At 69.9% G+C, this 56,686-nt stretch carries 52 protein-coding genes, 2 tRNA genes and 1 other RNA gene (2 of these 55 running past the window's edge); 13 read left to right on the forward strand and 42 right to left on the reverse strand.

The window, feature by feature from the left end; all coding sequences use genetic code 11:
• Positions 1–621, forward strand: the 3' portion of a protein-coding gene (locus KV396_RS02285) for a DUF1295 domain-containing protein (RefSeq protein WP_247956700.1). 222 nt of this gene lie to the left of the window's left edge; only the last 621 of its 843 coding nucleotides appear in the window; its start codon lies beyond the left edge, outside the window; it ends in the stop codon at positions 619–621.
• Between the two features lie 43 nt (positions 622–664).
• Here the strand turns inward: KV396_RS02285 and KV396_RS02290 are convergent, their stop codons facing one another.
• The 16 genes from KV396_RS02290 to ffs form a co-directional block, all read right to left on the reverse strand.
• Positions 665–1,945: an alpha-hydroxy acid oxidase gene (locus tag KV396_RS02290; protein ID WP_247956701.1), complete on the reverse strand. Its 1,281-nt coding sequence runs from the start codon at positions 1,943–1,945 to the stop codon at positions 665–667.
• A gap of 10 nt (positions 1,946–1,955) precedes the next feature.
• The gene (locus KV396_RS02295; protein WP_247956702.1) at positions 1,956–2,702 is read right to left on the reverse strand and encodes a FadR/GntR family transcriptional regulator; all 747 of its coding nucleotides are present in this window, start codon (positions 2,700–2,702) and stop codon (positions 1,956–1,958) included.
• Positions 2,703–2,842: 140 nt separating this feature from the next.
• Positions 2,843–3,469: a thymidine kinase gene (locus KV396_RS02300; RefSeq protein WP_247634159.1), complete on the reverse strand. Its 627-nt coding sequence runs from the start codon at positions 3,467–3,469 to the stop codon at positions 2,843–2,845.
• Positions 3,470–3,478: 9 nt separating this feature from the next.
• On the reverse strand, positions 3,479–4,906 hold the full coding sequence (gene mqo, locus KV396_RS02305; protein WP_247957553.1) for a malate dehydrogenase (quinone): 1,428 nt from the start codon (positions 4,904–4,906) through the stop codon (positions 3,479–3,481).
• A gap of 149 nt (positions 4,907–5,055) precedes the next feature.
• Positions 5,056–6,120 (reverse strand): aspartate-semialdehyde dehydrogenase, encoded by a 1,065-nt coding sequence (locus tag KV396_RS02310; RefSeq protein ID WP_247634158.1) that lies wholly within the window; start codon positions 6,118–6,120, stop codon positions 5,056–5,058.
• A gap of 130 nt (positions 6,121–6,250) precedes the next feature.
• On the reverse strand, positions 6,251–7,531 hold the full coding sequence (locus KV396_RS02315; protein WP_247625086.1) for an aspartate kinase: 1,281 nt from the start codon (positions 7,529–7,531) through the stop codon (positions 6,251–6,253).
• Positions 7,532–7,650: 119 nt separating this feature from the next.
• Positions 7,651–8,574: a DMT family transporter gene (locus KV396_RS02320; protein WP_247956703.1), complete on the reverse strand. Its 924-nt coding sequence runs from the start codon at positions 8,572–8,574 to the stop codon at positions 7,651–7,653.
• A gap of 22 nt (positions 8,575–8,596) precedes the next feature.
• Positions 8,597–9,190 carry a recombination mediator RecR gene (gene recR, locus KV396_RS02325; protein WP_247625088.1) on the reverse strand — a complete coding sequence of 198 codons (594 nt, stop codon included), beginning with the start codon at positions 9,188–9,190 and terminating at the stop codon, positions 8,597–8,599.
• Positions 9,190–11,601 carry a DNA polymerase III subunit gamma and tau gene (locus KV396_RS02330; RefSeq protein WP_247956704.1) on the reverse strand — a complete coding sequence of 804 codons (2,412 nt, stop codon included), beginning with the start codon at positions 11,599–11,601 and terminating at the stop codon, positions 9,190–9,192. The genes recR and KV396_RS02330 overlap by 1 nt, the downstream gene beginning before the upstream one ends.
• 68 nt (positions 11,602–11,669) lie before the next feature.
• Positions 11,670–14,177, reverse strand: a complete 2,508-nt coding sequence (locus KV396_RS02335) for a glycoside hydrolase family 65 protein (RefSeq protein ID WP_247625090.1) — start codon at positions 14,175–14,177, stop codon at positions 11,670–11,672.
• Positions 14,174–14,935 (reverse strand): HAD family hydrolase, encoded by a 762-nt coding sequence (locus tag KV396_RS02340; RefSeq protein ID WP_247956705.1) that lies wholly within the window; start codon positions 14,933–14,935, stop codon positions 14,174–14,176. The genes KV396_RS02335 and KV396_RS02340 overlap by 4 nt, the downstream gene beginning before the upstream one ends.
• 105 nt (positions 14,936–15,040) lie before the next feature.
• Complete coding sequence (locus KV396_RS02345; RefSeq protein ID WP_247956706.1) at positions 15,041–16,261, reverse strand: acetate/propionate family kinase; 1,221 nt, start codon at positions 16,259–16,261, stop codon at positions 15,041–15,043.
• Positions 16,258–18,375: a phosphate acetyltransferase gene (gene pta, locus KV396_RS02350; RefSeq protein WP_247956707.1), complete on the reverse strand. Its 2,118-nt coding sequence runs from the start codon at positions 18,373–18,375 to the stop codon at positions 16,258–16,260. Before pta ends, KV396_RS02345 begins: the two co-directional genes overlap by 4 nt.
• 76 nt (positions 18,376–18,451) lie before the next feature.
• Entirely contained in the window at positions 18,452–19,132 is a 681-nt protein-coding gene (locus tag KV396_RS02355; RefSeq protein ID WP_247956708.1) for a hypothetical protein, read from the reverse strand.
• Positions 19,129–19,725, reverse strand: coding sequence for a rhomboid family intramembrane serine protease (locus KV396_RS02360; protein ID WP_247634151.1), 597 nt, complete (start codon positions 19,723–19,725; stop codon positions 19,129–19,131). The genes KV396_RS02355 and KV396_RS02360 overlap by 4 nt, the downstream gene beginning before the upstream one ends.
• 41 nt (positions 19,726–19,766) lie before the next feature.
• Positions 19,767–19,863: signal recognition particle sRNA small type (gene ffs / locus KV396_RS02365), an RNA gene on the reverse strand.
• Between the two features lie 50 nt (positions 19,864–19,913).
• Here ffs and KV396_RS02370 point away from each other — a divergent pair.
• The 4 genes from KV396_RS02370 to KV396_RS02385 all read left to right on the forward strand — a co-directional run bounded on the left by KV396_RS02370 (position 19,914) and on the right by KV396_RS02385 (position 27,372).
• On the forward strand, positions 19,914–22,808 hold the full coding sequence (locus KV396_RS02370) for a DEAD/DEAH box helicase family protein (protein WP_247956709.1): 2,895 nt from the start codon (positions 19,914–19,916) through the stop codon (positions 22,806–22,808).
• A gap of 118 nt (positions 22,809–22,926) precedes the next feature.
• Positions 22,927–23,904 (forward strand): AAA family ATPase, encoded by a 978-nt coding sequence (locus KV396_RS02375; protein ID WP_247625097.1) that lies wholly within the window; start codon positions 22,927–22,929, stop codon positions 23,902–23,904.
• Positions 23,905–23,912: 8 nt separating this feature from the next.
• On the forward strand, positions 23,913–25,103 hold the full coding sequence (locus KV396_RS02380) for a DUF58 domain-containing protein (protein ID WP_247634149.1): 1,191 nt from the start codon (positions 23,913–23,915) through the stop codon (positions 25,101–25,103).
• Positions 25,090–27,372 (forward strand): transglutaminase family protein, encoded by a 2,283-nt coding sequence (locus KV396_RS02385; protein ID WP_247956710.1) that lies wholly within the window; start codon positions 25,090–25,092, stop codon positions 27,370–27,372. Before KV396_RS02380 ends, KV396_RS02385 begins: the two co-directional genes overlap by 14 nt.
• A 74-nt stretch (positions 27,373–27,446) precedes the next feature.
• Here the strand turns inward: KV396_RS02385 and trhO are convergent, their stop codons facing one another.
• Positions 27,447–28,337 carry an oxygen-dependent tRNA uridine(34) hydroxylase TrhO gene (trhO, locus tag KV396_RS02390; protein WP_247956711.1) on the reverse strand — a complete coding sequence of 297 codons (891 nt, stop codon included), beginning with the start codon at positions 28,335–28,337 and terminating at the stop codon, positions 27,447–27,449.
• Between the two features lie 65 nt (positions 28,338–28,402).
• On the opposite strand from trhO, the gene KV396_RS02395 reads away from it, so the two are divergent.
• A tRNA-Ser gene (locus KV396_RS02395) sits at positions 28,403–28,490 on the forward strand.
• Between the two features lie 100 nt (positions 28,491–28,590).
• Here KV396_RS02395 and KV396_RS02400 read toward each other — a convergent pair.
• From KV396_RS02400 to KV396_RS02440, 9 genes are all read right to left on the reverse strand, one after another.
• Positions 28,591–28,776 (reverse strand): hypothetical protein, encoded by a 186-nt coding sequence (locus KV396_RS02400; protein WP_247634145.1) that lies wholly within the window; start codon positions 28,774–28,776, stop codon positions 28,591–28,593.
• A gap of 128 nt (positions 28,777–28,904) precedes the next feature.
• Positions 28,905–29,507 carry a GNAT family N-acetyltransferase gene (locus KV396_RS02405; RefSeq protein ID WP_247956712.1) on the reverse strand — a complete coding sequence of 201 codons (603 nt, stop codon included), beginning with the start codon at positions 29,505–29,507 and terminating at the stop codon, positions 28,905–28,907.
• 9 nt (positions 29,508–29,516) lie between these two features.
• A complete protein-coding gene (locus KV396_RS02410; protein WP_247956713.1) occupies positions 29,517–30,182 on the reverse strand; it encodes a phosphatase PAP2 family protein in 666 nt (221 codons plus the stop codon).
• Between the two features lie 52 nt (positions 30,183–30,234).
• A complete protein-coding gene (locus KV396_RS02415; RefSeq protein ID WP_247634142.1) occupies positions 30,235–31,605 on the reverse strand; it encodes a multidrug effflux MFS transporter in 1,371 nt (456 codons plus the stop codon).
• A 167-nt stretch (positions 31,606–31,772) separates the two neighbouring features.
• Positions 31,773–32,927 (reverse strand): cystathionine gamma-synthase, encoded by a 1,155-nt coding sequence (locus tag KV396_RS02420; RefSeq protein WP_247634141.1) that lies wholly within the window; start codon positions 32,925–32,927, stop codon positions 31,773–31,775.
• Positions 32,928–32,982: 55 nt separating this feature from the next.
• Positions 32,983–34,359, reverse strand: a complete 1,377-nt coding sequence (locus tag KV396_RS02425) for a cystathionine beta-synthase (RefSeq protein ID WP_247956714.1) — start codon at positions 34,357–34,359, stop codon at positions 32,983–32,985.
• Positions 34,360–34,464: 105 nt separating this feature from the next.
• On the reverse strand, positions 34,465–35,436 hold the full coding sequence (locus KV396_RS02430) for a carbohydrate ABC transporter permease (protein ID WP_247625107.1): 972 nt from the start codon (positions 35,434–35,436) through the stop codon (positions 34,465–34,467).
• Positions 35,436–36,776, reverse strand: coding sequence for a carbohydrate ABC transporter permease (locus KV396_RS02435; protein WP_247956715.1), 1,341 nt, complete (start codon positions 36,774–36,776; stop codon positions 35,436–35,438). The genes KV396_RS02430 and KV396_RS02435 overlap by 1 nt, the downstream gene beginning before the upstream one ends.
• Positions 36,777–36,885: 109 nt before the next feature.
• Positions 36,886–38,211, reverse strand: coding sequence for an ABC transporter substrate-binding protein (locus tag KV396_RS02440; protein ID WP_247956716.1), 1,326 nt, complete (start codon positions 38,209–38,211; stop codon positions 36,886–36,888).
• Between the two features lie 304 nt (positions 38,212–38,515).
• Here KV396_RS02440 and KV396_RS02445 point away from each other — a divergent pair, with 304 nt between their 5' ends.
• Positions 38,516–39,520: a LacI family DNA-binding transcriptional regulator gene (locus tag KV396_RS02445; RefSeq protein WP_247956717.1), complete on the forward strand. Its 1,005-nt coding sequence runs from the start codon at positions 38,516–38,518 to the stop codon at positions 39,518–39,520.
• A 67-nt stretch (positions 39,521–39,587) separates the two neighbouring features.
• Here the strand turns inward: KV396_RS02445 and rplL are convergent, their stop codons facing one another.
• Together rplL and rplJ are read right to left on the reverse strand one after the other, a co-directional pair.
• A complete protein-coding gene (gene rplL, locus KV396_RS02450) occupies positions 39,588–39,971 on the reverse strand; it encodes a 50S ribosomal protein L7/L12 (RefSeq protein ID WP_247625111.1) in 384 nt (127 codons plus the stop codon).
• A gap of 48 nt (positions 39,972–40,019) precedes the next feature.
• A complete protein-coding gene (gene rplJ, locus KV396_RS02455) occupies positions 40,020–40,508 on the reverse strand; it encodes a 50S ribosomal protein L10 (protein WP_247625112.1) in 489 nt (162 codons plus the stop codon).
• 333 nt (positions 40,509–40,841) lie between these two features.
• Between rplJ and KV396_RS02460 the strand changes: the two genes are divergently transcribed.
• Entirely contained in the window at positions 40,842–41,522 is a 681-nt protein-coding gene (locus KV396_RS02460; protein ID WP_247625113.1) for a YqaJ viral recombinase family protein, read from the forward strand.
• 35 nt (positions 41,523–41,557) lie between these two features.
• Here the strand turns inward: KV396_RS02460 and KV396_RS02465 are convergent, their stop codons facing one another.
• Genes KV396_RS02465 through KV396_RS02485 form a run of 5 tightly spaced genes read right to left on the reverse strand, consistent with a single transcriptional unit; the run spans position 41,558 to position 44,746 of the window.
• A complete protein-coding gene (locus tag KV396_RS02465) occupies positions 41,558–42,091 on the reverse strand; it encodes a hypothetical protein (RefSeq protein ID WP_247956718.1) in 534 nt (177 codons plus the stop codon).
• Positions 42,092–42,135: 44 nt separating this feature from the next.
• Entirely contained in the window at positions 42,136–42,801 is a 666-nt protein-coding gene (locus KV396_RS02470; protein ID WP_247956719.1) for an LPXTG cell wall anchor domain-containing protein, read from the reverse strand.
• The gene (locus KV396_RS02475; RefSeq protein ID WP_247956720.1) at positions 42,798–43,412 is read right to left on the reverse strand and encodes a signal peptidase I; all 615 of its coding nucleotides are present in this window, start codon (positions 43,410–43,412) and stop codon (positions 42,798–42,800) included. The genes KV396_RS02470 and KV396_RS02475 overlap by 4 nt, the downstream gene beginning before the upstream one ends.
• Before the next feature lie 34 nt (positions 43,413–43,446).
• Positions 43,447–44,103, reverse strand: coding sequence for a SipW-dependent-type signal peptide-containing protein (locus KV396_RS02480; RefSeq protein ID WP_247956721.1), 657 nt, complete (start codon positions 44,101–44,103; stop codon positions 43,447–43,449).
• Positions 44,104–44,110: 7 nt separating this feature from the next.
• Positions 44,111–44,746 carry a SipW-dependent-type signal peptide-containing protein gene (locus KV396_RS02485; RefSeq protein ID WP_247625118.1) on the reverse strand — a complete coding sequence of 212 codons (636 nt, stop codon included), beginning with the start codon at positions 44,744–44,746 and terminating at the stop codon, positions 44,111–44,113.
• A gap of 278 nt (positions 44,747–45,024) precedes the next feature.
• On the opposite strand from KV396_RS02485, the gene KV396_RS02490 reads away from it, so the two are divergent.
• Positions 45,025–46,722, forward strand: a complete 1,698-nt coding sequence (locus KV396_RS02490) for an MDR family MFS transporter (RefSeq protein ID WP_247956722.1) — start codon at positions 45,025–45,027, stop codon at positions 46,720–46,722.
• Positions 46,709–47,203: a MarR family winged helix-turn-helix transcriptional regulator gene (locus tag KV396_RS02495; RefSeq protein WP_247625120.1), complete on the forward strand. Its 495-nt coding sequence runs from the start codon at positions 46,709–46,711 to the stop codon at positions 47,201–47,203. Before KV396_RS02490 ends, KV396_RS02495 begins: the two co-directional genes overlap by 14 nt.
• On the opposite strand, the gene KV396_RS02500 is transcribed toward KV396_RS02495, so the two are convergent.
• Positions 47,194–48,072, reverse strand: coding sequence for a LysR family transcriptional regulator ArgP (locus tag KV396_RS02500; RefSeq protein ID WP_247956723.1), 879 nt, complete (start codon positions 48,070–48,072; stop codon positions 47,194–47,196). The genes KV396_RS02495 and KV396_RS02500 overlap by 10 nt on opposite strands.
• 70 nt (positions 48,073–48,142) lie before the next feature.
• Here KV396_RS02500 and KV396_RS02505 point away from each other — a divergent pair, with 70 nt between their 5' ends.
• Positions 48,143–48,796: a LysE/ArgO family amino acid transporter gene (locus KV396_RS02505; RefSeq protein WP_247634131.1), complete on the forward strand. Its 654-nt coding sequence runs from the start codon at positions 48,143–48,145 to the stop codon at positions 48,794–48,796.
• Between the two features lie 15 nt (positions 48,797–48,811).
• On the opposite strand, the gene KV396_RS02510 is transcribed toward KV396_RS02505, so the two are convergent.
• The 5 genes from KV396_RS02510 to rplK all read right to left on the reverse strand — a co-directional run bounded on the left by KV396_RS02510 (position 48,812) and on the right by rplK (position 52,433).
• Positions 48,812–49,639, reverse strand: coding sequence for an amino acid ABC transporter ATP-binding protein (locus KV396_RS02510; RefSeq protein ID WP_282185366.1), 828 nt, complete (start codon positions 49,637–49,639; stop codon positions 48,812–48,814).
• Positions 49,626–50,291 (reverse strand): amino acid ABC transporter permease, encoded by a 666-nt coding sequence (locus tag KV396_RS02515; RefSeq protein ID WP_247625123.1) that lies wholly within the window; start codon positions 50,289–50,291, stop codon positions 49,626–49,628. The genes KV396_RS02510 and KV396_RS02515 overlap by 14 nt, the downstream gene beginning before the upstream one ends.
• A gap of 3 nt (positions 50,292–50,294) precedes the next feature.
• Positions 50,295–51,113, reverse strand: a complete 819-nt coding sequence (locus KV396_RS02520) for an amino acid ABC transporter substrate-binding protein (RefSeq protein ID WP_247956724.1) — start codon at positions 51,111–51,113, stop codon at positions 50,295–50,297.
• Between the two features lie 190 nt (positions 51,114–51,303).
• A complete protein-coding gene (gene rplA / locus KV396_RS02525; protein ID WP_247625125.1) occupies positions 51,304–51,990 on the reverse strand; it encodes a 50S ribosomal protein L1 in 687 nt (228 codons plus the stop codon).
• An 11-nt stretch (positions 51,991–52,001) separates the two neighbouring features.
• Positions 52,002–52,433: a 50S ribosomal protein L11 gene (gene rplK, locus KV396_RS02530; RefSeq protein ID WP_247625126.1), complete on the reverse strand. Its 432-nt coding sequence runs from the start codon at positions 52,431–52,433 to the stop codon at positions 52,002–52,004.
• Between the two features lie 252 nt (positions 52,434–52,685).
• Between rplK and KV396_RS02535 the strand changes: the two genes are divergently transcribed.
• The gene (locus tag KV396_RS02535) at positions 52,686–53,270 is read left to right on the forward strand and encodes a hypothetical protein (RefSeq protein WP_247956725.1); all 585 of its coding nucleotides are present in this window, start codon (positions 52,686–52,688) and stop codon (positions 53,268–53,270) included.
• Positions 53,271–53,333: 63 nt separating this feature from the next.
• Here the strand turns inward: KV396_RS02535 and nusG are convergent, their stop codons facing one another.
• From nusG to KV396_RS02550, 3 genes are all read right to left on the reverse strand, one after another.
• Positions 53,334–54,368 (reverse strand): transcription termination/antitermination protein NusG, encoded by a 1,035-nt coding sequence (gene nusG, locus KV396_RS02540; protein WP_247634128.1) that lies wholly within the window; start codon positions 54,366–54,368, stop codon positions 53,334–53,336.
• A 78-nt stretch (positions 54,369–54,446) separates the two neighbouring features.
• Positions 54,447–54,719, reverse strand: a complete 273-nt coding sequence (gene secE / locus KV396_RS02545; protein ID WP_247625129.1) for a preprotein translocase subunit SecE — start codon at positions 54,717–54,719, stop codon at positions 54,447–54,449.
• Between the two features lie 39 nt (positions 54,720–54,758).
• Positions 54,759–54,831, reverse strand: a tRNA-Trp gene (locus KV396_RS02550).
• 192 nt (positions 54,832–55,023) lie between these two features.
• Here KV396_RS02550 and KV396_RS02555 point away from each other — a divergent pair.
• Positions 55,024–56,686 carry the 5' portion of an HSP90 family protein gene (locus KV396_RS02555; RefSeq protein ID WP_247956726.1) on the forward strand. Its footprint extends 170 nt past the window's final position, so the window shows 1,663 of its 1,833 coding nt (coding positions 1–1,663); its start codon is at positions 55,024–55,026; its stop codon lies beyond the right edge, outside the window.

Here is a 56,686-nt window from a genome sequence, read left to right on the forward strand (position 1 = left end):
ACGTTCAACTTCGCCCGCAAGGGCGGCTACACCGGCATGGAGGACTACCGCTGGGCGATCCTGCGCGGACGCATGCGCCCCTGGCAGTTCCAGCTCTTCAACCTGTTCTTCATCATCGCCTACCAGATGACCCTGCTCGTGCTCATCACGCTCCCGGCGATGGTGGCCGCGCGGCATCCGTCCGCGATGACCGGCTGGGACGTGCTTTTCATCGCCGCCTTCCTCGCCTTCCTCGCCGGTGAGACGATCGCCGACCAGCAGCAGTGGGTCTTCCACCAGCGCAAGAAGACGGCGGGAGGCACCCTCTCCCCCGGTTTCGCGACCACCGGGCTCTTCCGTTACAGCCGCCACCCCAACTTCTTCTTCGAGCAGGCGCAGTGGTGGGCGTTCTACGCGCTGGGCGCGAGCGCGGCCGTCTCGGGAAGCGCGGGACTCGTCGGGGGCGCCCTGAACCCGACGATCGTCGGAGCCGTGCTGCTCTCGCTCCTGTTCATCGGCTCGACGATCTTCACCGAGTCGATCACCGCCGCGAAGTACCCCGCGTACGCGGAGTACCGCCGCACCACCTCGATGCTCGTACCCTGGCCTCCACGACGAAGCGCCGTCGCGACCCAGACCTGAGCGGGACACGACGGCGCTCGTCGTTCGACAGAACGGATGCGCCTCAGCGCACGACTGCCTCGGCGGTGGGGCGAGCCACCGGAACGAGCCGCTGCAGCTGGGTGACGTGCCCGGGCTCGAGCTCGGCCAGCGTCGAGACGCCGAGCAGACGCATCGTGCGCTCGATCTCGCTGCGCAGGATGGCGATGGTTCGGTCGACGCCCTGGCGGCCGCCGGCCATCAGACCGTAGAGGTACGCCCGGCCGATGAGCGTGAAGTCCGCGCCCAGAGCCACGGCGGCCACGATGTCTGCGCCATTCATGATGCCGGTGTCGATCATGACGGTGAAGTCGTCACCGACCGCCTGGCGCACGCTCGGCAGCAGGTGGAACGGGATCGGCGCACGGTCGAGCTGGCGCCCGCCGTGGTTCGAGAGCACGATGCCGTCGACACCCGCATCGCGCAGACGCACGGAGTCCTCGACGTTCTGCACGCCCTTGATGACGATCTTGCCGGGCCAGATGTCGCGGATGACGGCGAGGTCGTCATAGCTGATGGTCGGGTCCATGGCGGCGTCGAGCAGCTCGCCGACGGTGCCGCCCGTGGTGCTCAGCGAGGCGAACTCGAGCTTCGGGGTGGTGAGGAAGTCGTACCACCACCAGGGGCGCGGGATCGCGTTGATGATCGTGCCGAGGGTGAGCTGCGGCGGGATGCTGAAGCCGTTGCGCTTGTCACGCAGACGGGCTCCGGCGACCGGGGTGTCGACCGTGAACTGCAGGGTGTCGAATCCTGCGGCGGCCGCACGACGGGTGAGCTCGTAGGAGATCTCGCGGTCGCGCATGACGTAGAGCTGGAACCAGTTCCTTCCGGGAATCTGTCCCTGAGGCTCTCGAAGGGTGGCGGCCTTCACGTCCTCGATCGAGGTCGTGCCGAGCGTCGACAGCGTGAACGGGATACCCGCAGCGGCCGCGGCACCGGCACCGGCGGACTCGCCCTCGGTCTGCATCAGACGGGTGAAGCCCGTCGGGGCGATGCCGAACGGCAGTGCGGAGGGGCCACCGAGGATCTCGACGCTCGTGTCGACGGTCGGTGCCGGGCGCAGGATGCCGGGGTGGAACTCGACGTCCTGGAAGGCCTGGCGCGCGCGGGTGAGGGAGAGCTCCCCCTCGGCCGCACCGTCGGTGTAGTCGAACGCGGCCTTCGGGGTGCGGCGCTTCGCGATCAGGCGCAGGTCGTCGATCGTGAGCGCGGCGTCGAGGCGACGCTTGCGCCCGTTGAACTCGGGCTTCTTGAACTTCATCAGGTCGAAGAGCTCGGCGGGCTTGGGCACCTGGCGCTGAACCATGGTGGTCCTCTCAGTTGTCGGGGGTGCTGTCGGGGATCGTGTCGGTCGAGGCCGTGCGGGTCAGGCCCGCGGCGGTGTAGTAGCCGGTGATGTGCGCATGCACGAGGGCGCGAGCGGATGCCGCGTCGCCGGCGTCGATCGCCGCGACGAGGGCGCGGTGCTCCTCGCGCAGGCGGGAGGCCATGTCTTCCCAGTCCGGGATCGACGCGGCCCCGGCCTGCACGTACGACTCGATCGACGAACGGAGGCCCGCCATCATCGCGGCGATCACGGTGTTGCCGCTCGCCTCGGCGAGAGCGAGGTGCAGCTGCGCGTCGAGGGCGAGGAACTCCGCGGGGGTGAGGTCGGGTGCGTCCATGGCGGCGAGCATCCGATGGGCGGCGGCGGTGTCGCGGTCGTGCGCCGTCGCGAGCGCGTGGGCTGTGGCGTCCTCGAGCACGAGTCGGGTCGCGACGACATCCGCCAGCGGGAAGCCGTGCGCGGCCACCTGCAGGCGCAGGAGCTGCGACATGCCCCCGGTGGGCGTCGCGATGACGATCGCGCCCGCCTGCGGCCCGGAACCGGTCGCGGTGCGGATGAGTCCCATGACCTCGAGCACGCGGAACGCCTCCCGCACGCTGGAGCGGCCCACGCCCAGGTCGGTGGCGAGGTCGCGCTCGGAGGCGAGCCGGTCGCCCGGGTTCAGACGCCCTTCGAGGAGGTCGCGCTCGATGTGGTCGAGCACGACTCGCCACGCACGCACCGGCTGCTCCGCCATCCGCTCTCTCCTGGGTCGCACCGCGCGCGGCCATCGGTGGTCCGCGCTGTGGTCTGACCACACTCTACGTCGTGTGGTCAGACCACGCAACGCGGGTACGCGAAATCACCGCCCCGGAAGAGCGAAAGGAGGGGGCGGGCTCAGCCCAGGCGTCCGCCGGACTCCTGCAGATAGCAGGTGCCGCACAGCGACTCGTAGGTCGTCACCTCGGGAGCGGCCGGGCCGTCGGCCCCCTCGTCGATCGCGACCTGGTCGCCGTCGAACACGAAGCGCCCGCCGATCACCCGGCCGTTGAACACGGCCTTCCGGCCGCACCGGCAGATGGTCTTGAGCTCTTCGAGCGAGTGCGCGATCGCCAGCAGGCGAGCCGACCCGGGGAAGGCATGCGTCAGGAAGTCGTTGCGGATGCCGTAGGCGAGCACCGGGATGCCCTCCTCGACCGCGATGCGGAAGAGGTCGTCGACCTGCTCCGGCGTGAGGAACTGCGCCTCGTCGATGAGCAGGCACGCGATGTCGTCGGCGTGCGCCCGCGCATCGTCGCGGCGAGCGAGGAAGAGCTGCTTCGCATCGTCGCCGGGAGCGATGAGGAAGTCGACCTCCCGCGTCATCCCCAGGCGGCTCGAGATCTCGGACGCGCCCTTGGTGTCGATCGCGGGCTTGGCCAGCAGCACCCGCTGCCCGCGTTCCTCGTAGTTGTAGGCCGCCTGCAGAAGAGCGGTCGACTTTCCCGAGTTCATCGCGCCGTAGCGGAAGTAGAGCTTCGCCACCGGCCGACCTCAGACGTTGATGCCGAGGGTCGCCGCCGTCGCCGTCGTCGACTCCTTCGCCAGCGCGGCATCCTTGTTGAGCTGCTCACCGAACGTCGGGATGAGCTCTCGCAGCTGGGGCTCCCACGCCACGTAGTCGTCGGGGAAGCAGGTCTTCAGCAGGTTCAGCATGATCGGCACGGCCGTCGAGGCACCGGGCGAGGCGCCGAGGAGCCCGGCGATCGATCCGTCGCCCGCGGCGACCACCTCGGTGCCGAACTGCAGGATGCCGCCCTTCTTCGGGTCCTTCTTCATGACCTGCGCGCGCTGACCCGCATCGATGAGCGTCCAGTCCTCGTCCTTCGCCGTCGGCATGAACGTGCGCAGACTGTCGACCTTCTTGCGGTGGTTCTTCATGAGCTCGCCGACGAGGTACGTGATCAGGTCGGGGTTCGCGAAGGCGACGCGCAGCATCGGCCACAGGTTGTGCGTGCGCACCTGCGAGACGATGTCGAGCATCGAACCGTTCTTGAGGAACTTGGGGCTGAACGTCGCGAAGGGCCCGAACATCAGCGAGGCCTCGCCGTCGACCACGCGCGTGTCGAGGTGCGGCACCGACATGGGCGGTGCACCGACGGATGCCTGCGAGTAGACCTTCGCCTTGTGCTGCTCGACGATCTTCGGGTTGCTGGTCTTCAGGAACTGTCCGCCGATCGGGAAGACTCCGTAGCCCTTGATCTCGGGGATGCGCGAGTTCTGCAGCAGCTTGAGCGCCCATCCACCGGCGCCGACGAACACGAACTTCGCCTTGACCTCGTTCGGGGTGCGGCCGATCGTCGTGCGGTACTTGACGAGCCAGGTGCCGTCCTTCTGGCGCTTGAGCGAGCGCACCTCGTGGTTCGTGCGCAGCGTGACGCCCGAATCGGTGAGGTGGTCGAAGAGCTGGTGGGTGAGGGCTCCGAAGTCGACGTCGGTGCCGGCGGGCACGCGCGTCGCGGCGAAGGGCTCACCCTTGCGGCGCTTCTGCATGAGCAGCGGCGCCCACTGGTTGATGACGCGCGAGTCCTCGCTGTACTCGATGCCGTCGAACAGGGGCTGCTTCTTGAGCACCTCGTAGCGGTCCTTGAGGTACGCGACGTCCTTCTCGCCACGCACGAAGGTCATGTGCGGCGTGGCGTTGATGAAGGTGGAGGGAGCGTCGAGCACACCCTTGTCGACGAGCGACGACCAGAACTGGCGGCTCTGCTGGAACTGCTCGTTGATCGAGACGGCCTTGGCGGGGTCGAGGGGCCCGGTGCCCTGCGGCATGTAGTTGAGCTCGCAGAGGGCGGCGTGCCCCGTGCCGGCGTTGTTCCAAGGGTTCGAACTCTCCTGGGCGACATCCGAGAGTCGCTCGAAGGCGACGATCTTCCACTCCGGCTGCAGCTCGTGCAGCAGAGTACCCAGGGTGGCGCTCATGATGCCACCGCCGATCAGGACGACATCGACTGTTTCGGTCACCACGACAGTCTAGTTCGCGGACGCGACCGGGCCGACCACCGCGGCCGGCCCGATCAGACCGCTTCCGCATCGCGGGGATGCCGTCGCGCTATCGCGCGCGGACCCGCTCAGGCGCTCAGGCGCTCAGCGAGGATCTCCGCGATCTGCACCGCGTTGAGGGCCGCGCCCTTGCGCAGGTTGTCGTTGCTGACGAAGAGCACCAGGCCCTTGCCCGCCGGAGCCGACTGGTCGGCGCGGATGCGACCGACGAAGCTCGGGTCCTTGCCCGCGGCTTGCAGCGGCGTCGGCACCTCGTCGAGCACGACGCCGGGAGCAGCCGACAGCAGCTCGGTCGCGCGCTCGGGGGTGATGTCGTTCGCGAACTCGGCGTGGATCGAGAGCGAGTGCCCGGTGAACACCGGCACGCGCACGCAGGTGCCGGCAACGAGGAGGTCGGGCAGCTCGAGGATCTTGCGGCTCTCGTTGCGGAGCTTCTTCTCCTCGTCGGTCTCGTTGTCGCCGTCGTCGACGAGGTTGCCCGCGAAGGGGATGACGTCGAACGCGATCGGGGCGACGTACTTCTCGGGCTCGGGGAAGTCGATCGACGAACCGTCGTGCACGAGGCGCAGGGTGTCGCCCTGGGCGAGCACGCCCTCGACCTGGCCGAGGAGCTCCTGCGCCCCCGCGAGGCCGGAGCCCGAGACCGCCTGGTACGTCGAGACGATGAGGCGCTCGAGGCCCGCCTCCGCGTGCAGCGCCTTCAGCACCGGCATCGCGGCCATGGTCGTGCAGTTGGGGTTCGCGATGATGCCCTTGGGGCGCTCGTCGATCGCGTGAGGGTTGACCTCGCTGACGACCAGCGGCACCTCAGGGTCCATGCGCCACGCGCTCGAGTTGTCGACCACGACGGCGCCGGCGGCGGCGAAGCGCGGCGCGTAGGCGCGGCTGGCGGTCGCGCCGGCCGAGAAGAGGGCGATGTCGATGCCCGCGGCATCCGCCTGCTCGACGTCCTCGACGATCACCGACGTGCCGCCGTACTCGATCGACGTGCCGGCCGACCGGGCCGACGAGAACAGGCGCAGCTCGCGGATCGGGAAGGACCTCTCGGCGAGAATCTCGCGCATCACGGTGCCCACCTGGCCGGTGGCGCCCACGATGGCGACGGAGAGTCCTGAGTCGGAGATGCGGGTCATGATGTTCCTTGGCGTCGTGCGGTACTGCGTACGAGGCGTAAGGCGCGGCGTCGGGATGCGGATGCCGCGCCTGGCGCCGATGTCAGGGTTCCGGCGAGTCTATCGCTCAGCCGGACGGCCGGGCGCCGGGTCAGCGACCGGTGCCGGCGTGGACGACCGCTTCGGTGTCGCCGTCGAGGCCGTAGGCGGTGTGCACCGTGCGCGCGGCCTCGAGCAGGTCGCTGCCGCGGAGCACCACCGAGATGCGGATCTCGGAGGTCGAGATCATCTCGATGTTGATGCCGCCGGCCGACAGCGCCTCGAAGAGCACGGCCGAGACGCCGGAGTGCGTGCGCATGCCCGCGCCGACGACGGAGAGCTTGCCGATCTGGTCGTCGTGCACGAGGTTCTGGAAGCCCACCTCGGCCTGGTCGCCGGCGAGGGCCTTCAGCGCCGCCGCGGCATCCGCCTTGGGAACGGTGAACGAGATGTCGGTGCGTCCGGTGGCCGAGACGTTCTGCACGATCATGTCGACGTTCGCGCCCGACTTCGCGACGATCTTGAAGATCTCCGCCGCCTTGCCCGGCACGTCCGGCACACCGGCGACGGTGATCTTGGCCTGGCTGAGGTCGGTGGCGACACCGGCGACGATCGGTTCTTCCATGGCTGCTCCCTCGGCTTCGCGGGGGTTCTTCATACCCTCGCCCAAAACGTACGTACCCTCGGCCGACGAGAACGACGACCGGGCGTGGATGAGCACGCCGTGGCGGCGTGCGTACTCGACGGCGCGGATGTAGAGCACCTTCGCCCCGTTGGCCGCGAGCTCGAGCATCTCCTCGCTCGAGACGTGGTCGAGCTTCTGCGCACCCGGCACCACGCGCGGGTCGGAGGTGAAGATGCCGTCGACGTCGCTGTAGATCTCGCAGACGTCGGCCTTGAGAGCGGCGGCGAGGGCGACGGCGGTGGTGTCGGAGCCGCCGCGGCCGAGCGTGGTGATGTCGCGGGTGTCGCGGTTGAAGCCCTGGAATCCGGCGACGATCACGATCGCGCCCTCGTCGAGAGCCTCGCGCAGACGGATCGGCGTCACATCGACGATGCGTGCGGCACCGTGCTGCGAGTCGGTGATCATGCCCGCCTGGCTGCCCGTGAACGAGCGGGCCTCGAAGCCCATCGAGTGGATCGCCATCGCGAGCAGCGCCATCGAGATGCGCTCACCGCTCGAGAGCAGCATGTCGAGTTCGCGCGGTGCCGGGATCGGCGCCACCTCGTTCGCGAGGTCGAGGAGCTCATCGGTGGTGTCGCCCATCGCGCTGACGGCGACCACGACGTCGTGACCGGCACGACGGGTGTCGACGATGCGCTTGGCGACGCGCTTGATGCTCTCTGCGTCGGCGACGGATGAGCCGCCGTACTTCTGCACGATGAGGGCCACGTTCACTCCCGGGGATGTCGGGCGGATCCGCCCACCGCTCATTCTACGATCGCGCCATATGCTCCGCTGTGCATGTGACGCCGCTGCCGGGGCCGGACGATATCGGTCGGGGCCGGCCGTCAGGGCGCAGCGGGAGGAGGGAGAGCGGATGCCGGCGGCCGCAGCCGTCCGCCGGTGGCGGCGAACCAGCATCCGGCGATCACGAGCGGGAAGCCGATCAGCAACCCGGGGGTGAGCGGCTCGGCGAGCACGATCGCGCCGAGCACGATCGCGACGATCGGGTTCACGTAGGTGAACAGCGGGGCGCGCACGGGACCGACCTCGCGGATGAGCGCGAAGAAGGCGAGGAACGCGACCGCGGTGCAGATCACCGCGAGGGCGAGCAGGGCGCCGATCGCGGGGAGGGTCGGCACCTCGTGCTGGGTGAGCAGGCCGATCGGGAGGTAGAAGACGCCGATCATGAGGAGCGAGAGCGTGATCGTTCCGAGGGAGGGCACGTCGGCGAGCTTGCGCGCGACGATGAACGGGGCGGTGGCGTACAGCACCGCGACGAGCAGCACCTCACCGGCGGCGAGCAGGCTGACCTCGCCGCCGAACAGGCCGGGGCCCGCGACGACGATCGCGACACCGAGGAACCCGACGATCAGTCCGATCGATCGCGCCGGCTTGAGCACTCCGCGATCACCGCCGCCGAGCGCGATGAGCGCGGCGAACAGCGGCACGGTCGCGACGAGGAGGCCGGTCATGCCCGACGGCAGCGTCATCTCGGCGTGCCCGAGGAGCAGGAAGGGACCCGCCATCTCGACGGCGCCGAACGCGAGCACCCAGGGCCAGTGCTTCCATGCCGCCTTCAACGCGCCGTTGCGCAGCGCGAAGGGCAGCAGGAGGAGCGCGGCGATGAGCGTGCGCCCGGCGACGATCGCGGGCGGCGAGAACGACTCGACCGCGATGCTGATGAACAGGTACGGCACGCCCCACAGCAGAGCCATGGCCCCGAAGAGCAGCCATCCGCGTCGCGAGAATCCGGTGTGCTGCGCGTTCATCGTCGAACCGCGCGAGGGGTCGTCACAGCACGCGCCGCCCTTCGAAGGCGCGGCCGAGGGTGACCTCGTCGGCGTACTCGAGATCGCCGCCCACGGGGAGCCCCGAGGCGAGGCGCGAGACCGTGATCTGCATCGTGGTGAGGTAGCGGCTCAGGTAGCTCGCGGTGGCCTCGCCCTCGAGGTTCGGGTTGGTGGCGAGGATGACCTCCTGCACCGTGCCGTCGGCGAGGCGGCTCATGAGCTGAGCGATGCGGAGATCGTCGGGGCCGATGCCGGCGATCGGGCTGATCGCTCCGCCGAGCACGTGGTAGAGCCCGCGGAACTCGCGCGTGCGCTCGATCGCCGCGACGTCCTTCGCATCCTCGACCACGCAGATGAGCGCCTGGTTGCGGCGCGGGTCGCGGCAGATCGCGCACCGCTCCTGCTCGGCCACGTTGCCGCACACCTCGCAGAAGCGCACGCGCGTGCGGATGTCGCTGAGCAGTTCCGACAGTCGAGCGACGTCGAACGTCGGCGTCTGCAGGATGTGGAACGCGATCCGCTGCGCGGACTTCGGACCGATGCCGGGCAGGCGCCCGAACTCGTCGATCAGCTCTTGAACGATTCCGTCGTACATCAGGCGAACCTCGTCGGGGGCTCATAGGGCTCTTCGCGCACGAACGTCGCGCCGAGCACCTGGCGGATCACGGCCTCGCCGTAGCGCTGCACTCCCCCGGGCGCCGGCGCACGCTCGGTGACGCGCGGAGCGGCGTGGGCCGAGGCGACCCGCGCCGGGGCGCTCGCGGGCGCGGCGGAGGACGGTGCGCCGGCGGGTGTAGGTGCGGCAGGTGCCGGTGCCGGTGCCGCTGACGCGGCGGGCACCCGCGCGGCGGAGACCGGTACCGGCGGGGCCGAGTGCGGAGCGGGCTCGTACGAGGGGTCGTACGGCGGCTCGTCGTCGGGGAAGGGCGCCTCGTCGTCGCCGGGAAGCGGCGGCTCGTCGCGATCGATCGTGCCGTCGGTCGGAGGGACGGGCGCGGATGCCGCAGCCTCGACCTCTTCGGGCTCGTCGTCGACCGGCAGGGAGGATCCGGGGCCGACCGGGGTCGTCACCGCTTCGGGCGCGGTGTCGGAGGTCGGGATCGCGGCCACGGCCCACTCGGTCACCGCAGCGGGCGCGGGAGCGGACGAGGGGCGCGGGCTCTGCGGTCGGGAGGAACCCGCAGGGGCAGGCTCCGTCGGGGCGGGCTCGGCCGGGGCCTGGGCACCGCCTGCGGACCCCGAGGATCCCCCCGAACGCGGTGCGCCGCCGGTCGACGCGGCACCGCCGGCCGGAAGCGGGGCCGGCCGGTACTTGACGATCACACCGAGCTCCTGCTGGAGAGCGGTGCGCAGGTGATCGGAGGTGCCTGAGCCCGGCGTGGTTCCCTTGAACTTCGCGACATCGTGCTGGCTCGCGAAACCGATCGTGAGGACCTCGGACTCGGTGTCGTACGCCAGGGGCTGCACGGTGGTGACGACCAGCCACGACGAGCGGCTGATGCTCTCGAGGCGCGTGAGCACGGCCGGCCACGCGGCGACGATGCGATCGAGCGTCACCGGACCCGATGGTGCCGCGGCGGGCGCGGGCTCGGCGGCGGCAGCGGCAGCGGCCGGCTCAGCGACGGCAGCAGGGGGCTCGGCGGCGGGCTCGGCGACGGCAGCAGCCGGTGCAGCGGAGGCAGCCACCTCTTCGGGCGTGGACGTCGGGGCCGCGGCTGCGGTGGGTGCTGCGACCGGCGCGGCCGGGGCAGCGGCGGCCGGAGCTGCGGGCTGCGGTGCAGGTGCAGGCGCAGATGCAGATGCAGCCGACGGTCGCGGAGCGGCGTGCGGCTGTGCCGCTGCTGCGGGCGCGACGGCGGCAGCGGGCGCGACCCCGGCCGCGGCATCCGCTCCCCCGGCCAGCACGCGGGCGACCATGAGCTCGAGGTGCAGTCGCGGCGAGGTGGCTCCCGACATGTCGTCGAGCGCGGCGCTGACGACGTCGGCGGTGCGCGAAAGTCGTGCGGCGCCGAAGGCGGCCGCCTGCGTGCGCATGCGCTCGAGCTCGTCATCGGCGATGCCGCGGAGCACGGCGGAGGCGCCGTTGCCGACGGCGGCGATCACGATGAGATCGCGCAGGCGCTCGAGCAGGTCGTCGACGAAGCGGCGCGGGTCCTGACCGGTCTGCACCACGCGGTCGATGGCGGGGAATGCGGTCGCCGCGTCGGCGATCGCCAGGGCGTCGACGATCTCGTCGAGCAGGGCCGCGTGCGTGTAGCCGAGGAGGGCGACGGCGCGTGCGTACGCGACCGTGACCGTCTCGGAGCCCGCGGGCGAGTCGGAGCCGGCGATGAGCTGATCGAGCAGCGAGAGCGTGTCGCGCGGCGAGCCGCCACCGGCGCGCACGACGAGCGGCAGCACACCCTGCTCGACCACGACGCCCTCTTCGACGCAGAGCTTCTCGACGTACTCGAGCATGGCCGCGGGCGGCACGAGGCGGAACGGGTAGTGGTGCGTGCGCGATCGGATCGTGCCGAGCACCTTCTCGGGCTCGGTGGTCGCGAAGATGAACTTGACGTGCGGCGGCGGCTCTTCGACGAGCTTGAGCAGCGCGTTGAAGCCCTGCGGCGTCACCATGTGCGCCTCGTCGAGGATGAAGATCTTGAACCGGTCGCGGCTCGGGGCGAAGGTCGCCCGCTCGCGCAGGTCGCGCGCGTCGTCGACGCCGTTGTGGCTCGCGGCGTCGATCTCGACCACGTCGAGCGATCCGCCACCGGCACGCGAGAGCTCGACGCAGCTGGGGCAGGTGCCGCAGGGGACGTCGGTCGGCCCCTCGGCGCAGTTCAGGCACCGCGCGAGGATGCGCGCCGACGTGGTCTTGCCGCACCCGCGCGGGCCGGAGAAGAGGTAGGCGTGGCCGACGCGGTCGCCGCGCAGCGCGGTCATGAGCGGGTCGGTCACCTGGGACTGCCCGATCATCTCGCCGAACGTCTCGGGGCGGTAGCGGCGATAGAGGGCTGTGGTCACCAGAACAGCCTACGGCGTGCCACGGACATCGCGGCAGGTGCGTCCGGAGACGCACCTGCCGCGAGCGATCACTCCGGCGGTGCGAGCACCGGGATCGACGTGGTGATCACCGGGACGGATGCCGAGAGGCGCGTTCCATCCTCGCGACGGGCGTCGGCGAACTGGCGCAGCGTCGGGCGACCGGGGATCAGCGGGCCCTGATCGGCGAGCGGGACGACGACCTCTTCACCCTCGGTCGCGATGTAGGCCTCGTCGCGCACCGTGAACGGCACCGGTGCGCCGGAGCGCACCCGCAGACGCAGTTCATGGGCCGTGATCGTGACCGTGACCTCGGACTCCTTCCACTTCATCGGGAAGGTCAGCGAGGGCCAGGCCGCGGGCAGACGCGGGTCGAAGCTCAGCTCGCCCTCGTAGTCGCGCATGCCGCCGAAACCGCACACGAGCGCGGTCCACACGCCACCGGCGGAGGCCACGTGCACACCGTCGGCCGCGTTGTTGTGCAGGTCGTGGAGGTCGACGAAGATCGATTCCTCGAAGTACTTCAGCGCGAGGTCCTGGTACCCGACCTCGGCCGCGAGGATCGACTGCACGACCGCCGAGAGCGTCGAGTCACCCGTGGTGAGCGGGTCGTAGTAGTCGAAGTCGGCGCGCTTCTCCTCGGGCGAGAAGTGGTTGCCCTGCAGGAACAGCGCGAGCACGACATCCGCCTGCTTGAGCACCTGGAACCGGTAGATCACCAGCGGGTGGAAGTGCAGCAGCAGCGGACGCTGCGACGACGGGGTGTGCGCCAGGTCCCAGACCTCGCGCTCGAGGAACAGGGAGTCCTGCGGGTGGATGCCCAGGCTCTCGCTGTAGGGGATGAACATCGCCTCGGCGGCGCGCTCCCACGACTCCGCCTCCCCCTCGAACAGGCCCGTGCGCTCGACGAGGTCGCGGTAGTCCTCGGGGTACGTCTCGCGGATCTCGCGCACGACCTCGGCCGCGAAGCGGAGGTTGTAGCGGGCCATCACGTTCGTGTAGAGATTGTCGTTCACGACGGTCGTGTACTCGTCGGGACCGGTGACGCCGTGGATATGGAAGGTCTGCAGACCGTCGGCGGCATCCGCGTTCTCGACCACCTGCGCCGAGCGCCAGAAGCCGAGCGTCGCCCACAGGCGCGCGGTCTCGACCGCGACGTCGGCGCCCTCGCGGCGGAGGAACTCGGTGTCTCCCGTCGCGCGTACGTACTTGCCCAGCGCGAAGCTCACGTCGGCGTTGATGTGGTACTGCGCCGTGCCCGCGGCGTAGTAGGCCGAGGCCTCCTCACCGTTGATCGTGCGCCAGGGGAAGAGCGCCCCCGCCTCGTTGAGCTGGGCCGCACGCCGACGCGCCGCCGGCAGCATCAGCACGCGGGCGCGCAGCGCGTTGCGCGCCCACTGCGGCGACGTGTACGCGAGGAACGGGAGCACGTAGATCTCGGTGTCCCAGAAATAGTGGCCGCTGTACCCCGACCCGGAGACGCCCTTGGCGGGGACTCCGGTGCCGTCGGCGCGGGCCGCGGCCTGCGCGAGCTGGAGGAGGCACCAGCGGGTCGCCTGCTGCAGGTCGTCGTGACCGCCGATCTGCACGTCGCTGCGCTCCCAGAACGCGTCGAGCCAGTCGCGCTGACGCTGGAACTGCGTCTCGACGCCCTCGACGGCGACGCGGTCGAGGGAGCGGCGGCAGCGGTCGACGAGCTCGCGCGGAGGCACCCCGCGCGAGGTGTGGTAGCTCACGAGCTTGGTGACGGTGATCGGCACTCCGGCCTTGGCCTGCACCCGGAAGACGTTCTTCGCGATGTCGGCCTCGACGAGGGCGCGGGCGCTGTACTCGTTCTCGGTCTCGAGGATGTGGTCGGCGACGACGGCGACGGTCATGCCGGAGTCGGCGACGCGGTACGACAGCGCCGAGCGCAGGCCGTCCTGCCAGTGCTCACCGGGCTCGAGCACCCGATCGGCGATCTTCTCGGCCTTGCGCGGGTCGAAGCCCGGCTTCTGGGCCTGGGTCGGGGTGCCGGCGTAGACGCCCGCACCGTCCTGGCGGTTGAGGATCTGGCAGCTGATCGTGACGGGAGCGTCGGAGTTCTCGACGACGACCTCGAGGCGCAGGATCGCGAGGTGGCGCTCCTCGAAGCTGACGATGCGCTCGTCGCGCATGCGCACGCGCTTGCCCGACGGCGTCTCCCACACGACGAGACGCTCGAGCACACCCGTGCGCATGTCGAGGGTGCGGCGGTACTCGCGCACATCCGCCTCGTCGAACGAGATCGGCTCGTCGTCGACGTAGACGCGCATGACCTTGGCGTCGGGGGCGTTGACGATGGTCTGGCCCACCTCGGCGAAGCCGTAGGCCTGCTCGGCGTGACGGATCGGCCACGTCTCGTGCAGCCCGTTGATGAAGGTGCCGTGCTCGTGAGCCCCGCGGCCCTCGATGTGATTGCCCCGGAGACCGAGGTATCCGTTGCCGATCGAGAACAGCGTCTCGCCGACGCCCTCCTCGGAGTAGCGCGTCTCGATGAGGCGCCACGGGTCGACGGGGAAGCGGTCGCGGTCGATCATGCGGTGGTCTCCGGTGCAGAGTTCGGGGTGGTCGGGAGGAAGCGGTCGAGGTCGTCGACGACGACGGTGGCGCCCGCGGCTCGCAGGGCGTCGGCCCCGGTGCCGCGGTCGACGCCGACGACGTGCGCGTACCCGGCGGCCGATGCGGATGCCGCGCCCGAGGTCGCGTCCTCGACGGCGACGCTGCGAGCGGGGTCGACGCCGAGCGCCACGGCGCCGGCGCGGAACATGTCGGGCGCGGGCTTGGACGCCAGGCCGTCGCGCTCGGCGACGACGCCGTCGACCACGATGCGGAAGTACGAGCGGAGGTCGGCCGCGGCGAGGACCTCTTCGGCGTTCTTCGAGCTCGACACCACACCGAGCGGCACCCCGGCCGCGTGCAGGCGCTGGACCAGCGCGAGCGAGCCCGGGTACGGGGCGATGCCGTCACGGCGCAGCTCGGCGGCGAAGGCGTCGTTCTTGCGGTTGCCGATGCCGCAGATGGTGTCGGCGGAGGGCGGGTCGTCGACGTCGCCCCAGGGGATCTCGACGTTGCGGCTGTGCATCAGGCTCGCGACGCCGTCGTAGCGCTTCTTGCCGTCGACGTAGTCGAAGTAGTCGGCGTCGGTGTAGGCCGGCGTGATGCCCCACTCGGCGAACACGTCGTCGAACACGGCTTTCCAGGCCCGCATGTGGACCTCTGCCGTCGGCGTGAGCACGCCGTCGAGGTCGAACAGCACCCCTTCTGCGGCGAGCAGATCGGGCAGGTTTTCCGGCACAGAAGCCTCCAGGGAGAAGGTCGAGGGTTTCGGCACTCCTCCGTGCCACCATGACAGCGTAATGGGGAGCCGCGCCCCAGAATAACCCCTGTGGAATGCGTGCGCTCAGAGCATGTCGGCGGTCTGCCGGGCGATCTGCAGTTCCTCGTTCGTCGGGACCACCAGAACCGTCACCGTCGAGGCATCCGTGGAGATCCTCCGGATGCCGCGACCGCGCTCGGCGTTGCGTGCCTGATCGACCTCCACGCCGGCGAATCCGAGGGTCGCGAGGGCCTCCGCGCGCACCCGGGCGGCGTTCTCGCCGACGCCGGCGGTGAACGAGATCACGTCGACGCCGCCGAGCTGGGCGATGTACGCCCCGGCGTAGGCGCGCAGGCGGTGCACGTAGACGTCGAAGGCGAGGGTCGCCGCCTCCTCCCCCGCATCGACGCCCGCGAGGATGTCGCGCATGTCGCTGCGTCCGGCGAGGCCCTGCAGTCCGCTGCGGGTGTTCAGCAGCGCATCGAGCTCGTTGATCGAGAGGCCGGCGCGACGCGACAGGTGCACCAGAGCCGCCGGGTCGAGGTCTCCGGAGCGGGTGCCCATCACCAGGCCCTCGAGCGGGGTCAGTCCCATCGACGTCTCGACCGAGCGCCCTCCGTCGATCGCGGTGACCGACGCTCCGTTGCCCAGGTGGAACACGAGCTGGCGCAGGTCGCCGAGGTCGCGGCCGAGGTACGCCGCGGCCGACTCGCTGACGAACTGGTGACTGGTGCCGTGGAAGCCGTAGCGCCGCACGCGGTGCTGCTTCGCCAGCTCGGCGTCGATCGCGTAGGTGTAGGCCGCAGCGGGCAGCGTCTGATGGAACGCGGTGTCGAACACGGCGACGTGCGGCACGCCGCGGAAGACGGCCTGCGCCGCGAGGATGCCGGCGAGGTTGGCCGGATTGTGCAGGGGCGCGAGTACCGACAGCTCCTCGATCTGCCGCTCGACGTCGGCATCGATCAGGGTCGGCGCGAAGAAGCGGGCCCCGCCGTGCACGACGCGGTGCCCGACGGCGACCGGCGGATGCTCGGCGAGAGAGGGTCCGTGCTCGGCGAACTGCTCGAGCATCACCGCGAAGGCCGCATGATGATCGGGGATCGAGCGCTCGTCGCTGTACGTCGCGTCGAGCATCGTGGGCACGGCATCCGCATCGGTGTCGGGCCGCACCGTGTGCGAGGCCGCACCGGTGTCCTGACCGATCCTCTCGATGAGGCCCGAGGCGAGCTCGTGCTCGCGCTCGATGTCGAGGAGGCTGTACTTCAGCGACGACGAGCCGCTGTTGATCACGAGGATCGCGCTCATGCGGTCTCTCCCTGCGCCTGGATGGCGGTGATCGCCACGGTGTTGACGATGTCCTCGACCAGCGCGCCGCGCGAGAGGTCGTTGATCGGCTTGTTGAGTCCCTGCAGGACCGGTCCGATCGCGACCGCGCCGGCGGAGCGCTGGACGGCCTTGTAGGTGTTGTTGCCCGTGTTCAGGTCGGGGAAGACGAACACGGTGGCGCGACCCGCGACCGCGGAATCGGGCAGCTTCGCCTTCGCGACGGCGGCATCGGCGGCCGCGTCGTACTGGATCGGCCCCTCGACGAGCAGCTCGGGAGCGCGCTCGCGCACGAGCGCCGTGGCCTCGCGCACCTTGTCGACGTCGGCTCCCGACCCGGACTCGCCGGTCGAGTACGACAGCATCGCGACGCGCGGATCGATCCCGAACTGGCGGGCGGTCGCCGCCGACGAGATCGCGATGTCGGCGAGCTGGACGCTCGTGGGATCGGGGATGACGGCGCAGTCGCCGTAGACGAGCACCCGGTCGGCGAGAGCCATGAGGAACACGCTCGAGACGACGTTCACGCCCGGCTTCGTCTTGATGATCTCGAAGGAGGGTCGGATCGTGTGCGCCGTCGTGTGCGCCGCTCCCGAGACCATGCCGTCGGCGAGACCCAGGTGCACCATCATCGTGCCGAAGTACGAGACGTCGGTCACGGTGTCGGCGGCCTGCGCGAGGGTGATGCCCTTGTGCGCCCGCAGTCGTGCGTACTCCTCGGCGAACCGGGCGACGTACTCGGGATCGGTGGGGCTGATCACCTGGGCCGCGGCGATGTCGATGCCGAGCTCGACCGCGCGGGCTCGCACGGCGGCCTCGTCGCCGAGGATCACGAGGTCGGCGACCTCGCGGGCCAGCAGCGTGGCGGCCGCGCGCAGGATCCGGTCGTCGCCGCCCTCGGGCAGCACGATGCGCCGGCGGTCGGCGCGGGCGCGCTCGATGAGGCCGTACTCGAACATCAGCGGGGTCACGACCCGCGATTCGGCGAGCCCGAGCTGCGTCGCGAGCTCGGCGATGTCGACATGCGTCTGGAAGAGTCCGAGCGCCCGGTCGTACCGCGCGCGCGAGTCGGCGGAGAGCCGGCCGCGCGCGCCCATGACCCGCACGGCGGTGTCGTAGGTGCCGAGATCGGTGGCGATGATCGGCACCGTCGAGGGGAATCCGTCGAGCAGCTGCGTGATCGGCTCGGGAAGGTCGAAGGGCCCGTTCAGGATGATGCCGCTGACGCGGGGGAAGGTGCCGGAGGCGTCGGCGAGAAGCGTCGCGAGCAGCACCTCGGTGCGGTCGGCCGGAATCACGACGACGGACTCCTCGGTGATGCGCGGCAGCACGTTGACCATCGACATGCCGGCGACGACGATCGACAGCGCCTCGCGGGTCAGCCGCCCCTCGTCGCCCTTGATGAGACGGCCGTCGACGGCGGCGAGGATGCCGCGGATCGACGGCGCCACGAGCGTACGGTCCTCGGGGATCGCCCAGACGGGCGTGCTCTTGCCCGGACGCACCCCGCGCACCGCCTCGATGATGGCGTCGAGCTCGGCGGGGTCCGAGCGGTTGACGATCGCGGCGAACAGCTCGGCGCGCTCCTGCTCGAGCTCCGTGAGTGCGAGTGCGGCGATCTGCCCGACCGCGGCCGGCACCCGCGCGGTCGTGGTGCCGAGCTGCTCGGCCTGGCGCTGCTGGTCGCGTCCCGACAGCACGAGCAGAACCGGAGCTCCGAGGTTCGCGGCGATGCGGGCGTTGACGCCGAGCTCAGCAGGGCTGGCGACGTCGGTGTAGTCGCTGCCGATGATCACCACGGCATCGCACTGCGCTTCGACGGCCTTGAACCGCGCGACGATCGTCGACAGCGCGTGCTCCGGGTCGTGGCGCATGTCGTCGTAGCTGACGCCGATGCAGTCTTCGTAGTCGAGGTGCACGCCGTCGTGGGCGAGCAGCAGCTCGAGGATCTCGTCGCGCTCGGTGACCGAGCGCGCGATCGGCCGGAACACGCCGACCCGCGGGGTGACCCGCATGAGCGCGTCGAGCACGCCGAGGGCGATCGTCGATTTTCCGGTATGGCCTTCGGCCGAGGTGATGTAGATGCTCCGCGCCACGGTTCCAGCTTAGGCGCACCTCACTCGGCACGCCCTGGGAGCGGACCGGACTTAATCCCCGCGTGATTCCCGGAGGTCAACACGGTGCCGACAGCGCGTCGACGACGGCGGTCGCATCGGCTGCGTAGCGGGAGTAGTACGTGGGATCGAGGTTGATCTGCACGCGATGGATCGCGAGCGACGGATCCATCGAGGACCACCCCGGCACCCGCGCCAACCGCTCGTAGAACAGCGTCGCGGACGTGGCGGGATCCATGCGCTGCTCGACGCTCCCCCACCACTCCTGCTGCTGGAACAGGCCGATGCTCGTGGTGCGCGAGCCGTCGGGGTTCGTGAATCCGCTCGTCTCCCAGTCGCCGTAATCGATGTTGCGCAGGCTGCTCTCGCCCATCGCGGTCATCACGCCCAGGATCTGCCCGTCGCGCGCGAAGCCCAGGGCGGATGCCGTCGCCATGATCGTCGCGGCGTTCTCGAGCTGCTCCCCGCGCCACCCCTCGATGCCGGCCGAGGGGTAGGTGCGCGGGTCGCTCGCGCAGATCGCGAGGGGCTTCTCGTGCGCGAGCCCGAGGGGCACGAGCACGGCGATCCCGGCGAAGAGCGCGACGGCGACGGCCCCGATCAGCACACGCCGGAGCACCAGCATCCGCCGCCGACGCCGGGCGGCCCGTGCGCGGACGCCCGGTCGGCGCCGGGCCGCGGGCCGACGCTTCTTCCGGCGTCGAGCGGGTGTGCGCGAGCGCGACCGCGGCGCGCTCACTCCGCGGAGCCCCCGCGTCGCCCGACGAACACGGCGAGCGCGCCGCCGATCGCCCCGAACAGGTGCGCCTGCCACGAGATGCCCTGGCTCACGCCCACCACGCCCGCGAGCATCGTCGCCCCGTACACGCCGATCACGACGAGCGCGATGACGGCGTATCCGATGCGATGGGCGACGCGGCCCGGCGCGAAGACCCGCACGACCGTGTAGCCGAAGTAGCCGAACACGAGCACGGATGCCCCGACCGTCACCGTTCCCGGGGCGTTGAAGACCCAGGTGCCGAGGCCGCCGACGACGGCGACGATCGCGGTGACCGTCCAGAATCTGCGGGTGCCCTCGACCGCGACGAGCAGTCCGAGCACGAGGAACGGCACGGAGTTGCCGATCAGGTGCGCCCAGTTCGCGTGCAGCAGCGGCCCGAGCACGATGCCGAGCAGACCCTCGGGATCCCAGGAGCGGATGCCGAACCCCGTGAACGAACCCGGCAGGAGCGCGTCGGCGAACTGGATCGCCCACATCGCGGCGAGGAGCAGCACGGGTGAGGCGAAGCGCGAGAGAGCGTTCTGCCGCGGAGGAGTGGTGGCGCCGGTCACATCACGATCCTGACAGGACAGCCCCGGAGGAGGCTGAAAAAGAAAGTGACCCTCCGCGCACCCAGCAGAGCCCGGTTACCCTTGCTGCGTTTCCGCCCTGGGGGAATTGGCCTGGATGCCGCCACGCGGAGAGCCGTCGACAAGTCTAACCGATGAGCGGGCGCACCTTTTGACAGACTGGGGAGATCATGCCGCCCGAGCCCGTCGCCTCCCCGCTCACGGGCTGGATTTTCACGGGCGAACTGCGCACGTACCAGGCCGAGGTCCTCACCCGGCTGCCGGTCGGCGGTCGGGACCCGCTGCACGTCGTCGCCCCTCCCGGATCGGGCAAGACCCTGCTGGGTCTGCTGCTCGCGGCGCGCGAACGCCATCGGACCCTCGTCCTCGCCCCGACCGTCACGATCCGTCAGCAATGGGTGCGCACCGCCGTCGATCTCGCCCCGGATGCCCGCGCCGTGTCGGACGACCCGGAGAGGATCGCCGACCTCACCGCTCTCACGTACCAGGCGCTCAGCGTCACCGGCGACGGCTCGCCCTTCGACGACCTGGCGCGGGTGGTGTGGGCCGAGGAACTGGTCGAGGCGGGGCGCAGCGACGCCGATGCCGCGACCTGGCTCGCCGAGTTCGCGATCGACAATCCGGCGCAGTACCGTTCCGGCATCCGTCGTCGCACGCGCCGATTGCGCTCGCAGTTCGCCCGGCGCAATCCCGCCGAGCTCGCGCGCGTGCTGCATCCGAACGCCGCGGCGCTCATCGACCGCCTCGTCGCCGCCGGGGTGCGCACGGTCGTGCTCGACGAGTGCCACCACCTGCTCGACCACTGGGCCCTGGTCGTGGCGTACCTCGCCGCGCGCATCCGCGAGACGGGGGTCGAGCCGCTGCTGATCGGTCTCACCGCCACCCTGCCGTCGCCGGACGACGAGACGGAGTACGAGAACTACAGCCAACTGCTCGGAGAGGTCGACTACGAGGTCCCGACCCCGGCGGTGGTGAAGGAGGGGCACCTCGCCCCGTACCGCGACTTCGTTCTCCTCACCGAACCGACGCCGGCGGAGGCCGGTTTCATCCGCCGGCACGAGGCGCTACTGCACTCGATGATCGTCGACGTGCTGTCGACCCCCGACGGCATCTCCTTCCTCGAGGAGCAGCTGCAGCCCGCCAACGGACCGCCCGACGAAGACCCGCTCGCCCGCATCGATCGGGCACTGTCCGCGGACTTCGCCCTCACCCGCTCGTGCGCGGTGGTGCTGCGCGAGGTCGTGCCGCAGCATCCGCTCGTCGCCGCCATCCCACAGGTGCTCCTCGACCGCTGCACGACCGACGATCTGCTCACCGTCCTCGTGCGGTTCGCGCAGGCGCGCCTGCTGGCCGATCCCTCGGCCGCGAACCAGTGGGAGCACGTGCGGCGCTCGCTCGCCGACTTCGGCTACCTGCTCACCGACCGCGGGCTGCGCCGCGGGCGCAACCCGGTCGAGACGACACTGGCCTCGTCGGAGGCGAAGGATGCCGCCGCCGTCGAGATCCTGCACCGCGAGCTCGCGAGCGACGACGGCGAACGCGTCCGTGCCGTCGTCGTCACCGACTTCGTGACGCACGGCAATCGGCGCGGTGCGGATGCCGCGGCCGGAGCGCTGCGCACCTTCGACGCCCTCGTCGCCGATCCCGTCGTCGCGGGGCTGCGGCCGGTGCTGCTGACCGCGCAGTACCTGCGCGTGCGCGCCGACGACGCCGCGACGCTCGCAGCCGCGCTCGCGGATCTGCTCGGGGTGACGGTCGATATCGGCGACGCCGCCGGGGCCACGCGCGACCTGCGCACGTCCGGCGCCGGCAGCGGACGCATCGTCGCCGCGGTCTCGGAGCTGATCCGTCGCGGTGAGGTGCGCGTGCTCGTGGGTACCCGTGGCCTGCTCGGCGAGGGATGGGACTGCCCCGCCGTGAACACCCTCATCGACCTCACCGCGGTCGCGACGTCATCGGCGACGCAGCAGTTGCGGGGCCGCACCCTGCGCCTCGATCCGGGGTGGCCCGAGAAGGTGGCGCACAACTGGTCGGTGGCGTGCCTGATCCCCGCCGATGTCGCACTCGACGACGCGAGCGAGCCGGATCGTCTGCGCCGCAAGCACTCGCATCTGTGGGGCCTGAACGCCGACGGCGACGGTCGGATCGTCAGCGGACTCGCGCACGCACTGCCCTCGGCAGCGGCCCAGGCGTTCGAGGCGGTGCTCGACAAGCATCCGGATGCCTCCATCCGCGGCGTCGATGATCTGCTGCGCGCCGCGTGGCCGGCGCGCGCGACCACGCGCGCCGAGTGGCGCATCGGCGAGCCGTACACGTCCCGCGAACGCGACGAGATCACGGTGCGGCAGGTCGCGGCGGCTCCCCTGCTGCGCACCACCCAGGTCGCGCGCGCCGACGGCGCGACCTCCGCCGTGGGCGGGGCGCTCGGCGTCGGCCTGCTGCTCGCCGTCCTGGCGGGTCAGGGACTCGCGGTGCACCCGGCGCTCGGAGCCGCGCTCGTCGCGGCCGGTGGGGCGCTGGCCGCCGCGACGACGCTCCTGCCCCTGCTCGGGCGCACCCTGCGCGATCGCCGCCACCCCGCCGAGGTGTACCGGCTGGCCGCCCTGGTCGTCGCACGCACCCTCCGTGATGCGGGGCGCATCGGCCCCTTCGACGACACCGACATCGTCGCGCACGTCGATGACGACCGCACCCGAGTGCGCATCGAGCTGGGCGGCATGCCCGCGGATCGTCGAGTGGTGACGGATGCCGTCGAAGAGCTGTTCGCGGCGGTGCGCACACCCCGCTTCCTGCTGCGGATCGATCGCGGCGCCGCGGGGTCGACGCGGCTGTTCGAACGCCTCGCCGACCGGCTCTCCCCGGGGCGCACCCTCCTGCCGGTTCCGCGCGCGATCGCACGGCGGCGCGGCGATGCCGAGCAGTTCGAGCGCCACTGGCGGCAGGCCATCGGCACGTGCACGCTGCACGAGCTGCAGGGCGCGCAGGGTCTCGCCCTGCTCCGCGTCGCCCGCAGCAGCGAGGGCCGTGTCGACGTCGCACGGCCCCGCGCCCGCGTCTGGGGCTGAGGGGTGTGCGGGGCGGCGCCCGCGGCCCCGGGAAGCACAGCGATCTGCCAGCCCCACGCGGATGCCCTGCGGGTTACGATCGAGTAACGCGCGCTGCAGCGCCGACGAGAGGGAACGCATGACGGACAACTCCCCCCTGATCACGGCCGAACAGTTCGCCGCCCAGACCTCCGCGATCCTCGCCTCCGTGGGAGAGGTGATCGACGGAAAGCCCGATGCCGTGCGCAGTGCGCTGATCTGCCTGCTCGCCGAGGGCCACCTGCTCATCGAGGACGTGCCCGGGGTCGGCAAGACCATGCTGGCGCGCGCCCTCGCGGCCAGCGTCGACGCGACCGTGCGACGCATCCAGTTCACCCCCGACCTCCTCCCGGGCGACGTGACCGGCGTCTCGGTCTACAACCCGGTCGACCGCGAGTTCGAGTTCAAGCGCGGCGCGATCTTCGCGCACATCGTCATCGCCGACGAGATCAACCGGTCCTCGCCCAAGACGCAGTCGGCACTGCTCGAGGCCATGGAGGAGCGTCAGGTCACCGTCGACGGGTCGACGCATCCGCTCCCCTCGCCCTTCCTCGTCGTCGCCACCCAGAACCCCCTCGAGATGGAGGGCACGTACGCCCTGCCCGAGGCGCAGCGCGACCGCTTCATGATGCGCATCTCGATGGGGTACCCGGATGCCGCGGCCGAGGCCCTCATGATCCGACAGCGCGACGTGGTGAACCCGCTCGCGGCCGTCGCGGCGGTCGCCGATGCCGGCTCGATCTCGCAGCTCATCGCCTGGGCCCGCGCCGTGCACGTGGCGCCCGCGCTCGAGGAGTACACGGTCGCCCTCGCGCAGGCCACGCGCACCGACCCGAGCCTGCACCTCGGGGCGAGCCCCCGCGCGACGCTGCAGCTGATCCGTGCCGCGAAGGTGTGGGCGGCGCTCGACGGCCGCGACTTCGTGATCCCCGACGACGTCACCGCCCTCCTCATCCCGGTGTTCGCGCACCGGCTGCTGCCCGCCCGCGGTGCGCACCGCGCGGGCGCCCAGCCCATCGAGACGGCCCTCGCGCACATCGTCGAGCGCGTGCGCGTGCCCGTCGCGAGCCGCGTCTGAGACAGTCGATGCGACGCCGCCGATCCCTGACCCGCCGCGGTGCGGGCGCGCTGGTCGCGGCACTGCTGTGCGTGATCGGAGCGAACCTCGTCGCCGCACCGATCCTGCTCTACATCGGAGTCCTGCTCGCCCTCCTCACCGGCTTCTCGGCGCTCATGGCCTGGCTCCCGCGCCGCACGGGCACCGTCTCCCGACAGGTGTCGACCGACCTGCTCACGGTGTCGGAGACCTCGCGCGTCAGCATCCGCTTCGCCCTGCGCTCGCTGCGCGTGCCGCACGCGCTGTGGCACGACGTTCTGCCCGACGCCGTCAGCGGCGACGCCGGCGGCGAGTATCCGCCGCAGTCCGGGCAGCTCGGGTACCGCATCACGGGCGTGCGTCGCGGTGTCTGGCCGATCGGGCCGCTCGTGCTGCGCACCGTCGACCCCTTCGGCCTCGCGCAGCGCGAGCAGGAGTTCGGCGAGACGCGCACCGTCACGGTCGTACCCGAGGTCTTCGCGCTCGAGCCCCTCGCCGTGCGCGTCGGCGCGGCCGGAGGCACGGCCCACACGTCGTCGACGCGCCTCGGCCAGGGCGCCGACAACCTCTCCCCCCGGTTCTACCTGCCGGGCGACTCGATGCGCCGCATCCACTGGCGTGCGACCGCGCACCGCGGGCAGCTCATGGTGCGACAGGAAGAGGAGGAGTCGAGCCCCGATGCGATCGTCGTGCTCGACCGCAGCGCCGAGCGGTGGGATCGACCGGGGGACGACGCGGATGCCGCGTTCGAGGCCGCGGTCTCGCTCTGCGCCTCGTCGGCCGTGCATCTCGCCGACGAAGGGTACGGCGTCGACGTGATCGACAGCGCGGGCGTGCTGCTCGGCACCCTGCGCGGTCACGAGGACGACCGTGATGCGCTGCTCGTCGCCCTGGCACTGATCGCGCCGCGGGGCGACCACCGCGACGTGGCGACGCTGATCGGCGGCGCTCCTCCCGGCCCTCTGGTCTACATCACGGGCAGGCTGACGGAGGACGACGCGGCATCGTTGCGAACCGCCGGCGCGGCCGCGGGCATCCTCCTCGCCACCGGGCCCGAGCAGGGTGCGGCCGAGGCGGCGACGCGCAACGGCTGGTCGTTCGCCCCGCTCGGTGATGACGTCGCCGCGGCATGGGCGGACGCCCTCCCGGAGCGGATCGGAGTCGGCGATGTTCCGGGCTGAGCAGGCGACGGGCAGCGCCTCCCGACGATCACGCTCACGCTCGCGCTCCCGCTCGAAAGTCGCGTGGCACCGCGACGAGGAGACGCCCACGGCGATCCTCGCCCCGTCGGTGCTCGCGGCGGTCGGCGGTCTCGTCGCGATGTGGCCCTTCACCTCGGTGATCGAGGCGGGCGCCTGGTCGTTCGCCGTCGTCGCGGCGGTCACGCTCCTCCCGTTGACCGGGCTCGTGATGCGCGTGCTGCTGCGTTACCGCCGCGCGTGGCTGCGCGATGTCGGCACCCTCCTCGTGCAACTGCTGGTCGCGATGGCGCTCGTCACCCAGGTGACGGCGGGCGACTCGGCGTTCTTCGGGATCATTCCGTCACCCGCCACGCTCTCGACGTTCGGCGCCTTGACGGGCGCGGCCTGGCAGGAGGTCGCGGTCGGGTCCGCGCCGCTCGCCGCCTCGCGCGGGCTCGCCGCGACGATGGCGCTCGGCTTCGCGATCGTCGCGGTGCTGCTCGATCAGCTGGCCGCGGCCCGTGCGGCGATCCTCCCGATCCTCCTCGTCGGTCTCGTCGGATCCGTCCCGATGATCGTCACCCTCGGCGACGCGAACGTGGTCTGGTTCGTGCTCTTCGCCCTCTTCGTCCTCGCGCAGCTGCGCTACGCGACGCGCGCCGATCCGCAGACGCCGCGCCGCACCTCGGCATCCGTCGCGGTGGGCATCGGCGCCGCGGCGATCGCCGTGACGCTCGCCATCGCACCCGGTCTGCCCCTCGCCGCCGGACTCACCGGCACCGGAACGGGCATCACGGTCGACGCATCACTGCGGCTCGGCGACGATCTGCGCCAGCCCAACCCCGTCGAGGTGCTGACGGTCGCGACGGCGGGCGGCGCGGCGCCGTATCTGCGGCTCACGACCCTCTCCGACTTCGACGGCGAGGTGTGGCAGCCCGACCGAGGCGGCCTGCAGTCGCAGGCCGACGGATTCGGCGACCCCGAGTGGGGTGCCGACGTCGAGGTGACGGAGACGACGACCTCGATCCGCATCCTGCGGATGTCGAGCTCGTGGCTGCCCGTCCCCTACCCCGCGACCGACATCCAGGGCGTGCCCCGCGCCTGGCGGGTGATGCCCGACAACCGCACGCTGGTCTCGCGCAATGCGGATGCCGTCGGCGCCGACTACACCGTCTCCTCGGTGCGCGTGACCCCCACGCTCGAGCAGATCCGCGCGGTGTCGGCGGCGGAGTCCACCGCAGAGACCGATGATGTCGAGATCCCCGACATCGTCGGCGAGTTGGCCCGCGAGGTCACGGCAGACGAGGGTACCGACTACGACCGCCTGCTCGCCCTGCAGGACTGGTTCCGCAGCGACTTCACGTACTCGCTCGACACCCCGGTCGAGGAGGACTTCGACGGCACGGGCGCAGAGGCCGTCGCCCGGTTCCTCGACGTGCGCTCGGGGTACTGCGTGCACTTCGCCGGCGCCTTCGCCCTGATGGCCGAGAGCCTCGGCATGGAGACCCGGATCGTCGTGGGGTACCTGCCCGGTTCGCTCACCGGCGAGAAGCGCGGCGACGAGTCGATCTACTCCGTCACGAGCGATCGCCTGCACTCCTGGCCTGAGGTGCTCTTCCCGGGCATCGGCTGGGTGCCCTTCGAGCCTACGGCCTCGCTCGGGGTGCCGACCGAGTTCCGCACGGCGGTCACGGGTTCCCCGGGATCGGGCACCACGCCGTCGGGCACTCCCGAGACCACGGCTCCACAGGCCGAGCAGACGACGGCCCCCGAGGTCGATCGTCAGGATGCCGGCGACAACAGCTCCTCCTCGGGCGAGCTGCGCACGGTCGACCCGACGCCGGTGATGTTCGTGATCCTCGGTGCGGTCGTGGTGCTGCTGCTCCCCGCGTTGATCCGCACCCTTGTTCGCGCCCGTCGCCGGGATCGCGCGCGCGACGGCGATGCGGGCGCCGCCTGGACCGAGGTGCGGAGCACACTCGTCGATCTCGGCATCCCGCCGTCGGATGCCGATTCGCCGCGCATGCGTGCGGCCGCGCTGATCCGCGAACGCGGCGTCGATGCGACGGCGATCGGACGCCTGGCCGATGCGGTCGAACGCGCGACCTATGCCCGATCCGGAGCGGATGCCGTCGACCTCGCGTCGGATCTGGGCACCGTGCTGCGCGATCTGCGGCGCAGCGTCGATGCACCGGCGCGCACCCGTGCACTCCTGGTGCCCCGCTCGCTCTTCGTCGCCCGGGGAGTCGACACGCTCGCCGCGACCTAGGGTCTCGACCGGTTCCGACCTATTCCGACCAATTCTGACCGGTTCCGACCGGTTCCGGCCGTGGATGCGGTACGTCAGGCTGCGTGCTGTGCGCAGGCAACGCGGTCGCAGTCCTCGCACACGACGAACTGCGTCCGGCACGAGAGGTCGGGGCAGTTCGCGGTGCGCGAGGTCGCGGCACCGCATCCGACGCACTCCCCGATCACGGCCGCATGATCGGAGAAGTCGATCGATCCGCGCTTGTCGAAGACGTACAGCGAGCCGTCCCACAGGCCGTCGTCGCCGTACTTCTCGCCGTAGCGCACGATCCCGCCCTCGAGCTGGTAGACCTCGCCGAACCCGCGCGCGGTCATGAGGCTCGACAGCACCTCGCACCGGATGCCGCCGGTGCAGTAGGTCACGACGGGCTTGCCCTTGAGGTCGTCGTAGGCGCCCGAGTCGAGCAGGTTGACGAAGTCGCGGGTGGTCTCGGTGTCGGGAACGACCGCGCCACGGAAACGCCCGATCTGCGCCTCGAGCGCGTTGCGGCCGTCGAAGAAGACGACGTCGTCGCCACGCTCGGCGACCAGGTCGTGCAGCTCCTCCGGGCTCAGGCGGGTGCCGCCGCCGACGACGCCGTTCTCGTCGACCCTCAGCTCTCCCGGGGCGCCGAACGAGACGATCTCGTCGCGCACCTTCACGCTCAGCTTCGGGAAGTCGAGGCTGCGCCCCTCGGCATCGACGCCGGTGCCCTCGCTCCACTTGATGTCGGCGTTCTTGAAGGGCGCGTACGAGCGGAAGGAGCGCGCCCATTTCTTGAGCGCGGGCAGATCGCCGCCGAGGGTGCCGTTCACTCCGTCGCCCGAGATCAGCAGCCGTCCGCGCAGACGCAGCGCCTCGCCGAGGTCGCGCTGCCACACCCGGATCGCATCGGGGTCGGCGAGCGGGGTGAAGACGTAGAAGAGAACGATCTTGGGGGTTGCCACCTCAAGATCGTACGCCGCGTCACGGAGCATCTGCCGCATCGGATAGGATGGACAAGTTGTTCCCTGGTGACGTGTCCGAGCGGCCGAAGGAGCACGCTTGGAAAGCGTGTGTTGTGCAAGCAACCGCGGGTTCGAATCCCGCCGTCACCGCCAGATGACGAAGAAGGCTCCGCATTCGTGCGGGGCCTTCTTGTTTCCGAGGTGCGGGGTGTCCACCGCGACGACGTCCGTGGCGATCAGCCTGACGCCCGCGTCATCCGCCCGACGGGTTCTCGAGGGGCATTCCGTCGTCGTCGGTGCTCTCGTCCCTGAGCATCTTCTCGGTCTCCTCTGAGGCTCCGGTCTGCTCCGAAGCTCCGTTCTCCGACGCGCCACCGGATGCGGCGCCTGCGTCGTCATTCGTCCCGGGGGTTCCCTGCGTGTTGTGCGAATCGTTCATGGCCCAGCTCCGATCTGTCGCGAACCATGAACGTTACGGGCGCCGTCGCTCCCCCCACAGGGCGTTGACCTGCCCGGACGCCAGCGAGACACTACCTTCCGCGCACGCGCCCGTTCGAGGGGAGAGCCTCAGCCCGCGAACGTCACGCCGTAGCTCTGCCCGCCCGGGGCGGTCGGGAGCGGCGTCATGCCGAGGCGCTCGTAGAAGGCCGCGGCACCGGTGTTCGCCGGATCCATCCCGAGGTGCAGCCCCTTCACGCCGCGACGCGAGAGCTCGTCGAACAGCGTCTCGATGAGTCGGCGGCCGAGGCCCTGCCCCTGCGTCTCCGGCAGCAGATCGATGTGCAGATGAGCAGGGTACGCAGCGGCGTTCGGCTCGGCGCCGGGCCGGCGACCGTAGGCGTACGCGAGCATCTTCTCCTCGCGCGTCTGCGGCTCGGCGGGCTGCGGGAAGCGGTCGGCGAACCGCGGCCACCATTCGTCGCGGAACCACTGCTCGAAGGCATCCGTGTCATCGGTCGCGACGATGTACCCGATCACGCGGCCGTCGTCCGATTCGACGACCCACGCCAGGCTCGGGTTGCGCTCGACGTACGGCACCGCGAACAGCAGGCCCCAGAGCTCGTCGTCGGAGAACACACCGGTGGCGTCCTCCCCCGCATCGGCGGTGCGCACGCAGACATCGAACAGCGACGCGCGATCGGACGGACGGTACGGGCGGATGCTCGACACGGGGACTCCTCAGTGAGTGGGTGCGTCGGTGAGTGGGGCGTCGTCCAGACTATCGGCGGGCGGTTCCGCCGCGCCGGGGCGCCGCACCCACGGCAGCAGCCACGCCGCCAGCAGCAGCACGACCCCGGCCCCGAGCAGAGCGCCGCCGATCGTGTCGGTCGCCCAGTGCACCGAGAGGAAGGTGCGCGACAGCGCCATCAGCGCGATCCACAGCGCCCCCGCGATCCGGATCCACACATTCGGGAACAGCACGGCGAAGACGAAAGCGAGTGTCGCGGCGTTCGCAGTGTGCCCGGAGGGGAACGACCCGTAGTCGCTGAGCACCAGCATGTCCTCCGGCCGCGCGCGCCCGAAGAGGTGCTTGAGCAGCTGCACCGCTCCCGCGCTCGCGAGGAACGCGAGCGCCGCGAACACGCCAGATCTCCAGCGGCGTGCCAGCAGGAACGAGATGATCACGACGAGCGGCACGAGATACACCGCGACCCACCCGCCGCCGACCGTGTCGAGGGCGTGCGCGAAGGCGACCAGTCCCTCCGAGCGGAACGACACCACGACGTCGTTCCACCAGGCGTCGACCACGAACGGGTGCGCGACCCCGAGGGTGATCAGCGCCCCCAGCGCGAAGGTCAGCGCGACGCACCCGACACCCGACCACACCAGCATCCGCCTGTCCATCGCCCCATTCTGTCGGAGCGCGCCTGGGAACCCGGGAGGTGCGCCCGCCGCGTCAGGGAGTGAGCAGGCCGACGGTGCGCGGGCGCACGACGAACCAGAGCGCGAGGATGCCGATCGCCGCACACCCGGCCATCACCGCGGCCATCGTCGTGGCCGTGATGCCCGCGTCGTGAGAGACCCACCCGACGACCGGCGAGATGAGGCCGGCGACGCCGAAGTTCGTCGCGCCGAGGATCGAGGCCGCGGTCCCGGCCGCCTTCCCGTGGCGGTCGAGCGCCAGCACCTGCACGTTCGGGAACGTGAAGCCGCACGCGGTCATGAAGACGAACAGCGGGATGACGGTGCCCCACAGCCCGAGTCCGAGCTGGTCGGTCACGATGATCGCGGTGCCCGCGAGCAGCAGCACCGAGGTCGAGTACGCGAGCACCCACTGCGGGCCGAAGCGCGCGGCGAGGCGCGAGGCGGTCTGCACGCCGACGACGACGCCGAGCGAGTTCACGGCGAAGAGCAGACCGTACTGCTGCGGGTCGAGACCATGCGTCTGCTGGAACAGGAACGGCGAGGCCGACAGGTACGAGAAGAGGCCCGAGAAGGTCATGCCGCCGATCACGAGCACCCCGAGGAACACGCGGTCGGAGAGCACCGAGCGGTAGCGCTGCAGCACCGTGGCGCCGCCGCCCTGACGACGGGCCGCGGGGAGGGTCTCGGGGATGAAGATCAGGGTCGAGATCAGCATCACGACGCCGTAGGCCGCGAGCACACCGAAGATGCCGCGCCAGGGCATGAGCGTCAGCAGCCACGAACCGATCAGTGGGGCGACGACGGGCGCGACGCCCGAGACGAGCGCGAGGCGCGAGAGCATCACCACGAGTCGGCGCCCGCCGAACAGGTCGCGCACGATCGCCATCGCGACCACACCGCCGGCCGCGGCGCCCATGCCCATGAGCACGCGCGAGGCGCTGAGCAGCTCGAGCGTGGGCGCGAACGCGGCGGCGAGGCTCGCGAGCACGTGCAGCGCCGTCACGATGATGAGCGGGAGTCGTCGGCCGATCTTGTCGCTGAGCGGACCGACGAGCAGCTGCCCCACCGCGAAGCCGATCATGGTTCCGGTCAGCGTGAGCTGGATCGCCGCGGCGGTCGTCTGGAAGTCCTCTTCGAGCACCGGGAAGGCCGGGAGGTAGAGGTCGATCGTGAACGGCCCGAGGGCAGTGAGCGCTCCGAGGAGGATGATGTACAGCGCGCGTCGGCCGTTCGAGATCGAGTCTCCCGGGTGCAGCATGATCGGCGCCGTGGTCGGGTTGGACCCGAGCGTGCGGATCGCTCCCGTCGCGGCGGGGATGCGGATGCTGCCGGTCGCGGTGCGTTCGGGCGCGGCGTGTGCGGGGATCGTCGGGACGGAGTCGGTGCGAGGAGCGTCGGGCACGACGGCCTTTCGGAGCGGGGGCGGACGGTCGAATCGATTCGACCCAGCCACCCATTCTACGGGCACGCCCGCCGCAGGCGTGCCGAGACACCACATCCGCGACGAGACACCATGGCCCCCGCGGTGTCTCGCGAGGGATGTGGTGTCTCGCGCTCCGACGCCCCGCGTCAGGAACCGATGCGGGCGAGCCCCTGCTCGAGGTCGGCGATCAGGTCGCGCACGTCCTCGATGCCGACCGACAGGCGCACGACGTTCTCCGGAACCGCGAGCGCGGTACCGCGCACCGAGGCGTGCGTCATGTCCGGCGGGTAGCCGATCAGCGACTCGACGCCGCCGAGCGACTCCGCGAGCTGGAAGATCTCCGTCGACTCCGCGAACGCCTTGGCTGCGTCGGGGCCCGCGGCGAGGGCGAGCGACAGCATGCCGCCGAAGCCGCTCATCTGGCGGGCCGCGATGTCATGGCCCGGGTGCGAAGCGAGACCCGGGTAGAAGACGCGCTCGAACTCGGGACGGCTCTCGGCCCACTCGGCGATCGCCTGAGCGTTCTCGGAGTGCTGCCGCACGCGCACCGCGAGGGTCTTGATGCCGCGAGTGGTGAGCCAGGCGTCGAGCGGGGCCGACACGGCCCCCACGGCGAACTGCTGGAACTTGATCGCGTCGAAGTGGGTGTCGTCGCCGAACACCACCGCGCCGCCCAGCACGTCGGAGTGCCCACCGAGGTACTTGGTGGTCGAGTGCACGACCAGGTCGGCGCCGAGCGCGAGCGGCTGCTGCAGCGCCGGCGAGGCGAACGTGTTGTCGACCACGACGACGGCGCCGGCCGCGTGCGCGACCTCCGCGACGACCGCGATGTCGACGATCTTGAGCAGCGGGTTGCTGGGCGTCTCGAGCCAGACGATCTTGGTCTCGGGGCGGATCGCCGCGCGCACCTCGTCGAGGTCGCCGAGCTCGACCGTGGTGGTCTCGATGCCCCACGGCGCGAGCACGCGGGTGAGCAGGCGGTAGGTGCCGCCGTAGACGTCGTTGCCGAGCACGACGTGGTCGCCCGGCTTCAGGATGCCGCGCAGCAGCGCATCTTCGGCGGCGAGCCCCGAGGCGAACGACAGCGCCGAGGCGCCGCCCTCGAGGGCGGCGAGCTGGGTCTCGAGCGACGACCGGGTGGGGTTGCCCGCGCGGTTGTACTCGTAGCCCTCGCGGAAGCCGCCGATGCCGTCCTGCACGTGCGTGGAGGCCTGGTAGATCGGCGGGATGATCGCACCGGTGCGGGGATCGGGTTCCTGACCTGCGTGGATGGCTCGGGTGGCGAAGGAGTGCTCGGACATGCCCCTCAGCCTACGTGCGGGCTCCGGAGCGGCGGCGATCCTGTTACGTCGCGCGTCACTTCGAGAGGTACGCGAGCAGGTCCTGCCGGGTCAGGACGGTGTGCGGCTTGCCACCCTCGGTGACCAGCAGCGCATCGGCGTCGGCGAGCGCTGCACGCGCCTGCGCGACGGACGCGTGGATGCCGATGAGCGGCAGCCGCTCCCCCACGTGATCGCCCACGGCGTCTGCCGGGTTGGCGTCGCCGCGGAACAGCAGGTCGAGCAGACCCTTCTCGTCGACCGTGCCCACGACCTCGCCCATCATGACGGGCGGCTCGGCGCTGAGCACGACGAGCTGCGAGACGTCGTACTCGGTCATCATGCCGATCGCCTCGAGCACCGTGTCGGTCGGGTGCGCGTGCACGAGATCCGGGATCGCCTCGCCCTGGCGCGCGGCACGGGCTGCGATCACGTCGGAGACGGTCTCGCCCTCCTCCACCTCGCTGAACCCGTAAGAGCGCATCCAGCCGTCGTTGAAGATCTTGCCGAGGTAACCGCGACCGCCGTCGGGCAGGAGCACGACCATCACGGCATCCGCGGGCAGGTCCTTGGCGATGCGCAACGCGCCGACGACGGCCATGCCGCTCGACCCGCCGACGAGGATGCCCTCCTCGCGGGCGAGACGGCGCGTCATCGCGAACGACTCCGCATCGCCCACCGCGACGATCTCGTGCGGCACCGCCGGATCGTACGATCCGGGCCAGATGTCCTCGCCGACACCCTCGACGAGGTACGGACGCCCTGTTCCGCCGCTGTAGACGCTGCCCTCGGGGTCGATGCCGATGATGCGCACGCGGTCGTCCGACACCTCGCGCAGGTAGCGCCCCGTGCCGCTGATGGTTCCGCCCGTGCCGACGCCGGCGACGAAGTGCGTGACCGTGCCGTCGGTGTCGCGCCAGATCTCGGGGCCCGTGGTCTCGTAGTGGCTGCGGGGACCGTTGGGGTTCTCGTACTGGTTGGGCTTGAACGCGCCGGGGATCTCGCGCGCGAGCCGATCGCTCACGCTGTAGTACGACTCCGGGCTGTCGGCCGGCACCGACGTCGGCGTCACGACGACCTCGGCTCCGTAGGCCCGCAGCACGTCGATCTTGTCGTCGCCGACCTTGTCGGGCACCACGAAGACGCACGCGTACCCGCGCTGCTGGGCGACCAGGGCGAGTCCGACACCGGTGTTGCCGCTCGTGGGTTCGACGATCGTCCCACCCGGCTTCAGCTGGCCCGCCGCCTCGGCCGCGTCGATGATGCGCGAGGCGATGCGGTCCTTCGACGAGCCGCCGGGGTTGAAGTACTCGAGCTTGACGAGAACCGTGCACGCGACGCCCTCGGTGACGTGACGGAGCTTCACGAGGGGCGTGTCGCCGACAAGGTCGACGATCGAATCTGCGTACTTCATAGGTTCAGCGTAGAACGACGGATGCCGTGGCGCAGAAGTGTTGCGCCACGGCATCCGTCCTTCGTCTCGCTCCGCTCGCTCAGGAACCGGGGCGAGTGGCGGCCATCAGCCCTTGGTCGCGCCGGCCAGCAGGCCGCGCACGAAGAAGCGCTGGAGGGCGAAGAACACGATCAACGGGATGATGATCGAGATGAAGGTTCCCGCCGACTGCAGGAACCACTTGTTGCCCCACGTGCCCGACAACGAGTTGAGGGCCTGAGTGATCGGCAGCGCGCCCGGCGAGGCGAAGATCGTCGCGACGAGCAGGTCGTTCCACACCCACAGGAACTGGAAGATGCCGAACGACGCGATCGCGGGAGCGGCCAGCGGCAGGATGATCCGGAAGAACACCTGGCCGTGACCGGCACCGTCGACACGGGCCGCCTCGATGATCTCGCCGGGGATCTCCGAGATGAAGTTGTGCAGCATGAACGTCGCGAGCGGCAGCGCGAAGATCGCGTGCGCGATCCAGACGCGGGCGAAGCTGTACTGCACCTCGTTCAGACCGAAGCCCGGGAAGATCGGCACGTCGTTGATCGACAGGCCGTCCGAGAACAGGCTCAGCAGCGGCACGAGGGCCATCTGCAGCGGCACGATCTGCAGCGCGAAGACGAACACGAACAGCATGTTGCGACCCTTGAAGTCGATCCATGCGAACGCGTACGCGGCGAGTGCCGCCATCACGATCGGGAACACCGTCGCGGGGATGGTGATCGCGAGCGAGTTCACGAACGCCGAGGCGAGCGTGGTCGAGGTGCCGCCCGAGTTCCAGGCCTGCACGTAGTTGTCGAGCGTGAACTCGGGGTTCGTGAAGACCGTCCACCAGCCCGAGTTCTGCGTGTCGGCACCGGGACGGAACGAGGTGACGAAGAGGCCGAAGGTCGGGATCGTCCAGAAGATGGCGATGATCGCGGCGGCGATCGTCGCGCCCTTCGACGTCAGCTTCTTGTGGGCGATCGCCTCGTTCTTGCGCGTGTCACGGGCGACCTGCCGCTTGGTGCGGTTGTCGGGCGTGACGACGAGTTGTGTGGCGCTCATCAGCGGATCTCCCTCTGCTTGGCCATCGATCGGGCGTTGTAGACGATCAGGGGCAGCACGAACAGGAACAGCACGACGGCCAGCGCCGAGGAGTGCCCGTAACTCTGGAACCTCTGCTGCTGGTTGACCATCTCGAATCCGAGCACGCTCGTCTCGTCACGACCACCGGTCATGACGGCGACGATGTCGTACACCTTCAGCGAGGCGATCGTGATCGTGGTGAGCACCACGATCAACGAGGAGCGGATGCCGGGGACGGTGACGTTGCGGAACCGCTGCCAGGCGTTGGTGCCGTCGAGTTCGGCGGCCTCCATCTGCTCGATCGGCACGGCCTTGATCGCGGCGGAGAGGATCACCATCGCGAAGCCCGTCTGCGTCCAGATGAACACGATGAGGAGCATCAGGGTGTTGAGCACCGGCTTGATGGCGAGCCACTGCACGGGGTCGCCGCCGAACGCGGTGACGATCGCGTTGAGGAGACCGATCTGGTCACCCTGACGCGCGTCGTACATGAACTTCCAGATGATGCCGGCGCCGACGAACGAGATCGCGACGGGCATGAACACGAGAACCTTGAGGATCTTCTCGCCACGCGCCCGGTCGATGAACACGGCGTAGGCGAGACCGATGACCACCGAGACGGTCGGGGCCAGGAGCGCCCAGAGGATCGTGTTGATCACCGAGGAGGTGCCGACGGGGTTCGTGAACACCCAGACGTAGTTCTCGAAGCCGACGAAGTTCGCGCCGGTCTTGTCGAAGAACGACTTGAAGATGGTCGAGATCGCCGGGTAGATCAGGCCCAGGATGAGCATGATCGAGGCGGGTGCCATGAAGAGCACGAGCTGGAAGAGGTAGCCGGCTCCCTGGCGGGCGCGGAAGTCCGCGAAGAAGAGCAGCGCGCCGACCAGCAGGGCGATCGCCACGACGTAGAGCACGGCGTTCTGGTACGGACGCAGCAGCAGGAAGGCGAGCACCGGGATCACCAGGCAGGCGACCAGCCGCATGATGAAGTAGCCGCGACCGGGGCGCGGGGCGAACTCGATGAGCACCAGGATGATGGCCACCACCACGCCGAAGACGGCGAGGATCACGGGGATCTGCACGAGCGGGTGCATGCCGCCGAGGGCCACGAAGAAGCTGTTGAGCGAGAACCCGATGGTCGTGCGGGCGGACTCTTCGGTGGAGGTGGTGAAGACGAGCAGGAGGGCGAGGGCGACGAGCACGACGAAGCCGATCGCGAGGACGGCGCGCGTGATCGCGCGCCCCTTCGGATCGGCGCCGTGCCTCGTCACCGGAAGTTCGTCGGCTTCGACGGACTTCTCGATGGTCGCTTGCGACATGGGAGTCCCCTTCTGAGTACTGCCGCGTACTCGGGCGAATGGATGGGAGGAGCGGGGCCGGGCTCTGGAGCCCGACCCCGCTCAGCTCACGCTGATCGTAGCGAGACGATCAGTTCTCGTAGCCGGCCTGGATGTCGGAGAGCACCGTGTCGGTGTCCTTGCCGTCGATCCAGTCGACCATTCCCTTCCAGAACGAACCCGAACCGACGGTCGACGGCATCAGGTCGGAGGCGTCGAAGCGGAACGTGGTGGTGTCGCTCTGCATCGTCTCCATGGCCTCCTTCAGGAACTCGCTCGAGGCGAGGCTCGGGTCGGCGTTCTTGTTGGCGGAGATGACGCCACCGAGCTTCACGCGTGCGTCGGCGAACTCCGGCGAGGCCATGAACTCGAGAACTTGCTGGGTCGCGTCGTCGTCGGAGAATCCGGCGACGAACTCGCCGCCACCCTCGACCTGGACCTCGCCGGCCGTCTCGCCCGGCATGATGAACGCGTAGACGTCACCGTCGGGTCCGATCTCGGGCGTGTTGCCGTCGGCGGTCTGCGCCTCGAGGAAGTTCGCCGAGAGGAACGACGCCTGGTGGGTCAGGGCGCACTTGCCCTGCGCCAGGGTCGCCGCCACGTCGCCGAAGGCGGTGGAGTTGATGCTCTTCACGTCGCCGTAGCCCGCGTTGACGTAGTCCGGGTTGAGGAGGATCTCGCCGACGGCGTCGAAGGCTTCCTTGATCTCGGGGTCGGTGAACTTGACCTCACCGGCCACCCACTGGTCGTAGACCTCGGGGCCGGACTGACGGAGGACGAGGTCCTCGATCCAGTCGGTTCCCGGCCAGCCGGACGCCGCCTCGGACGAGAAGCCGGCGCACCAGGCGGGGCCGCCGGTCGTGTCGACGATCGTCTGGGTGAGGGTCAGCATCTCGTCCCACGTGGTCGGGACCTCGACGCCCCACTCGGCGAACTGCTTGGGCGAGTACCAGACGTAGCCCTTGAGGTTCGCGAGCATCGGTGCCGCGTAGAAGGTGTCGTCGAACGTGCCGTACTTCTTCCAGTCCTCGGACCAGTTCTCGTCGACCGCCGCCTCGACGGCCTCGGGCGCCGCCTTCACCTTGCCAGTGTCGACGAGGGTCTTGAGCAGACCCGGCTGGGGGACGATCGCGATGTCGGGGGCGTCGCCACCGGTGACCTTGGTCACGATGTTGCCCTCGAAGCCCTTGTCGCCGGTGTACTCGACGGTGATGCCGGTGTCTTCGGTGAACTGCTCGAAGGACTTGTTCAGGTCGTCAGCCTCGACGCCCGTGATACCTCCGGAGATGCGGACCGTGGTCTTCGCATCTCCACCGCCGTCGCCGCTGCCGCCCTCGGCGCAGCCGGCCAGAACCAGGGTCGCTGCTCCGACGAGCGCGATCGGTGCAAGAAGGCGGTATCGCTGTGACAAAGCCATTTACTTCTCCTCTTCAGGTGGATCATCGTCCGCCCAAGGGAGCAATCGCCGCAACCATTGGGGAACCGATTCCAGGTAAACCTACTGGCCTTTCCTCCCGCGGCACAACTGGGGAAGGTCACAAGATCGCATCCTTTCGCGGCATATCGGGATGCGGAATGGGAGCGCTCTCATTGTTTTCGTGTGGAACCGGTTCCTTTTCGGCCCCGTCACGCACTACGCTGACATCGGCGCGTCCCCCCGCGCGCCGGCGTCGATGCCACGAGCGAGAACCCTCGATGCCGAGATTGGTCGAGGAGGACCGATGAGCAAGATCGCCGACGTCGCAGCCCGCGCCGGCGTCTCGAAGGCCACCGCGAGCAGGGCTCTCAGCGGACGCGGCTACGTCTCGGACGAGACGCGTCAGCGCGTGGAACAGGCCGCCGCAGAGCTGTCGTACGTCGCCCACTCCTCCGCCACCAGCCTCGCCACCGGCCGCACGCAGACCGTCGGGGTGGTCATGCCCCCGGTCGACCGCTGGTTCTTCGCCGAGCTCCTCGCCGGCATCCAGGAGTCACTGTTCGCGCTCGACTACGACCTCGCCCTCTACGGGGTCCCCGAGGGGTCAGAGACCCGCGAGCGTCTCTTCTCGAACGTGCTCCCCCGCCGTCGCTTCGACGGCATCATCGCCGTCGGCATCCAGCCCAGTGCTCACGAACTCGAGCGGTTGCAGCAGACCGGGCGTCCGCTCGTCAGCGTCGGGCCCTACAGCGAGGGATCGAGCGCCGTCTCGATCGACGACGCCGCCGCCGCGCGCATCGCCACCGAGCACCTGATCGAGCTGGGCCACACCGCGATCGCGTTCGTCGGCGGGACGACGGATGCCGCGGCGCTCAGCTACGGCGACGAGAAGCGCATCGACGGCTATCTCGCCGCGCTCGGCACCGCCGGGATCGCCGACGAGGCACGCGTCGCAGGATCGGGCCCCACCCTCTCCGAGGGGTACGCCGCAGCCGTCGGCATCCTCGGAGATCGGCGGCACCGGCCGACCGCGATCGTCGCGGTGTGCGACGAGGCCGCGATCGGTACGATCATCGCCGCCCGGCGCCTCGGCATCGCCGTGCCGACCGAGCTCAGCGTCGTCGGGATCGACGACCACGAGCACGCCGAGCTCTTCGCCCTGACGACGATCCGCCAGTCGCCGCGCGACCAGGGTCACGACGCCGTCCGTCTCCTCACGCAGCGGATGGACGACCCGGATTCAGCCGTCGAGCAGGTCGCCGCGGCATCCGCTCTCGTGGTGCGCGGGTCGACCGCCGCGCCGCGCTGAGGCGCGCCCCCTTAACGCACGAATGCCCCGGCCGGAGCCGGGGCATTCGTGAAGCGTTCAGACGCGATTACTTGAGGGTAACCGTGGCGCCTGCCTCTTCGAGAGCAGCCTTCGCCTTCTCGGCGGTCTCCTTGTTCGCGCCCTCGAGCACGGCCTTGGGAGCACCGTCGACGACGGCCTTGGCCTCGCCGAGGCCCAGCGAGGTGAGCTCGCGGACCGTCTTGATGACCTGGATCTTCTTGTCGCCAGCCGACTCGAGGATGACGTCGAAGGAGTCCTTCTCTTCCTCAGCCTCAGCAGCGCCTGCGCCACCCGCAGCGCCGGCAACGGCGACGGGTGCAGCAGCGGTGACCTCGAACTTCTCCTCGAACGCCTTCACGAACTCGTTGAGCTCGATGAGGGTGAGGCCGGCGAACTGCTCGAGCAGCTCCTCGGTGGAAAGCTTCGCCATGATGTATCTCCTAGATAGATGGGGTTTGTAGACGAGATCGCCGGACGCTTACGCGGCCTCTGCGGTCTCCAGCTTTTCGCGAAGCGCGTCGATGGTGGCGGCAGCCTTGCCCATCGTCGCCTTCATCATGCCCGCAGCCTTCGCCAGCAGAACCTCACGGCTCTCGAGCGAGGCGTACTTGTTGACCTCGTCGGCGGTGAGGGCTTCGCCCTCGAAGATGCCGGCCTTGATCACGAGAAGCGGGTTGGCCTTGGCGAAGTCACGCAGAGCCTTGGCGGTGGCGACGAAGTCACCGTGCACGAACGCGACGGCCGACGGACCCTTGAGGTCGTCGTCCAGCGCGGTGATGCCGGCCTTGTTGGCCGCAAGCTTGGTCAGCGTGTTCTTCACCACGGCGTACTCAGCGTCCTGACGGATGCTGTTGCGCAGCTCCTTGAGCTGGGCAACCGTCAGACCGCGGTACTCGGTCAGCAGGACGGCGGACGAGTTCTCGAATGACTTCGTGAGCTCGGCGACCGATGCATCCTTCTGCGCCATGGTCACTCCTTGGTGTGTACGAGGCGCCGCACGGTGGTGGGGCGCCGACCTGGACCGCCCGCAACAACAAGAAGAGCTCCGGCGCAAGCGCACGGAGCTCTGAAAAGATCGTGACACCTGCGCGGGCCCCTGCGATGCAGAGCTTCGATCGACATGTACTCGCGCACACGACGATGACCAGCGGTCTTCGGTTGGTTCAACTGTACCCCACGGCATCCGCTCCCCCAAATCGCGGGGTCTCTTTGCGCCGCCATGATCACCGAGACAACGGCACGGCGCGGACGAGCGGCGTGTGGGGTCGGCGAGGTCGGAGGGCGGGGTTACGCTCGATGGGTGACCCCCGAACTCGCCGCACGCATCGTCGCGGACTCCCGCGACCGCGTTGCCTGGCTGCGGGCCCGGTCACGAGGCATCACCGCCACCGACGTCGCCGGACTCACCTCCGAGAGGTCGATCGCGCGGGCGGCCGAGTCCAAGCTCGGCGGCGGACCCCGCTTCGGCGGCAACGCCTACACCGATCATGGCCGGCGCCGCGAGCCCGAGATCGCCGCCTGGGTGGCGGCGACCCACGGCATCCTGCCCTCGTCCGCCCTGTTCCGCGCCGAGGTCGAGCACCGCCACCTCGCGACCCCCGACGGCATCGCGGTCGACGCCGACGGCCGCATCAAGCTCGCCGAGATCAAGACGACGAACAAGGCGTTCCGCGGCATCCCGCGCACCTACCTCCGCCAGGTGTGGTGGCAACAGCACGTGCTGGGCGCCGAACGCACGCTCTTCGTCTGGGAGGAGCACGTCGACTTCGCCCCCATCCACGACGAGCCGCGCTGCGTGTGGATCGACCGCGACGACCGCGAGATCGCGAAGCTCGTGGGCCTCGCGACCGACCTCATCGACGAGCTCTACCGTCGCACGACCGGTCAGCAGGTTCCGACCCGCACGACGGATGCCGCGGCCAGCCGCCGCGAGCAGCTGCGCGAGCGCGACGCGTTCCGCGCGCTCGCCCTCGCGGACTGACGTCTCGCAGACCCGCGCACGGCCCCGGCCCCGGTTCAGGTGCCGTTGACCGGTGCGGAGCACACGGGTGAGAGCCCGAGCGGGCCTCCTCCGGTGTTCGTGAACGTCACTCTCGAGGTCTGGGTCGACACCCAGGTCGACGTGGCGTTGAGCTTCGTCCGCACCTGGAACGCCATCGACCCGCCGAGAAGCAGGCTGAGGAGATCGCTGATGATGCCGGTGTTGAAGGTCGTTCGATATACCCCCGGCGACACCGTGGTGGTCGTGACCGCCTGCCAGTTGTCGCCGGCGGCGTTGAACGCCCACTGCGCGTTCGCCGCCGGAGCAAAGCCCGAATAGGCGGCCCCCGCAGGGAACGACCACTCCAACGTCACGCCGTTCGCGAGCCCCAGTCCCAGCAGCCCCGTGCAGTTCACGACCGCGGTGATCTGCGGTGGGACGAGGCGGAACGAGGTGAACGTTCCCGAGGCGACGTTCTCGGTACCGGTGAACCGTGCCTCGGTGAGGGGAACGTTCGAGACCGTGCCGCCGGCGAGCAACACCGACAGCCCGACGATCCCGGCGAGCATCCGCCGTCTCCTCCCACCCCGCGACCCGATCCGATCCCGCCCGCTCATGCATCACCCTCCCGGATCTGCGCGCCGCGGCGGTCCCGCCGGCGCAGCCCCACGAGCCCGATGCCGGCCACGGCCAACCCCACGCCCGCCCCGGTCGCCCACGGCGCGATCGACCCGCCCGTGGCCGGGAGAGGATCGCCCCCGGGTCCGGTGACCACCGCCTCCCCCACACCCTGCGCGTGCACGCGCACGTCGGTGATGCCGTTGTCGCCATCGGCGTCGAGGGTGATCCACAGCCGCAGGTGTGCGACGTCGGTGGAGGGGAACGCGGCGAGCGCGACTTCGGAACCGTCGCGCGGGATGCTCCATCCCGACTCGAGCTCCTCGGCCCCGCCCGGGCATCCGCTCTCCTGCCACTCCTGCATGCAAAGGGCCGCGTCGACCAGCAGCGGCGCGTCCCCGGCGGCGCTCACGGCGATCGTGACGGTGCCGGGATCGGGCGGGCTCGCACTCACCGCGACGTCCCACTGGACCGGCTCGCCGGGCAGCAGCCGCGAGGCCCGCGCCCAGTCGGCGACCGAGACGAGGCGCAGCACGCGCCCCTGGATCACCTCGGTCGTCGGAGCGGCCCACGCGGGCGCGGCAGCCAGGATGACGGGGGCGGCCGCGAGGATGCCGGCGGCGACGAGCGCCGGCGGGAGGATCGCGAGTCGGCGCCTCATGTGAGCCCCTGCTGCTTGCGGGTCGCGGCCGATCCCGACCGCGGCCAGAACGCCCAGATCACGAGCACCGTGGCCCCCGCGGTGAGTCCTCCGAGCACCCACGGGTCGCCCATCCCGACGATCACGCTCGCGATGCCGGGGATCGAGAAGAGCACGGTCCGCACCGAGGTCACGGTGTAGGGGAAGGGGTCGTCGGTGGCGTTCGCGTCGCCGCGCATCGTGATGATGCGCTCGGACTCGCTCGCACCGGGTTCGACCGAGGTGACGCGGTGCGTGACCGGCAACTCGCCTTCTCGGTCGACCGTCACGACGTCTCCGATCTCGACCTGAGCGGCATCCACCCGCTGCACGACCGCCACGGATCCTGCGGGGATCGTCGGAGACATCGACCCGGTGCGGAACATGATGAGCGTGATGTTCGCGGTCACGGCGAGGATCACGAGCACGATGCAGACGACCCCGGCCGCGGCGGCGATCCACAGGCCGAGGTCGCCGAGCATCCGTCCGATGCCGCCGCGGCGGCGGGGCACCACGGGCGCCGGGGCCATCGCGGGCGCGCCCGACGCGACGGCCTGCTCGCGCAGGCCCCGCCTCGTGGTCGGCGTGCTCATCACCCCTCCTCGCGTGGTCGACCGCTGCGGACGGTCAGGTGGATGTTCCCTGGATCTGCCAGGTCTGCGTCATGGTGAGCCCCTGCGCGGCGTTGACCGCGGTCGTCGGAAGCGTCACGGCGACGCAGTAGTTCAGCTGGTTGCCGCCGTTCGCGGTCACAGCCTGCGGTACGGTACCGGTCGCTGCGCCGTTCGTCGTGAGCGCCGACCCGTCGGCGACGACGATGGACGTCGAGGCGGATGCCGCGGCGTACGTCGCGGCCGTGCACGACTGGCTCGGGGTCGCCGCGGTCGGCACCAGGCGCACCCCGTACGTCAGGTGCGTGGCGAGCCCGGTGCCGCTCGGCGTCCCCGCCGTCAGCTGCAGCGTGCCCGCACCGGACGGGTTGGCCGTCTTGACGCTGAACAGCGCATACGTCGTCGTGCCGGGCACCATGGCCGTGGGCGCGACGGCGAAGCTCAGCGTCGCCGCAGCTCCCGTCGTCGCATGGCTCGAGAACGTGGCACCGTCGGTCGCGCCGACGATGTCGAATCGTCCGGCGGTGAACGTCGCGGTCGCGTACTCGGAGTCGTTCCAGGCGGCGAGAGTCATGGCCGCGCCCACACCGAAGACGAGTCCGCCCGCGAGGACGGCCCGTATCCGGCGGGAGCGCAGTCGCTTCGCCTCCCGCATCGCTCTGCGGGTCTGCATGACGGACTCAGCTCGTCGACGTCGCCGTGAACTTCCAGGTCGTCGTGGTCGCGACGCCCTGCTTCAGCGCCGTGCCGGCGGTCACCTTGAAGCACAGCTGAACGGCGGTTCCGGCGGTCGCGGCATCCGCTCCCTGCGTGAGCGTCATCGCGGTCACGCCGGTCTGCGCGTCCATCGTCGCCCCGGTCGCGACGGGGGTGCCGGTGGCGGATGCCGCGTTGCAGGTGGCTCCGGGTGCGAGTTGGTACACCTGGTACGACAGGTTGCCGGAGTTCGTCGTCGCGGCGGCACCCGTCGTCGTGCCGGCGGCCGAGAGGCTCGCGCCCGTCGTCGTTCCGGGAGCGAGTCGCACCCAGAAGCCCGCGTAGACCGCGTCTCCCGGTGCCATGTTGCCGACGACGCCGGTGGGCAGCGTGAAGGCGAGCGTGGCCGCCGTTCCTCCGGTGTCGACGTTGTGATCGCTGTAGTTGGCGCTCACGTCACCCGCGGTCGAGCCCTGCAGATTGAACGAGCCGGCGGTGAACGTGCCGGTCGCGAACTCGGAGTCGTTCCAGGCCGCGAGCGTCACCGCCACTCCGACGCCGAGCACGAGCCCGCCCGCCAGCACTGCCAGAGTCTTGCGCTTCCGATCCTTCGTAACCATGTGCGATTCCCCCTCAGGAATTCTTATCGGTCGCTCCGGTACGTCATATGGCCACCCCTCAGAGGCCGCGCACCGTTGCGTTCCGGCCATCCTTCCCGAGACTGCACGGTCGTTCAAGGTATCTTTCGCCTGCGGTCCCGATCGTTGCGCGTTCGCGACCTGGCGCGGATCGATAGTTGACGAACATCAACCACCGTCCTATAGTTGACGAAGTTCAACCATCTTCGCGCGCGCCAGGGCTGTCGCGGCATCCACTCTCCGACCGCGAAAGGTCCTGCATGTCCACGGACTCCGCTCCCGCCAAGATGACGCACCGCCAGGTGCTCGAGGCCCTCACCGGCCTCCTGCTCGGCATGTTCGTCTCGATGATCGCCACCACGGTCGTCTCGACGTCGATGCCCGTCATCGTCCACGACCTCGGTGGCGATCAGGCCGCCTACACCTGGGTCATCACCGCCACCCTGCTGACCACCGCGATCTCGACGCCGATCTGGGGAAAGCTCGCCGACCTGTTCAACCGCAAGCTGCTGATCCAGATCGCGATCATCATCTTCGTCGGCGCGACCGCCGCGGCCGGCTTCGCGCAGGACACGAACACCCTCATCGCCTTCCGCGCGATCCAGGGTCTCGGCGGCGGCGGACTCGCCGCCCTCAGCCAGGTCATCATGGCCGACATCATCAGCCCGCGTGAGCGCGGCCGGTACATGGGCCTCTTCGGCGCCGTCATGGCCGTCGCGACGGTCGGCGGACCGCTGCTGGGCGGATGGATCACGGATGCCGCGAACTGGCGCTGGAACTTCTTCGTCTCCCTGCCGTTCGCCGTCGCCGCGCTGATCATCCTGCAGCGCACGCTGAAGATCTCGACCGAGCGCACCCGCAAGGCGTCGATCGACTACGTCGGCATCGTGCTGCTCTCGGCCGCCGTGTCGCTGATCCTCATCTGGATCACGAACGCCGGGTCGACCTTCGACTGGTGGAGCACCGAGACGGCACTCATGGTGGGCGGAGCCGTCGTCGCCGCGATCGCGTTCGTCATCGTCGAGCTGAAAGTGCGCGAGCCGCTGATCCCGCTCACGCTGTTCCGCGGACGCACGTTCACGCTCTCGGTCATCGCGTCGATCTCGATCGGCGTCGCGATGTTCGGCACCTCGGTGTACCTCGCGCAGTACATGCAGCTCTCCCGCGGCGCGACGCCCACCGAGGCGGGTCTCATGACGCTGCCGATGATGGCGGGACTGCTGATCTCCTCGATGGTGATCGGGCAGCTCGTCACGCGCTTCGGCAAGTGGAAGGGCTACCTGGTGCTCGGGGCCGTGCTGCTGATCGCCGGGTCCGTGCTGCTGTCGACACTGCACTACGACACGGACTTCGTACTCGTCTCGATCTACATGTTCCTCATGGGTGCCGGCGTCGGCATGACGATGCAGAACCTCGTGCTGATCGTGCAGAACGTCGCGAAGCCGAGCGAGATGGGCGTCGCGAGCTCGGGCGTCACCTTCTTCCGCAGCCTCGGCGGTACCGTCGGCGTCTCGGTGATGGGCGCGGTGCTCGCGAACTCGCTCACCGGCCTGTTCGCCGACGGCAAGGAGCGCCTGGGCGCCGCGATCGCGCAGCTCGGCGAGAAGGGTGCCGATGTCGCGGCGCTGCTCACCAGCGGCACGCTGCCCGAGGTGCGCCTGCTCCCCGAGCCCGTGCGACCGATCATCGAGGACTTCTACGCCCAGGCGATCTCGCACGCCTTCGTCATCGGCATCCCGCTCGCCGTCATCAGCCTCGTCGCGATCCTGTTCCTCCCGAACCGGCCGCTGACGACGATGACCACGAGCGAGCGGGCATCGGCGGATGCCGCGGCCGACGGTGCCGGCGAGACGGCGATCGCCGACTCCGTCGCCCTCTCGGGTGCGGCGACCACCGGCACCCTGACCGTCGTCGACGGCCGCGGCTCGACGGGAACGGCATCCGATGACCGCCACTGATCACCCGATCGACGCCTCGGAGGCGCGGACCGCTGCGGTCCGCGCCCTCGAGGCGGAGTTCAGCGATCTGATCACGCACTTCCGTCGCCTCATCCTGGAGAACGCGAACCGGGTGAGCCCCGGCATGCTCCCCGGGGCATACAAAGCGTTCACGACGATCGCGCGCTGCGAGCAGGCGACCGTGTCGATGCTCGCCGAGCGGATGCTGATGGACAAGGGGCAGGCCAGCCGCACCGTCCGCGAGCTCGAAGACCTCGACCTCGTCGAGCGCACGGCCGATCCGACGGATCGCCGCTCGTCGATCCTGCGCCTCACGCCCCACGGCCAGGAGCGCCTCGCGCTCGCCCGCAAACCCCAGGAGGGCATGCTCATGCAGTCGCTCACCGACTGGGACATCGACGACATCGAGAGCCTCACCCGACTCCTGCACGCCCTCGCCTCCGGCGGGACGCCCGGCATGCCGACCGCCGCTCAGGGCTGAAGGACCGCCCGCGCCTCGGCGGCGATCTCGGCGGCGATCGTGTCGAGCAGTGCGGAGCGCAGGTTCCACTGCTGCCAGTAGAGCTGCACGCGCAGCGCCGGGGCTCCGAGGTGCACCAGCCCAGCGGCCTCCTGCACGGCCGGGACCATCCCCCATCCGAGCCCCAGTTCGACCGCGCGCGCGTAGTCGTGGGATGCCGGGACGTAGTGCCGCGGGATGCCCTCGGGCGAGACGCCCTGTGTGCGCAACCACTCGTGCTGCAGCGTGTCGCGGCGGTCGAAGTCCACGAAGGGCGCGACGGCGAGAGCATCCGCCGTCACCCCGCCCGGGAACCATCGCTGCGCATACCCGGGGGCCGCGGCCGCCCGGTACTCGAGCACCCCGAGCGGCGAGACCGAGCAGCCCGCCACCGGTGCGCTCTCGCTGGTCACCGCGGCCATCACGTCGCCGGACTCGAGCAGGCGCGCGGTGAAGTTCTGATCGTCGCGATGAAGATCGAAGTCGATGCCGTGCCGCTCCGCGAGGCGAGCGAGCGGAGGCAGGAACCACGTCGCCATCGAGTCGGCGTTGACGGCCAGCGGGATGACGGGCCTGCTCGTCGGGATGCCGTCGTCGACACCGAGTCCGGTCAGGGCGTCCTGCTCGAGCAGAGCGATCTGGCGAGCGAGGCGCACCACCGACTCCCCCGCCTCGGTGAGTCGGACGGGCTTGGTGCGCACGAGCAGGATGCGCCCCAGCTGCTGCTCCAGCGTCTTCACCCGCTGGCTGACCGCGGACGGGGTGATGCGCAGGGCGCGGGATGCCGCGTCGAGCGTTCCTTCGTCGGCGACGGCGGCGAGAGTGGCGGCCAGTTCAGGATCGATCCTCACATTAGCGATGCTAATGGTTCTGAAGGAATCTGCGCTGGTTCTTTATGGAGGCGCTTTCTACGCTGAGACCATGCTCTCGGTGCTCTCCGGCCTCGGCCTGGGCCTCTCCCTCATCGTCGCGATCGGCGCGCAGAACGTCTTCGTGCTGCGTCAGGGCATCCGCCGCGAGCACGTTCTCGCGGTCGTCGTGATCTGCGCGCTCTCGGATGCCGCGCTCATCATCGCCGGCGTCGCCGGGCTCGGATTCGTCATCGCCGCCGCCCCCTGGCTCGTCGTCGTCGCCCGCTGGGCCGGGGCACTCTTCCTGCTGACCTACGGCCTGCTCGCCGCCCGTCGCGCCTGGCGCGGCGAGGGCCAGGCGCTGGATGCCTCGGAGCCCGCGGGCGAGACCGCCCCCTCTGCGGGCGGCACGGCCACCGCGACGCGCACCGCCCTGGCGCCCGTGGTCCTCACCGTCCTCGCCCTCACCTGGCTGAACCCGCACGTGTACCTCGACACCGTGCTGATGCTCGGCTCGATCGCGGCGACGCACGGCGAGGAGCGCTGGCTCTTCGCCGCCGGCGCGGTGACGGCCAGCATCCTGTGGTTCACCGCTCTCGGCTTCGGCGCCCGCTACCTGGGCCGTTGGCTGCGGACGCCGCGCTCGTGGAGGATCCTCGACGCGCTCATCGCCGTCGTGATGATCGCCCTCGCCGTCAGCCTCGTGCTGCCCGTTCTGGGTTGAGGGCGCGCTCCCGGGTCAGATGCCGTCGAGGGGGCGCAGGATGCGCGTGAGGAAGCGCTGCGTGCGCTCGTGCTTCGGGGCGCTGAAGAGCTCGTCCGGCGGCCCCTGCTCGACCACCACACCGCCGTCCATGAACAGCACGTGATCGGCGGCCTCGCGGGCGAAGCTCAGCTCGTGGGTGACGACGGCCATGGTCCAGCCCTCGTCGGCGAGCTCCTTGATCACCAGCAACACCTCACCCACCAGCTCGGGGTCGAGCGCACTGGTCGGCTCGTCGAACAGCAGCAGGTCGGGCTTGAGAGCGAGTGCACGCACGATGCCGACGCGCTGCTGCTGACCGCCCGAGAGCTGATGGGGTCGAGCATCCGCCTTGTCGGCGAGACCCACGCGGTCGAGCAGGACCCGCGCCTCGGCCACGACCTCGGCCTTCGGGCGCCCCTGCACCCGCCACGGACCCTCGATCACGTTCTCGAGCACGGTGAGGTGCGGAAAGAGGTTGTGGTGCTGGAACACCATCGCCGAGCGGTCGCGCAGGGCGAGACGCTTCTGCTTCTGCACGCGCGGCTTCGGGCGAGCGTCCGGGGCGAAGTCGATGTCGGGTCCACCCGCGACGACGATCGTGCCGGCATCCGGGGTCTCGAGGCCGTTGAGCGCGCGCAGCACGGTCGTCTTGCCGGAGCCGCTGGGGCCGACGAGCACGACGACCTCGCCGCGGTGCAGCGTCAGATCGATGCCGCGGAGCACCTCGTTGTCGCCGAAGCTCTTGCGCAGGCCGCGGGCGGCGAGCAGCTCCTCGCCCTGCGGTGCCTGGGGCGGGAGTGCGATCGGGTCAGTGGGCGACACGGCTGTCGAGCCTCCTCTCGAGGGCGCTCTGGCCGAACGACAGCACGAGGCAGAACACCCAGTAGACCAGCGCCGCGGCGAGGTAGAGCACCATGAACTCGTAGGTGGTCGAGGCGATCTGCTGCGCCACCTTGAACAGCTCGGTCACGAGGATCAGCGACGCGAGCGAGGTGTCCTTCACGAGCGAGATGAACGTGTTCGACAGCGGGGGCACCGACACCCGCGCGGCCTGCGGCAGGACGATGCGGGTCAGGGTGCGGGTGCGGTTCATGCCCACCGTGTACGCGGCCTCCCACTGCCCCTGCGGCACGGAGAGGATCGCGGCACGCACGACCTCGGCGCCGTAGCCGCCGACGTTCAGCGACAAGGCGATGATCGCACTCGGCCAGGGATCGATCGTGATGCCGATCGAGGGCATGCCGTAGAAGATCACGAACAGCTGCACGAGCAGCGGGGTGCCGCGGATCACCGAGATGTAGAACCGGGCGATTCCCGAGACGATCGGGTTCACCGAGATCCGCATCAGGGCGACGCCGACCGCGATGAGGAGCCCCAGGGCGAACGACGCCAGCGCGAGCGGGACCGTCGCCGTCAGACCCGCCAGGGCGATCGGCCCGAGCGAGTCCAGGAACAGCTGCCAGGGGCTCTCCATCGGTTACTGCGAGACGTCTTCGCCGAAGTACTTCTCGCTGATCTCGGCGATCGTGCCGTCTGCGCGCAGCTCTTCGAGCGCGGCGTCGACGGCCTCGACGAGCGATTCCTTGTCCTTCGTGAAGGCGAAGGCCTGCTCGCCCGCCTCGTCGGTCTCGGCTGCGATCTTGAGGCCCGTGGGGCTGTTGGTCGTCTCGTAGTCGAGGAAGGTGAGCTTGTCGTTGATGGTCGCGTCGACGCGGCCCTGACGCAGCAGCTCGACGGCCTGCGCCCAGCCCTCGACGCCCTCGACCTTGGCGCCGGACTCCTCGGCGAGGTCCTTCCAGTTGCTCGTGAGCGACTGGGCGGTGGTCTTGCCCTCGAGGTCGGCGAACGACGAGATGGAGTCGTCGTCATCGGCGACCACGATCACGCCGGGCGAGACGGTGTACGGCGTGCTGAAGAGGTACTTCGCCGTGCGGTCGTCGTTGATCGTGACCTGGTTCGCGATCACGTCGAAGCGACCCGCGTCGAGCCCCGCGAAGATCGCGTCCCACTGGGTCTCCTCGAAGGTGATCTCGAGGCCCAGCTTGTCGGCGACGGCCTCGATGATCTCGACGTCGTAGCCGGTGAGCTCGCCCGCGCCGTTGTCGTCGTGGAAGCTGAAGGGGCGGTAGGTGCCCTCGGTACCGACCGTGAGCGTGCCCTCCGTCGCGAGACCGAAGTCCGAGGAGGCCGAGCTCTCGTCGCTCGACGTGCTGGCGGGCGTGCTCGAACCGCTGCAGGCGGTGAGCGCCGCGGCGGCGACGACGAGTGCGGTGACGGCGATGAGACGACGGGACATGAACCCTCCTGGGGCATAAGGTGCGCGGTGCGATTTTACGCGACCGCGGCGGGACTCCCCCACAGTACGTGGAGTCGAGGGGGTGGCGGGCCGGCGATGACGTTGCGTTGCGGTTTTGGTATATCGGGTGCGGATGCCGGGACGCAGAAACGCCCCCGGGCGGACCCGGGGGCGTTTCGGTGACTCAGCGTCAGATGGAGTTGACGTCCAGCGGGATGCCGGGGCCGAACGTGGTCGACACCGCACCCTTCTGGATGTAACGGCCCTTCGAGCTGGACGGCTTGAGGCGGACGATCTCCTCGAGCGCTGCGCCGATGTTCTCGTCGAGCTGCTCGGCGGTGAAGGAGGCCTTGCCCACGACGAAGTGCACGTTGGCGTGCTTGTCGACGCGGAACTCGATCTTTCCGCCCTTGATCTCCTCGACGGCCTTGGCCGTGTTCGGGGTCACGGTGCCGGTCTTCGGGTTCGGCATCAGGCCGCGCGGACCCAGGACCTTACCGAGACGACCGACCTGGCCCATGAGCTCCGGGGTGGAGACGGCCGCGTCGAACGCGGTCCAGCCGCCGGCGACCTTCTCGATGAGCTCGGCGCCGCCGACCTCATCGGCACCCGCAGCGATCGCTGCCTCGGCCGCGGGGCCGGTGGCGAAGACGATGACGCGGGCGGTCTTGCCGGTGCCGTGGGGCAGGATGACGGTGCCGCGCACCATCTGGTCCGCCTTGCGGGGGTCGACGGAGAGCTTCAGCGCGACCTCGACGGTCGAGTCGAACTTCGACGAGCCGGTCTCCTTCGCGAGGGCGACTGCCTCGGTCGGGGTGTAGAAACGGTCTGCCTCGATCTTCTCGGCGGCAGCCTTGTAAGCCTTGGACTTAGCCATGATTATTCTCCTCAGCCCTCGACCGTGATGCCCATGGAACGGGCGGTTCCGGCGATGATCTTCGAGGCGGCCTCGATGTCGTTCGCGTTCAGGTCGGCCTGCTTCTGCTCGGCGATCTGACGGACCTGCTCCTTGGTGATCTTCGCGACCTTGACGGTGTGCGGGGTCGACGAGCCCTTGGGCACGCCGGCGGCCTTCTTGATGAGCTCCGCTGCGGGCGGGGTCTTCAGGATGAAGGTGAAGCTGCGGTCCTCGTAGACGGTGATCTCGACGGGGATGACGTTGCCGCGCTGCGACTCGGTCGCGGCGTTGTACGCCTTGCAGAACTCCATGATGTTGACGCCATGCTGACCGAGCGCGGGGCCGATCGGCGGCGCCGGGTTGGCTGCACCGGCGTTGATCTGAAGCTTGATCAGGCCGGTCACCTTCTTCTTCGGTGCCATTTCCTCTTCCTTTCCTCGAACGGATGCCGGATGCATCCGCTCTCCCGCGATCCGGCGATTCCGGATGGCGGTGATGTTCGCACGCACGCAGAAGCGGCGCACAAACCATAGAAGTCTACCGGATGGATGCCGTCGCTCGCACCTCGCGCGACGCGCGGGTGTTCCCAGCCGGAAGTCGGATACGGATGCGAGGGTGAACGGGTCAGCCACCGCCACCTCGGCACGAGAGGTGGCAGGAGAAGGAGAGCACGAATGGGACTGTTCCGCCGCACGCCGAAGACCCCGACTCCCCCAGCCGCACCGCGCGTCGAAGCCGCGCCGCCGACGACGGCGATGCCGATCATCCGCGGCGACCTCGAGGCGGAACTGGCCGCCGAGCTCGACGGCGGTGCTCCGGTTCGCGGAGCCGCGTTCTCCGGCCGGGGTCTGCGCCTGCAGCATCCGCCCGAGGCGGAGTTCGCCGCAGCGCACGCGCAGACGTTCGCCGACGCCGTGCGGAACATCGACGGCATCACTCTCGACTACTCGGTCGAGAGTCTGCGCACGGTCGACGGCGTGCTCGGGAACTTCGAGGAACCCGGCAGCGACGCCGTGGCGGAGACCGTGCTCGCCGCCGGGTTCTACGTGGGCGAGGTGATGGTGCGCCAGCACGGCTACCGCTGGGTGGAGACTCCGGAGCACGTACCGCTCCGGGCTCCGTTCGACCTTCTGGTCGTCGGCCCGAAGGGCGACTATTCCAATCCGTTGAGCAAGGCGTTCAAGCGCGTGGAGAACGGCCCCGAGGACAGCGTCGCGTACTTCGTGGTCGCGATGGTCGCCGCGGCTGATCGCGACTAGCGACCGAACGCAGAACGCCCCGCCGGACGGACCGGCGGGGCGTTCTGCGTGAAGAGTTCTGGGTCAGATCATCTTCGTGACCTGGTCGAACGACAGCTCGACCGGGGTCTCGCGCTCGAAGAGCGAGACGAGGACCGTGAGCTTGCCGCTCTCGGGCTTGATCTCGCTGATCGAACCGGGAAGGCCCGCGAACGAACCCTCCTTGATGGTGATCGTCTCGCCGACCTCGAAGTCGACCTCTGCCGGCAGCGGACGGGCGACGGCGACGCCGCCCTTCGACGCGATGTTCTTGGCGGTCGGCACGTCCTTGACCTCGACGAGCGACTTCAGCATGTTGAAGGCCTCTTCGAAGCGCAGCGGCGTGGGGTTGTGGGCGTTGCCCACGAAGCCCGTGACGCCCGGGGTGTGGCGCACGACCGACCAGGTGTCTTCCGTGAGCTCCATGCGCACGAGCACGTAGCCGGGGATGCGCACGCGGGTGACCATCTTGCGCTGGCCGTTCTTGATCTCGACGACGTCCTCCATCGGGACCTCGACCTGGTAGATCTCGTCCTCGACCTCGAGCGTCGACTTGCGCTGCTCAATGTTCGCCTTGACCTTGCGCTCGAAGCCCGCGTACGAGTGGATGACGTACCACTTGCCGGGAAGCATCCGCAGGTCGAGGCGGAACGCCTCGTAGGGGTCTTCCTCGGAGTCCTCGTCGTCCTCGTCGGCCTCGACGTCGGCGGCGGGACGGTCTTCCTCGCCGTTCACGTCGGGCCCGTCGTAGGGGGTGACCTCGTCGGCCTCGGCGGCCTCGAGCTCGGCCGTCTCTTCGGCCACTGCGTCGTTCAGGACCTCGGCGGCGGCTTCGGACTCCGCTGCCTCGTCCAGGTTGAGAGCGTCGTTCACGATCGCGTCCGCCTCCGGGTCTTCGATTTCGATGTCGTCGTCGGTGTCATCGCCGTCTTCGTCCTCGACGTGCACGGCCACGTGCTCCGCCGACTCGGATGCGCGCTCTTCCGCGGCGAGGATGTTGCCCTCCTGGGCCTCGTCCTCTTCACTGGACTGCTCTGCGGCAGGTGCCCAGTCGGCGTCGTCGGAATATCGTTCAGACACGTTGCTTCTTTCCACTCACCGCGGCGAGAGCCGTGGAGACTTGTCGGTCAGCCTGCGGCGCGAGCCGCGGGGGTGTCATCAGCCGGGGATACCGAACACGTAGTGCGTCACGAACGCGAAGAACGTGTCGAGGCCGTAGACGATACCCATCACGATCAGGACGAAGACGAGCACGACCGCGGTGAACTTGAACAGCTCTTTGCGGGTCGGTGTGACGACCTTGCGCAGTTCGGAGATGACCTGGCGGATGAACAGGGCGATGCTTCCGAAGAACCGGGAGAAGGGGTTGCCCTTCTTCTCGCGGGCGGCGCCAGCCGCGATGACCTCGCCGCGCGGTTCGTCCTGACTCATCCTGAATGTACCTTTCGTGTGTCAGCGTGCGCTGACGCGCAGGGCGGACAGGAATCGAACCTGCAACCTGCGGTTTTGGAGACCGCTGCTCTGCCAATTGAGCTACCGCCCTAGAGACCGGGAGGTCTCGGGGTGTTCCCACATCCTTTCACGGAATGACTCGGAGTGACCCGGGGCACGGCGAAAGAATGCAGAGAACAAACTGCTCCCCCAGTGTACGGCATCCGACGTCGCCCGCCGAACCGGGGCGACGTCGGCCCCCTCTTGTAGGCTTCGATGCGGGGAATCTCTGGGAGGGGTGTCGATGACAGCGGATGTGCAGCAGTTCCAGGTCGATCTGCGCGGCGTCGTCGACCTTCTGAGCCGCCACATCTACTCCAGCCCCCGGGTCTATCTGCGCGAGCTGCTGCAGAACGCCCGTGACGCGATCACCGCCCGACGAGAGGTCGACGGCGGGGGCGGACGGATCCGCATCACCCCGCTCACCGCCAAGAACGGCGAGTTCGTGCTGCGCGACGACGGCGTGGGACTCACGCTCACCGAGGTCGCCGATCTGCTCGCCACCGTCGGCCGCAGCTCCAAGCGCGACATCTTCGACCTGCCCCGCAGCGACTACCTCGGCCAGTTCGGGATCGGCCTGCTCAGCTGCTTCATGGTCGCCGACACCATCGTCATCCGCTCCCGCAGCGCGAAGGGCGGGGCGTCGGTCGAGTGGACGGGCAGCTCGGACGGCACCTTCCAGGTCGCCGAGATCGACGAGGAGCTGCCGATCGGCACGAGCGTGCACCTCGTGCCGCGCTTCGACGCGGGCGACCTGCTGCGCCCCGCCGCGGTGAACGAGCTCGCGACCGCCTTCGGCGAGTTCCTCCCCGTGCGGGTCACGATCGACTCCGGCGCGGGCGACATCGACATCACGCACCCGGCCCCGTTCCTCGACGGCATCCCCGAAACCGCCGTGCAGTACGGCCGCGAACTGCTCGGGGCGGCGCCCCTCGACGTCATCGAGCTGCACGAGCCGGCCACCGGCACCCGCGGACTCGCCTACGTGCTGCCCTTCGCTCCTCCTCCCGGCGCACGGCAGGCCACGCGCATGTACCTCGGCCGGATGCTCCTCTCGGAGCGCGCCGCCGACGTGCTCCCCGACTGGGCGTTCTTCGTCAGAGCGGTCGTCGACTCCACCGGGCTCGCGCCCACCGCGAGCCGCGAATCGCTCGTCGAGGACGCGGCACTCGAACGCGTGCGCGAACAGCTCGGCGCCGGCATCCGCCGCTGGATCCTCGAGCTCGGTCTGCGCGAGCCGCACCGGCTGGCCCAGTTCGTCGCGATCCACGAGCTCGGGCTCAAGTCGCTCGTGCGTCACGACGAGGAACTGGCCCGGTTCATCACCCGGTGGCTGACCGTCGAGACGACCCACGGCACGATGCAGCTGGGCGACCTCGTCGAACGCTACCCGCACGTGCGCTACGCCTCGTCGGTCGACGAGTTCCGCCAGGTCGCCGGCATCTCGCCGGCATCCGAGGTGCTCGTCAACGGCGGCTACCTCTACGACGCCGACCTCGTGCGCATGCTGCCGGACCTCTACCCCGCCGTGACGATCGAGAAGGTCGACGTCACCGGTGAACTCGACCGGCTCGACCCTCCGCCGCTCGACGACCGCGACGCCGCCGTCGCCCTCGAGGCCAGGGCGAGCGCCGTGCTCGCGGCCTCGTCGTGCGCGGTCGTGGTGCGATCGATCGACCGCCCCGACCTGACCGGCCTGTACGTCGCCGACCCGGACGTGCTGCGTGCGATCGACCGCGGCCGCACGAAGGGCATCACCGGCTCGCTCTGGGGCGGTGTGCTCGACAAGATCGACCAGACGCTGTCCTCCGCCCGCGACGACGACCTGAGCGCGCGCCTGTGCCTGAACTGGTCGAACCGCGTCGTGCGCGCCCTGGTCCGCGTCGATGACGACGCCGTGTTCGCGC

It is taken from the genome of Microbacterium galbinum, from assembly GCF_023101185.1.
Taxonomy (GTDB): Bacteria; Actinomycetota; Actinomycetes; order Actinomycetales; family Microbacteriaceae; genus Microbacterium; species Microbacterium galbinum.

Bases quoted from the DNA above. Each gene is read 5' to 3' on its own strand.
- KV396_RS02345 (WP_247956706.1), bottom strand. From the start codon at position 16,261: ATGAGCGCGATCCTCGTGATCAACAGCGGCTCGTCGTCGCTGAAGTAC.
- KV396_RS02410 (WP_247956713.1), bottom strand. From the start codon at position 30,182: ATGGACAGGCGGATGCTGGTGTGGTCGGGTGTCGGGTGCGTCGCGCTG.
- KV396_RS02505 (WP_247634131.1), top strand. From the start codon at position 48,143: ATGCTCTCGGTGCTCTCCGGCCTCGGCCTGGGCCTCTCCCTCATCGTC.
- KV396_RS02495 (WP_247625120.1), top strand. From the start codon at position 46,709: ATGACCGCCACTGATCACCCGATCGACGCCTCGGAGGCGCGGACCGCT.
- KV396_RS02535 (WP_247956725.1), top strand. From the start codon at position 52,686: ATGGGACTGTTCCGCCGCACGCCGAAGACCCCGACTCCCCCAGCCGCA.
- secE (WP_247625129.1), bottom strand. From the start codon at position 54,719: ATGAGTCAGGACGAACCGCGCGGCGAGGTCATCGCGGCTGGCGCCGCC.
- KV396_RS02485 (WP_247625118.1), bottom strand. From the start codon at position 44,746: ATGGTTACGAAGGATCGGAAGCGCAAGACTCTGGCAGTGCTGGCGGGC.
- rplL (WP_247625111.1), bottom strand. From the start codon at position 39,971: ATGGCGAAGCTTTCCACCGAGGAGCTGCTCGAGCAGTTCGCCGGCCTC.
- KV396_RS02425 (WP_247956714.1), bottom strand. From the start codon at position 34,359: ATGAAGTACGCAGATTCGATCGTCGACCTTGTCGGCGACACGCCCCTC.
- rplK (WP_247625126.1), bottom strand. From the start codon at position 52,433: ATGGCACCGAAGAAGAAGGTGACCGGCCTGATCAAGCTTCAGATCAAC.
- KV396_RS02310 (WP_247634158.1), bottom strand. From the start codon at position 6,120: ATGACCCGCATCTCCGACTCAGGACTCTCCGTCGCCATCGTGGGCGCC.
- KV396_RS02400 (WP_247634145.1), bottom strand. From the start codon at position 28,776: ATGAACGATTCGCACAACACGCAGGGAACCCCCGGGACGAATGACGAC.
- KV396_RS02490 (WP_247956722.1), top strand. From the start codon at position 45,025: ATGTCCACGGACTCCGCTCCCGCCAAGATGACGCACCGCCAGGTGCTC.
- KV396_RS02320 (WP_247956703.1), bottom strand. From the start codon at position 8,574: ATGAACGCGCAGCACACCGGATTCTCGCGACGCGGATGGCTGCTCTTC.
- KV396_RS02475 (WP_247956720.1), bottom strand. From the start codon at position 43,412: ATGAGCACGCCGACCACGAGGCGGGGCCTGCGCGAGCAGGCCGTCGCG.
- KV396_RS02445 (WP_247956717.1), top strand. From the start codon at position 38,516: ATGAGCAAGATCGCCGACGTCGCAGCCCGCGCCGGCGTCTCGAAGGCC.
- KV396_RS02335 (WP_247625090.1), bottom strand. From the start codon at position 14,177: ATGATCGACCGCGACCGCTTCCCCGTCGACCCGTGGCGCCTCATCGAG.
- KV396_RS02520 (WP_247956724.1), bottom strand. From the start codon at position 51,113: ATGTCCCGTCGTCTCATCGCCGTCACCGCACTCGTCGTCGCCGCCGCG.
- KV396_RS02385 (WP_247956710.1), top strand. From the start codon at position 25,090: ATGTTCCGGGCTGAGCAGGCGACGGGCAGCGCCTCCCGACGATCACGC.
- KV396_RS02375 (WP_247625097.1), top strand. From the start codon at position 22,927: ATGACGGACAACTCCCCCCTGATCACGGCCGAACAGTTCGCCGCCCAG.
- KV396_RS02420 (WP_247634141.1), bottom strand. From the start codon at position 32,927: ATGTCCGAGCACTCCTTCGCCACCCGAGCCATCCACGCAGGTCAGGAA.
- rplA (WP_247625125.1), bottom strand. From the start codon at position 51,990: ATGGCTAAGTCCAAGGCTTACAAGGCTGCCGCCGAGAAGATCGAGGCA.
- KV396_RS02380 (WP_247634149.1), top strand. From the start codon at position 23,913: ATGCGACGCCGCCGATCCCTGACCCGCCGCGGTGCGGGCGCGCTGGTC.
- rplJ (WP_247625112.1), bottom strand. From the start codon at position 40,508: ATGGCGCAGAAGGATGCATCGGTCGCCGAGCTCACGAAGTCATTCGAG.
- KV396_RS02370 (WP_247956709.1), top strand. From the start codon at position 19,914: ATGCCGCCCGAGCCCGTCGCCTCCCCGCTCACGGGCTGGATTTTCACG.
- KV396_RS02435 (WP_247956715.1), bottom strand. From the start codon at position 36,776: ATGTCGCAAGCGACCATCGAGAAGTCCGTCGAAGCCGACGAACTTCCG.
- KV396_RS02515 (WP_247625123.1), bottom strand. From the start codon at position 50,291: ATGGAGAGCCCCTGGCAGCTGTTCCTGGACTCGCTCGGGCCGATCGCC.
- KV396_RS02290 (WP_247956701.1), bottom strand. From the start codon at position 1,945: ATGGTTCAGCGCCAGGTGCCCAAGCCCGCCGAGCTCTTCGACCTGATG.
- KV396_RS02480 (WP_247956721.1), bottom strand. From the start codon at position 44,103: ATGCAGACCCGCAGAGCGATGCGGGAGGCGAAGCGACTGCGCTCCCGC.
- KV396_RS02295 (WP_247956702.1), bottom strand. From the start codon at position 2,702: ATGGCGGAGCAGCCGGTGCGTGCGTGGCGAGTCGTGCTCGACCACATC.
- KV396_RS02430 (WP_247625107.1), bottom strand. From the start codon at position 35,436: ATGAGCGCCACACAACTCGTCGTCACGCCCGACAACCGCACCAAGCGG.
- recR (WP_247625088.1), bottom strand. From the start codon at position 9,190: ATGTACGACGGAATCGTTCAAGAGCTGATCGACGAGTTCGGGCGCCTG.
- KV396_RS02440 (WP_247956716.1), bottom strand. From the start codon at position 38,211: ATGGCTTTGTCACAGCGATACCGCCTTCTTGCACCGATCGCGCTCGTC.
- KV396_RS02470 (WP_247956719.1), bottom strand. From the start codon at position 42,801: ATGAGGCGCCGACTCGCGATCCTCCCGCCGGCGCTCGTCGCCGCCGGC.
- KV396_RS02465 (WP_247956718.1), bottom strand. From the start codon at position 42,091: ATGCTCGCCGGGATCGTCGGGCTGTCGGTGTTGCTCGCCGGCGGCACG.
- mqo (WP_247957553.1), bottom strand. From the start codon at position 4,906: ATGAGCGCCACCCTGGGTACTCTGCTGCACGAGCTGCAGCCGGAGTGG.